Origin of the sequence: Sphingobium sp. BHU LFT2, from assembly GCF_018604485.1 — a bacterium.
Classification (GTDB): Bacteria; Pseudomonadota; Alphaproteobacteria; order Sphingomonadales; family Sphingomonadaceae; genus Sphingobium; species Sphingobium yanoikuyae_A.
This window is the reverse complement of the sequence record NZ_JAFCGW010000016.1, coordinates 1-53,718: the sequence shown is the minus strand read 5'-3', so window position 1 is coordinate 53,718 and position 53,718 is coordinate 1. Positions and strand designations below refer to the sequence as shown.

General features: G+C 66.5%; 62 protein-coding genes, 1 tRNA gene and 1 pseudogene (1 of these 64 only partly in view). 42 read left to right on the top strand and 22 right to left on the bottom strand.

Annotation, left to right across the window (positions count from 1 at the left end):
- The 4 genes and pseudogenes from JQK15_RS22205 to JQK15_RS22190 all read left to right on the top strand — a co-directional run.
- Nucleotides 1–348: the 3' end of a LysR family transcriptional regulator gene (locus JQK15_RS22205; RefSeq protein WP_251007961.1), read on the top strand. Its footprint begins 537 nt before the window's first position; only the last 348 of its 885 coding nucleotides appear in the window; the start codon falls outside the window, past its left edge; its stop codon occupies nt 346–348.
- 127 nt (nt 349–475) lie between these two features.
- Nucleotides 476–1,447 carry an alpha/beta fold hydrolase gene (locus tag JQK15_RS22200; RefSeq protein WP_502956861.1) on the top strand — a complete coding sequence of 324 codons (972 nt, stop codon included), beginning with the start codon at nt 476–478 and terminating at the stop codon, nt 1,445–1,447.
- A gap of 61 nt (nt 1,448–1,508) precedes the next feature.
- Complete coding sequence (locus JQK15_RS22195) at nt 1,509–2,138, top strand: pyridoxamine 5'-phosphate oxidase family protein (protein WP_214867985.1); 630 nt, start codon at nt 1,509–1,511, stop codon at nt 2,136–2,138.
- Nucleotides 2,138–2,607 (top strand): annotated as a pseudogene (locus JQK15_RS22190) (nuclear transport factor 2 family protein). The gene JQK15_RS22195 and the pseudogene JQK15_RS22190 overlap by 1 nt, the downstream one beginning before the upstream one ends.
- Nucleotides 2,608–2,681: 74 nt before the next feature.
- On the opposite strand, the gene JQK15_RS22185 reads toward JQK15_RS22190, so the two are convergent.
- From JQK15_RS22185 to cyoA, 8 genes are all read right to left on the bottom strand, one after another.
- Nucleotides 2,682–2,755: transfer RNA gene (locus JQK15_RS22185), tRNA-Gly, on the bottom strand.
- A gap of 64 nt (nt 2,756–2,819) precedes the next feature.
- Nucleotides 2,820–3,353, bottom strand: a complete 534-nt coding sequence (locus tag JQK15_RS22180; protein WP_214867983.1) for a response regulator transcription factor — start codon at nt 3,351–3,353, stop codon at nt 2,820–2,822.
- Nucleotides 3,343–4,677 carry an ATP-binding protein gene (locus JQK15_RS22175; RefSeq protein ID WP_048937550.1) on the bottom strand — a complete coding sequence of 445 codons (1,335 nt, stop codon included), beginning with the start codon at nt 4,675–4,677 and terminating at the stop codon, nt 3,343–3,345. The genes JQK15_RS22180 and JQK15_RS22175 overlap by 11 nt, the downstream gene beginning before the upstream one ends.
- The gene (locus tag JQK15_RS22170) at nt 4,674–5,399 is read right to left on the bottom strand and encodes an SURF1 family protein (protein WP_214867981.1); all 726 of its coding nucleotides are present in this window, start codon (nt 5,397–5,399) and stop codon (nt 4,674–4,676) included. Before JQK15_RS22170 ends, JQK15_RS22175 begins: the two co-directional genes overlap by 4 nt.
- Nucleotides 5,396–5,812 carry a cytochrome o ubiquinol oxidase subunit IV gene (gene cyoD, locus JQK15_RS22165; RefSeq protein ID WP_017499771.1) on the bottom strand — a complete coding sequence of 139 codons (417 nt, stop codon included), beginning with the start codon at nt 5,810–5,812 and terminating at the stop codon, nt 5,396–5,398. The genes JQK15_RS22170 and cyoD overlap by 4 nt, the downstream gene beginning before the upstream one ends.
- Complete coding sequence (gene cyoC, locus JQK15_RS22160; RefSeq protein WP_004207842.1) at nt 5,809–6,432, bottom strand: cytochrome o ubiquinol oxidase subunit III; 624 nt, start codon at nt 6,430–6,432, stop codon at nt 5,809–5,811. Before cyoC ends, cyoD begins: the two co-directional genes overlap by 4 nt.
- A 5-nt stretch (nt 6,433–6,437) precedes the next feature.
- A complete protein-coding gene (cyoB, locus tag JQK15_RS22155; protein ID WP_004207841.1) occupies nt 6,438–8,438 on the bottom strand; it encodes a cytochrome o ubiquinol oxidase subunit I in 2,001 nt (666 codons plus the stop codon).
- Between the two features lie 5 nt (nt 8,439–8,443).
- Complete coding sequence (gene cyoA / locus JQK15_RS22150; RefSeq protein ID WP_080727212.1) at nt 8,444–9,559, bottom strand: ubiquinol oxidase subunit II; 1,116 nt, start codon at nt 9,557–9,559, stop codon at nt 8,444–8,446.
- Between the two features lie 187 nt (nt 9,560–9,746).
- Between cyoA and JQK15_RS22145 the strand changes: the two genes are divergently transcribed.
- Nucleotides 9,747–11,078: an MFS transporter gene (locus JQK15_RS22145; RefSeq protein ID WP_010338183.1), complete on the top strand. Its 1,332-nt coding sequence runs from the start codon at nt 9,747–9,749 to the stop codon at nt 11,076–11,078.
- A gap of 49 nt (nt 11,079–11,127) precedes the next feature.
- Here JQK15_RS22145 and JQK15_RS22140 read toward each other — a convergent pair whose 3' ends face one another.
- From JQK15_RS22140 to JQK15_RS22125, 4 genes are all read right to left on the bottom strand, one after another.
- Nucleotides 11,128–11,991, bottom strand: a complete 864-nt coding sequence (locus tag JQK15_RS22140) for a glycosyltransferase family 2 protein (RefSeq protein ID WP_214867979.1) — start codon at nt 11,989–11,991, stop codon at nt 11,128–11,130.
- Between the two features lie 7 nt (nt 11,992–11,998).
- Entirely contained in the window at nt 11,999–13,270 is a 1,272-nt protein-coding gene (locus JQK15_RS22135; protein ID WP_214867977.1) for an ammonium transporter, read from the bottom strand.
- 105 nt (nt 13,271–13,375) lie between these two features.
- Nucleotides 13,376–14,107, bottom strand: coding sequence for a GIN domain-containing protein (locus JQK15_RS22130; protein WP_214867975.1), 732 nt, complete (start codon nt 14,105–14,107; stop codon nt 13,376–13,378).
- On the bottom strand, nt 14,059–14,841 hold the full coding sequence (locus tag JQK15_RS22125; protein WP_214867973.1) for a head GIN domain-containing protein: 783 nt from the start codon (nt 14,839–14,841) through the stop codon (nt 14,059–14,061). Before JQK15_RS22125 ends, JQK15_RS22130 begins: the two co-directional genes overlap by 49 nt.
- 108 nt (nt 14,842–14,949) lie before the next feature.
- On the opposite strand from JQK15_RS22125, the gene JQK15_RS22120 reads away from it, so the two are divergent.
- Nucleotides 14,950–16,548: a M28 family metallopeptidase gene (locus JQK15_RS22120; protein ID WP_214867967.1), complete on the top strand. Its 1,599-nt coding sequence runs from the start codon at nt 14,950–14,952 to the stop codon at nt 16,546–16,548.
- Between the two features lie 43 nt (nt 16,549–16,591).
- On the top strand, nt 16,592–16,903 hold the full coding sequence (locus JQK15_RS22115; protein WP_214867965.1) for a hypothetical protein: 312 nt from the start codon (nt 16,592–16,594) through the stop codon (nt 16,901–16,903).
- Between the two features lie 54 nt (nt 16,904–16,957).
- On the opposite strand, the gene JQK15_RS22110 is transcribed toward JQK15_RS22115, so the two are convergent.
- The 3 genes from JQK15_RS22110 to JQK15_RS22100 form a co-directional block, all read right to left on the bottom strand.
- Nucleotides 16,958–18,175, bottom strand: a complete 1,218-nt coding sequence (locus JQK15_RS22110; protein WP_214867963.1) for a calcium-binding protein — start codon at nt 18,173–18,175, stop codon at nt 16,958–16,960.
- Nucleotides 18,176–18,455: 280 nt separating this feature from the next.
- Nucleotides 18,456–18,980: a tetratricopeptide repeat protein gene (locus JQK15_RS22105; protein WP_126000235.1), complete on the bottom strand. Its 525-nt coding sequence runs from the start codon at nt 18,978–18,980 to the stop codon at nt 18,456–18,458.
- 158 nt (nt 18,981–19,138) lie between these two features.
- Entirely contained in the window at nt 19,139–20,071 is a 933-nt protein-coding gene (locus JQK15_RS22100) for a hypothetical protein (RefSeq protein ID WP_214867961.1), read from the bottom strand.
- Between the two features lie 255 nt (nt 20,072–20,326).
- Between JQK15_RS22100 and JQK15_RS22095 the strand changes: the two genes are divergently transcribed.
- On the top strand, nt 20,327–20,905 hold the full coding sequence (locus JQK15_RS22095; protein ID WP_214867959.1) for a hypothetical protein: 579 nt from the start codon (nt 20,327–20,329) through the stop codon (nt 20,903–20,905).
- Between the two features lie 453 nt (nt 20,906–21,358).
- Nucleotides 21,359–21,583: a hypothetical protein gene (locus tag JQK15_RS22090; protein WP_004207829.1), complete on the top strand. Its 225-nt coding sequence runs from the start codon at nt 21,359–21,361 to the stop codon at nt 21,581–21,583.
- An 88-nt stretch (nt 21,584–21,671) separates the two neighbouring features.
- Here the strand turns inward: JQK15_RS22090 and JQK15_RS22085 are convergent, their stop codons facing one another.
- Nucleotides 21,672–23,471: an FAD-dependent oxidoreductase gene (locus JQK15_RS22085; RefSeq protein WP_251007960.1), complete on the bottom strand. Its 1,800-nt coding sequence runs from the start codon at nt 23,469–23,471 to the stop codon at nt 21,672–21,674.
- 181 nt (nt 23,472–23,652) lie between these two features.
- Here JQK15_RS22085 and JQK15_RS22080 point away from each other — a divergent pair, with 181 nt between their 5' ends.
- Both JQK15_RS22080 and JQK15_RS22075 read left to right on the top strand, forming a co-directional pair.
- Nucleotides 23,653–24,294 carry a glutathione S-transferase family protein gene (locus tag JQK15_RS22080; RefSeq protein WP_214867955.1) on the top strand — a complete coding sequence of 214 codons (642 nt, stop codon included), beginning with the start codon at nt 23,653–23,655 and terminating at the stop codon, nt 24,292–24,294.
- A 379-nt stretch (nt 24,295–24,673) separates the two neighbouring features.
- Nucleotides 24,674–25,312, top strand: a complete 639-nt coding sequence (locus tag JQK15_RS22075; RefSeq protein ID WP_251007959.1) for a hypothetical protein — start codon at nt 24,674–24,676, stop codon at nt 25,310–25,312.
- 72 nt (nt 25,313–25,384) lie between these two features.
- Here the strand turns inward: JQK15_RS22075 and JQK15_RS22070 are convergent, their stop codons facing one another.
- The gene (locus JQK15_RS22070; RefSeq protein WP_214867953.1) at nt 25,385–25,576 is read right to left on the bottom strand and encodes a hypothetical protein; all 192 of its coding nucleotides are present in this window, start codon (nt 25,574–25,576) and stop codon (nt 25,385–25,387) included.
- Between the two features lie 315 nt (nt 25,577–25,891).
- Here JQK15_RS22070 and JQK15_RS22065 point away from each other — a divergent pair, with 315 nt between their 5' ends.
- From JQK15_RS22065 to JQK15_RS22025, 9 genes are all read left to right on the top strand, one after another.
- A complete protein-coding gene (locus JQK15_RS22065) occupies nt 25,892–26,155 on the top strand; it encodes a hypothetical protein (protein ID WP_214867951.1) in 264 nt (87 codons plus the stop codon).
- Between the two features lie 454 nt (nt 26,156–26,609).
- The gene (locus JQK15_RS22060) at nt 26,610–26,948 is read left to right on the top strand and encodes a hypothetical protein (RefSeq protein WP_214867949.1); all 339 of its coding nucleotides are present in this window, start codon (nt 26,610–26,612) and stop codon (nt 26,946–26,948) included.
- 27 nt (nt 26,949–26,975) lie between these two features.
- Nucleotides 26,976–27,545 carry a hypothetical protein gene (locus JQK15_RS22055; RefSeq protein WP_214867947.1) on the top strand — a complete coding sequence of 190 codons (570 nt, stop codon included), beginning with the start codon at nt 26,976–26,978 and terminating at the stop codon, nt 27,543–27,545.
- 2 nt (nt 27,546–27,547) lie between these two features.
- Nucleotides 27,548–27,748 carry a hypothetical protein gene (locus JQK15_RS22050; protein ID WP_251007958.1) on the top strand — a complete coding sequence of 67 codons (201 nt, stop codon included), beginning with the start codon at nt 27,548–27,550 and terminating at the stop codon, nt 27,746–27,748.
- Nucleotides 27,749–27,803: 55 nt separating this feature from the next.
- Nucleotides 27,804–29,120, top strand: a complete 1,317-nt coding sequence (locus JQK15_RS22045; RefSeq protein WP_214867943.1) for a M28 family peptidase — start codon at nt 27,804–27,806, stop codon at nt 29,118–29,120.
- A 179-nt stretch (nt 29,121–29,299) separates the two neighbouring features.
- Nucleotides 29,300–30,607, top strand: a complete 1,308-nt coding sequence (locus JQK15_RS22040) for a DNA-packaging protein (protein ID WP_214867941.1) — start codon at nt 29,300–29,302, stop codon at nt 30,605–30,607.
- An 82-nt stretch (nt 30,608–30,689) separates the two neighbouring features.
- Entirely contained in the window at nt 30,690–31,142 is a 453-nt protein-coding gene (locus tag JQK15_RS22035) for a hypothetical protein (RefSeq protein ID WP_214867939.1), read from the top strand.
- 326 nt (nt 31,143–31,468) lie between these two features.
- Nucleotides 31,469–32,101 (top strand): NAD(P)H-dependent oxidoreductase, encoded by a 633-nt coding sequence (locus JQK15_RS22030; RefSeq protein ID WP_214867937.1) that lies wholly within the window; start codon nt 31,469–31,471, stop codon nt 32,099–32,101.
- 157 nt (nt 32,102–32,258) lie between these two features.
- Nucleotides 32,259–32,597 (top strand): hypothetical protein, encoded by a 339-nt coding sequence (locus JQK15_RS22025; RefSeq protein ID WP_010338206.1) that lies wholly within the window; start codon nt 32,259–32,261, stop codon nt 32,595–32,597.
- A gap of 60 nt (nt 32,598–32,657) precedes the next feature.
- Here the strand turns inward: JQK15_RS22025 and JQK15_RS22020 are convergent, their stop codons facing one another.
- On the bottom strand, nt 32,658–33,380 hold the full coding sequence (locus JQK15_RS22020; protein WP_214867935.1) for a tetratricopeptide repeat protein: 723 nt from the start codon (nt 33,378–33,380) through the stop codon (nt 32,658–32,660).
- A 197-nt stretch (nt 33,381–33,577) separates the two neighbouring features.
- Here JQK15_RS22020 and JQK15_RS22015 point away from each other — a divergent pair, with 197 nt between their 5' ends.
- The gene (locus JQK15_RS22015) at nt 33,578–34,708 is read left to right on the top strand and encodes a phage portal protein (protein WP_214867934.1); all 1,131 of its coding nucleotides are present in this window, start codon (nt 33,578–33,580) and stop codon (nt 34,706–34,708) included.
- 109 nt (nt 34,709–34,817) lie between these two features.
- Here JQK15_RS22015 and JQK15_RS22010 read toward each other — a convergent pair whose 3' ends face one another.
- A complete protein-coding gene (locus JQK15_RS22010) occupies nt 34,818–34,955 on the bottom strand; it encodes a hypothetical protein (protein ID WP_170828711.1) in 138 nt (45 codons plus the stop codon).
- Nucleotides 34,952–35,119: a hypothetical protein gene (locus tag JQK15_RS22005; protein WP_214867917.1), complete on the bottom strand. Its 168-nt coding sequence runs from the start codon at nt 35,117–35,119 to the stop codon at nt 34,952–34,954. The genes JQK15_RS22010 and JQK15_RS22005 overlap by 4 nt, the downstream gene beginning before the upstream one ends.
- Before the next feature lie 45 nt (nt 35,120–35,164).
- Between JQK15_RS22005 and JQK15_RS22000 the strand changes: the two genes are divergently transcribed.
- The 10 genes from JQK15_RS22000 to gp17 all read left to right on the top strand — a co-directional run bounded on the left by JQK15_RS22000 (nt 35,165) and on the right by gp17 (nt 41,578).
- Nucleotides 35,165–35,473: a DUF6127 family protein gene (locus tag JQK15_RS22000; RefSeq protein ID WP_136186809.1), complete on the top strand. Its 309-nt coding sequence runs from the start codon at nt 35,165–35,167 to the stop codon at nt 35,471–35,473.
- A complete protein-coding gene (locus tag JQK15_RS21995) occupies nt 35,470–35,898 on the top strand; it encodes an HK97 family phage prohead protease (RefSeq protein ID WP_214867915.1) in 429 nt (142 codons plus the stop codon). The genes JQK15_RS22000 and JQK15_RS21995 overlap by 4 nt, the downstream gene beginning before the upstream one ends.
- Nucleotides 35,899–35,986: 88 nt before the next feature.
- Nucleotides 35,987–36,463 (top strand): hypothetical protein, encoded by a 477-nt coding sequence (locus JQK15_RS21990; protein ID WP_214867913.1) that lies wholly within the window; start codon nt 35,987–35,989, stop codon nt 36,461–36,463.
- On the top strand, nt 36,460–36,636 hold the full coding sequence (locus JQK15_RS21985) for a hypothetical protein (RefSeq protein ID WP_164522533.1): 177 nt from the start codon (nt 36,460–36,462) through the stop codon (nt 36,634–36,636). Before JQK15_RS21990 ends, JQK15_RS21985 begins: the two co-directional genes overlap by 4 nt.
- 297 nt (nt 36,637–36,933) lie before the next feature.
- A complete protein-coding gene (locus JQK15_RS21980) occupies nt 36,934–38,052 on the top strand; it encodes a phage major capsid protein (protein ID WP_214868048.1) in 1,119 nt (372 codons plus the stop codon).
- 124 nt (nt 38,053–38,176) lie between these two features.
- A complete protein-coding gene (locus JQK15_RS27555) occupies nt 38,177–40,003 on the top strand; it encodes a tail fiber domain-containing protein (protein WP_214867911.1) in 1,827 nt (608 codons plus the stop codon).
- A 153-nt stretch (nt 40,004–40,156) separates the two neighbouring features.
- Entirely contained in the window at nt 40,157–40,435 is a 279-nt protein-coding gene (locus JQK15_RS21970; RefSeq protein WP_214867909.1) for a phage fiber-tail adaptor protein, read from the top strand.
- Entirely contained in the window at nt 40,435–40,968 is a 534-nt protein-coding gene (locus tag JQK15_RS21965) for a head-tail connector protein (protein WP_214867906.1), read from the top strand. The genes JQK15_RS21970 and JQK15_RS21965 overlap by 1 nt, the downstream gene beginning before the upstream one ends.
- Entirely contained in the window at nt 40,965–41,171 is a 207-nt protein-coding gene (locus JQK15_RS21960; RefSeq protein WP_214867904.1) for a hypothetical protein, read from the top strand. The genes JQK15_RS21965 and JQK15_RS21960 overlap by 4 nt, the downstream gene beginning before the upstream one ends.
- Complete coding sequence (gene gp17, locus JQK15_RS21955; protein WP_159366689.1) at nt 41,168–41,578, top strand: tail completion protein gp17; 411 nt, start codon at nt 41,168–41,170, stop codon at nt 41,576–41,578. The genes JQK15_RS21960 and gp17 overlap by 4 nt, the downstream gene beginning before the upstream one ends.
- Here gp17 and JQK15_RS21950 read toward each other — a convergent pair whose 3' ends face one another.
- Nucleotides 41,579–41,905 carry a hypothetical protein gene (locus tag JQK15_RS21950; protein WP_026109343.1) on the bottom strand — a complete coding sequence of 109 codons (327 nt, stop codon included), beginning with the start codon at nt 41,903–41,905 and terminating at the stop codon, nt 41,579–41,581. It abuts the gene before it with no gap.
- 56 nt (nt 41,906–41,961) lie between these two features.
- On the opposite strand from JQK15_RS21950, the gene JQK15_RS21945 reads away from it, so the two are divergent.
- From JQK15_RS21945 to JQK15_RS21895, 11 genes are all read left to right on the top strand, one after another.
- The gene (locus JQK15_RS21945; RefSeq protein ID WP_004207802.1) at nt 41,962–42,369 is read left to right on the top strand and encodes a phage tail tube protein; all 408 of its coding nucleotides are present in this window, start codon (nt 41,962–41,964) and stop codon (nt 42,367–42,369) included.
- Nucleotides 42,366–42,680, top strand: a complete 315-nt coding sequence (locus JQK15_RS21940; protein WP_214867902.1) for a GTA-gp10 family protein — start codon at nt 42,366–42,368, stop codon at nt 42,678–42,680. The genes JQK15_RS21945 and JQK15_RS21940 overlap by 4 nt, the downstream gene beginning before the upstream one ends.
- On the top strand, nt 42,677–42,874 hold the full coding sequence (locus JQK15_RS21935; RefSeq protein ID WP_214867900.1) for a phage tail assembly chaperone: 198 nt from the start codon (nt 42,677–42,679) through the stop codon (nt 42,872–42,874). The genes JQK15_RS21940 and JQK15_RS21935 overlap by 4 nt, the downstream gene beginning before the upstream one ends.
- A 195-nt stretch (nt 42,875–43,069) precedes the next feature.
- Nucleotides 43,070–43,618 carry a tail tape measure protein gene (locus JQK15_RS21930; protein WP_214867898.1) on the top strand — a complete coding sequence of 183 codons (549 nt, stop codon included), beginning with the start codon at nt 43,070–43,072 and terminating at the stop codon, nt 43,616–43,618.
- On the top strand, nt 43,615–45,981 hold the full coding sequence (locus JQK15_RS21925; RefSeq protein ID WP_214867895.1) for a DUF2460 domain-containing protein: 2,367 nt from the start codon (nt 43,615–43,617) through the stop codon (nt 45,979–45,981). The genes JQK15_RS21930 and JQK15_RS21925 overlap by 4 nt, the downstream gene beginning before the upstream one ends.
- Nucleotides 45,978–46,790, top strand: coding sequence for a phage/gene transfer agent baseplate hub protein (locus JQK15_RS21920; protein ID WP_214867893.1), 813 nt, complete (start codon nt 45,978–45,980; stop codon nt 46,788–46,790). Before JQK15_RS21925 ends, JQK15_RS21920 begins: the two co-directional genes overlap by 4 nt.
- Entirely contained in the window at nt 46,787–47,176 is a 390-nt protein-coding gene (locus tag JQK15_RS21915) for a C40 family peptidase (protein ID WP_214867892.1), read from the top strand. The genes JQK15_RS21920 and JQK15_RS21915 overlap by 4 nt, the downstream gene beginning before the upstream one ends.
- Nucleotides 47,177–47,192: 16 nt before the next feature.
- Nucleotides 47,193–49,385, top strand: coding sequence for a phage tail protein (locus JQK15_RS21910; RefSeq protein WP_214867890.1), 2,193 nt, complete (start codon nt 47,193–47,195; stop codon nt 49,383–49,385).
- 10 nt (nt 49,386–49,395) lie between these two features.
- The gene (locus JQK15_RS21905) at nt 49,396–49,899 is read left to right on the top strand and encodes a DUF2793 domain-containing protein (protein WP_214867888.1); all 504 of its coding nucleotides are present in this window, start codon (nt 49,396–49,398) and stop codon (nt 49,897–49,899) included.
- Nucleotides 49,900–50,081: 182 nt separating this feature from the next.
- Complete coding sequence (locus JQK15_RS21900) at nt 50,082–51,158, top strand: OmpA family protein (RefSeq protein WP_010338218.1); 1,077 nt, start codon at nt 50,082–50,084, stop codon at nt 51,156–51,158.
- Between the two features lie 490 nt (nt 51,159–51,648).
- The gene (locus tag JQK15_RS21895) at nt 51,649–52,185 is read left to right on the top strand and encodes a superoxide dismutase family protein (protein ID WP_048939630.1); all 537 of its coding nucleotides are present in this window, start codon (nt 51,649–51,651) and stop codon (nt 52,183–52,185) included.
- 21 nt (nt 52,186–52,206) lie between these two features.
- Here the strand turns inward: JQK15_RS21895 and thpR are convergent, their stop codons facing one another.
- Nucleotides 52,207–52,764: an RNA 2',3'-cyclic phosphodiesterase gene (gene thpR / locus JQK15_RS21890; RefSeq protein ID WP_214867886.1), complete on the bottom strand. Its 558-nt coding sequence runs from the start codon at nt 52,762–52,764 to the stop codon at nt 52,207–52,209.
- Nucleotides 52,765–53,718 lie beyond the last annotated feature (954 nt).

Below are 53,718 nucleotides of genomic sequence, written 5' to 3'. Positions count from 1 at the left end.
CATCATCGCATCATCGGCCCGACCGGGGCATGGGCCTCCCCCGAATGGCATTTCGGGCCGGAGGGTCGGAGCAGCGTCACCGTCCACCCCCGACTCTTCTGCAACACCAATGAGGCAGCGATTGCCGCTGCCGAGCAAGGCTGGGGGCTGACCCGCGTGCTATCCTACCAGGTCGAACCGGCATTGGCGGCCGGGCGGCTGGTCACGATATTGGACGAGCATATGGAAAAGCCGTTGCCGATCCATGTCATCCACGCCGAAGGGCGGCGGGCGGCGGCCAAGGTGCGCAGCTTCGTTGATCTGGCGGTCGATCGGCTGCGGGCCAATCCTCTGTTCCAGCAGGCATGACCATTATTCCATCATAAGGAATAATGACTTCCAATTTTCCCGAATTATCAGGAATGAGGACAAGGATTATCTCTGTCTCCAGAAGCTGAAGCCCTTGCTCAGCGACCCCAACAGGGTGGAGGACATGATGAAGAAACTGGTCATTTCGATGCTGCTGGCGACTGCCGGCATCGCTGCCTCGGCTGACGCGATTGCCGCGCCCGCCAGCGCCGTTGCCACGCAGGCCGCGGCCGTCACGGTCCATTATCGCAGCGCCACCATCGATGGCGTCAAGATGTTCTATCGCGAAGCCGGCCCCGCCGATGGCCCGGTGGTGCTGTTGCTCCACGGCTTCCCGACATCGTCGCACATGTTCCGCAACCTGATCCCGCTGCTCGCCGACCGCTATCATGTGATCGCGCCCGACTATCCGGGCTTTGGCCAGAGCGACGCGCCCGATCATCGCCAGTTCACCTACAGCTTCGCCCATTATGCCGACATGGTCGATACGCTGATGGGCAAGATCGGCGCCCGGCGCTACGCCATGTATGTCATGGATTATGGTGCCCCGGTCGGCTACCGCCTCGCCATCAAGCATCCGGAGCGGGTCAGCGGCCTCATCATCCAGAATGGCAATGCCTATGAGGAAGGGCTGGGCGCCTTCTGGGATCCGATCAAGACCTATTGGCAGAGCGGGTCGGCGAAGGATCGCGAGGCGCAGGCCTGGCTCGTCGGCCTCGACGCCACCAAATTCCAATATACCGATGGCGTGCGCGACTTGTCGCGGATCAGCCCAGACAATTGGGTGCAGGACCAGGCCTTGCTCGACCGGCCGGGCAACAAGGATATCCAGCTCGACCTGTTCTACGACTATCGCACCAATGTGCCGCTCTACCCGGCGTTCCAGGCCTTTTTCCGCGAACGCAAGCCGCCGACGCTGATCGTCTGGGGCAAGAATGACAAGATCTTCCCCGAACCCGGCGCGCATCCCTACAAGCGTGACCTGCCCGACGCGGAGATGCATATTCTCGATACCGGCCATTTCGCCCTGGAAGACAAGCTGGATGAAATGGCGCCGCTGATCCGCGACTTCCTCGATCGCAAGGTCGCGGCGCGCTGAAACCCCGGCGGGGCCATGGTCAGGCATGGCCCCGCAACGGACGGATGATGGGAGATAGACCATGTCCTACGGTTTTCTGGATATCGCCACGACGCCGAGCGTCCGCGCGGCGCAGGCGGAGATGGGCGCGGACGCCCATTGGGCGGCGTTCAGCGGCAATCGCGCCTTTGACCGCTTCACCGACAATGAAGCCCATTTCCTGGCGGCCCGCGACAGTTTCTACATGGCCACCGTCTCGGAGGATGGCTGGCCCTATGTCCAGCATCGCGGTGGCCCGGCCGGCTTCCTCAAGCTGGTCGACGACCGGACGCTGGCCTTTGCCGATTATCGCGGCAACCGCCAATATATCAGCACCGGTAACCTGGCCGTAAACGACCGGGCCTGCCTGATCCTGATGGACTATCCCCGCCGCGCCCGGCTGAAAATCTATGTCCATGTCGAGAAGCTGGCGCTCGATGCCGATCCGGCACTCACCGATCTTGTCATGGACAAGGATTACAAGGCGCGGGCGGAACGTATCTTCCGGCTGCGGCTGGAGGCGTTCGACTGGAATTGCCCGCAGCATATCACGCCGCGCTTCACCGAGCGCGAGATCGAACAGGCGGTCCGGCCGCTGCATGAACGGATGGCGCAACTGGCAGCGGAGAACCGGGCGTTGCAGGATCGCCTCGGCAAATTGGGAGACGCATGATGGACAATGTGAGACCGCCGTTGCCGCCCTTCACCCTGGAGAGCGCGACACAGAAGGTGCGCCTGGCCGAGGATGGTTGGAACAGCCGCGATCCGGCGAGGGTGGCCATGGCCTATACGCCGCTCAGCCAGTGGCGGAACCGGGCGGAGTTCGTCAATGGCCGCTCCGCGATCATCGCCTTCCTGACGCGCAATGGCAGCGCGAACTGGATTATCGGCTGATCAAGGAATTATGGGCCTTTGCCGACAACCGCATCGCGGTGCGCTTCGCCTATGAATGGCATGACGATAGCGGCAACTGGTTCCGCTCCTATGGCAACGAGAATTGGGAGTTTGACGAGAGCGGCCTGATGCAGCGGCGCCTCGCCTGCATCAATGATGCACCGATCAGCGCAGCCGAGCGGAAATTCCACTGGACGCAGGGGCGCCGGCCCGACGATCATCCCGGATTGAGCGAGCTAGGGATGTAGGATTGGCCTGCAGCAATCGCATCTTCCTTGGGGTGCGCCATTTTTACGCGCCATTTCAGATGCTTAGGAAAATCTGGAGCGGGTGAGGGGAATCGAACCCCCGTCGTCAGCTTGGGAAGCTGCTGCTCTACCATTGAGCTACACCCGCGTCTGGAGTGGCCATGGCATGGCCATGGGGCGCGGTCAACGGGGCTTGATGGACGCGCGCGAAATTAGCCGACCTGGCGTTTCGCCAGCTTGCGGGCGAGGGTGCGGCGGTGCATCCCCAGGCGCCGGGCGGTTTCGGAGATGTTGAAGTCGCAATCCTTCAGCACTTCATGGATATGTTCCCATTCCAGCGTCTTGATCGATGTCGGGCGCGGCGCGAGCGGCGCGGCGGGGTCGCCGCCCGAGCGGGCGAAGGCGGCTTCGATATCGTCGGTGTTGGATGGTTTTGCCAGATAGTTGGTCGCGCCGAGCTTGATCGCCTCGACCGCGGTCGCAATGCTGGCAAAGCCGGTCAGCACCACGATCAGCATGTCGGGATCATGGGCGTGCAGCGTCTGGACGCAGACCAGGCCGGATTCCGGGCCGAGCTTGAGGTCGACCACGGCATAGCCGGGGTGGTTGCCCTTGAGCACCTCCTCCAGCGCGCCATGGCTGGCGGCGGTCAGTACCTCATAGCCGCGCCGCTCGAACGAACGCTTGAGGGTCTTTGCAAAGGCCTCGTCATCCTCGACGATCACCAGCAGCCGTTCAGCTGTCATCTTCGCTGTCACTTTCCTCTTCCAGTGCGACGGTATCGAGCGGCAGGCGCAGCAGGATCAGCGCGCCGCCATCGGCGCCATTGCTGGCCGATACGCTGCCGCCCAGCTTGCGCACGACATTGACCACAAGGAAGAGGCCGAGGCCATGGCCTTCCTTGCCCTTGCTGGAGCGATAGGGCTTGCCGAAATCCTCCAGCATCGCCTGTGAAAAGCCGCTGCCATTGTCGCGCACGGCGATGTTGAGCGAGGCGCTGTCGCGTCCGACCAGCAGGTCGATATAGGTTGCGCCGGCCTCGCGCGCATTGTCGAGCAGATTGCCGACCGCCTGGCGGATCACCGGGTCGGCGATGATGCGCGGATAGTCATGCGGGCCGAAGTCGCAGCGCAGCGGCATACCCGGATTGGCGCGGCGCCATTCGGCGGCAATGCCCTCGATGAAGTCGCGCACATTGGTGACGGCCGGTGCCTCGCCGCGCGCCTCGCCCGAGGAGAGGAGAATGCCGGTGACGATCGCCTTGCAGCGCAGGACTGCGCTCTGCATCTCGCCCACTTCCTCGACCAGGGCAGGATGCTCGGTGATTTCGGGCATGCGGCGCCAGTCGCCCAGCACCACGGCGAGCTGGGCGAGGGGGGTGCCCAATTCATGCGCCGCGCCCGAGGCGAGCAGGCCCATGCGGACGATATGTTCCTCCTCCGCCGCATGCTGGCGCATGCTGGCGAGATAGGCCTCGCGCGCCTGCAGGTTGCGGTTGATCCGGGTGATGAACAGCACCAGCAGCACCGCGATCATGGTGAAGCAGATCCAGGTGCCGATGATGTGCAGGTCGAACAGTCGGCCCGCCAGCCGGTCGCTCAGGTCGAGCGGGCGATAGTCGAGCGCCAGCAGGCCGGCGCACAGCGCCGACACGGCGGTGATGCCCCAGGCGCTCGCCCGGTCGAGCAGCAGCACGCCAAGCGCGACCTGGAGCAGATAGAGCGAGACGAAGGGATTGGTCGCGCCGCCCGACAGATAGAGCTGCGCGGTCAGCAGCAGCACGTCGAACAATAGCGACACCGACAGTTCGGCGCGGGTGATGTCGGTCCGGGGCCGCAGCGCTGCAAAGCTGGCGGCGTTGACCAGAACGGCGACGGCGGCGACCAGCAGCATCGGCGCGAGGGGCAGGCGCACCCCCATCAGGAACTGGACGATCAGGATCGTCACCAGCTGCCCGGCGATCGCGATCCAGCGCAGCTGGATCAGCAGCGCCATATTCTTGCGACCGGCGGCATCGGCGGGCCACTGGCTGGGCAGCCAGCGGCGTCTGACGGCTTGGGTCTCGCTCATTCGGCGCTGTCTTCTGGATCCCGACGCATGAGGAAGATGTAGGCGCCTGCGACCATCGCCGCCAGTATGAACCAGGTGATGGCATATTGGAGATGGTTGTTGGGGAAGCGGACGACGGTCAGGCCGCCGACCGGCGCGGTGTCGGGCGCGCAATTGGCACCGGCATCGACGAAATAGCCCGCGACCGGCGGGGCGACATGCTGCCCGGCGGCGATCGCGGCGACATCGCGCGAATACCAGCGGCCGGCGGCAGGATCATTGCTGCGCAGGAAACCGCCCTTGGGTTCGGTCAGACGCAGCAGGCCAACGACCTGAACCCTGCCTTGGGGCCGGCTGTAGCGGGTGCGATTGTCCTGCGGCACGAAGCCGCGATTGACCATCAGGGTGAAGCCGGCGTCGGTCACCAGCGGCGTCATCACCCAGAAACCGGGGCCGCGCACGGTGACGGCCTGGGTCAGCACCGCCTTGTCATGCAGGAAACGGCCCGATGCGGTGACGCGGCGATATTCGTCGTCGCTGGTAATGCTGCGGGGGGCGGGGACGGGCGCGGCATGGATGCGGGCATCGACCCGTGCGATCAGGTCGCGCTTCCAGGCGAGGCGATAGACTTGCCAGCTGCCGAGCGCGCAAAGACCGGAAAACAGGATGAGGGCGATCAGCGTCAGGCCGATCGTAAAGCGCGGGGAGCGCCGGCGGCGCCCCCCGATCTTCGCGGATGTCACGGCATCTCGCTCATATTGTGCATCGCCGACATGTCGGCGTGCGGCATCATGTTCGCGTTGAGGTGGAACATGACCCACATCGAACCCGACAACACGATGACGACCAGGACGATGGTCAGCATCATCGCCATGAACGACCAGCCGCCTTCGACGCGGGTGTTCATGTGCAGGAAGTAGATCATGTGGACGATCACCTGCACCGCGGCGAAGGCCATGATGACGATGCCGGTCAGCTGGGGATTGCCCAGCACGCCCGACATCACCAGCCAGAAGGGAATGGCCGTCAGGATCACCGACAGGCCAAAGCCGATCATGTAGCTGCCGAAGCTGCCATGCGATCCTTCTTCATGATGGTCATCGTGATGATCGTGCCCATGTCCGTGGGCGTCGTGGCTATGGACAGCGTCGCTCACCGCAGGACTCCCATCAGATAGACAAAGGTGAAGACGCCGATCCAGATGACGTCGAGGAAGTGCCAGAACATCGACAGGCACATCAGGCGACGCTTGTTGGCCGGGATCAGCCCCTTCTTGGCCACCTGCACCATCAGCGTGATCAGCCAGATCGAACCGAAGGTGACGTGCAGGCCGTGGGTGCCGACCAGGGTGAAGAAGGCCGACAGGAAGGCCGAACGCCACGGACCCGCGCCCTCATGGATGAGGTGCGAGAATTCGTAGAGTTCGATGAACAGGAACGCCCCGCCGAACAGGAGGGTGACGAACAGCCAGCCCTGGGTGGCGCTGATCCGGTTCTTTTCCATCGCCAGCATGGCGAAGCCGTAGGTGATCGACGAGAAGAGCAGCATCGCGGTGTTGAGCGCGATGAGCGGCAGGTCGAACAGATCCTTCGGGCCGGGGCCGCCGGCGAAGCTGCCGCCGAGCACGGCATAGGTGGCGAACAGGATGGCGAAGATGAGGCAGTCGCTCATCAGGTACATCCAGAAGCCCAGCATGGTGCTGTGGCCTTCGTGGAGGTGCGGCTCCTCGGGCAAATGATATGCCCGAGGTTCCGTGGTTGCAGTTGCGCTGCTCATGTCAGTCAGACTCCAGCGGCGAGGATTCGCGTGCGCTCTTCCTCGGTGCGCGTCACATCCTCGACGGGGATGTAGAAGTCGCGCTTGTAGTTGAAGGTGTGGCCGATGGCGACCGCGACGATGCCGATGAAGCTGAGGCCCGCGAGCCACCAGATGTACCAGATCAGCGCGAAGCCGCAGAGCGTCGACAGGGCGGCAAGGATGACGCCGGCGCCGGTGCTGCTGGGCATGTGGATCGCCTGATAGCCGGTCAGCGGACGCTGATAGCCATTCTTCTTCATGTCCGCCCAGCTGTCGGCGTCATAGACGACCGGCGTGAAGGCGAAATTATACTCCGGCGGGGGCGAGCTGGTCGCCCACTCCAGGGTACGGCCATCCCACGGATCGCCTTCGACCTTCAGTTCGTCGCGCTTCCAGATGGAGATGGCGAACTGGAGGAGCATCGCACCGATGCCGGCCGCGACGATGGCGGCGCCGATCGCGGCAATGACGAAGTAGATCTGCAGCGACGGATCGTCGAACACGCGCATGCGGCGGGTCACGCCCATCAGGCCCATGATGTACAGCGGGGTGAAGGCGAGCCAGAAGCCGACCTGCCAGCACCAGAAGCTGACCTTGCCCCAGAACACGTTCAGCTTGAAGCCGAAGGCCTTGGGCCACCAGTAGTTGATCGCCGCGAACAGGCCGAACAGCACGCCGCCGATGATCACGTTATGGAAGTGCGCGATCAGGAACAGCGAGTTGTGCAGCACGAAGTCCGCCGGCGGAACGGCGAGCAGGACGCCGGTCATGCCGCCGACCGTGAAGGTCAGCATGAAGGCGACGGTCCACATCATCGGCAGCTCGAAACGGATCTTGCCGCGATACATGGTGAAGAGCCAGTTGAAGAGCTTCGCACCCGTCGGGATCGAGATGATCATCGTCGTGATGCCGAAGAAGCTGTTGACGCTGGCGCCCGAGCCCATGGTGAAGAAGTGGTGCAGCCACACGAGGTAGGAGAGCACCATGATGCAGCAGGTCGCGTAGACCATCGAGGTGTAGCCGAACAGGCGCTTGCCCGAGAAGGTCGAGGTGACTTCCGAGAAGACGCCGAACAGCGGCAGGATGAGGATGTAGACTTCCGGGTGACCCCAGATCCAGATCAGGTTCACGTACATCATCGGGTTGCCGCCGAAGTCGTTCGTGAAGAAGTTGGTGCCGGCATAGCGGTCGAGCGACAGCAGGACCAGCGTGGCGGTCAGGATCGGGAAGGAGGCGACGATCAGGATGTTCGCGCAGAGCGAGGTCCAGGTGAACACCGGCATCTTCATGAGGGACATGCCCGGCGCGCGCATCTTCACGATCGTCGCGATCAGGTTGATGCCCGACAATGTCGTGCCGACGCCTGCCACCTGCAGGGCCCAGATATAATAGTCGACACCCGTGGCCGGGCTATAGTCGATCCCCGAAAGCGGCGGATAGGCGAGCCAGCCGGTCTGGGCGAATTCGCCCAGGAACAGCGAGGCCATTACCAGCACCGCGCCGCCCGTGGTCATCCAGAACGAGAAATTGTTCAGGAAGGGGAAGCTGACGTCGCGGGCGCCGATCTGCAGCGGGACGATATAGTTCATCAAACCAGTGATGAACGGCATCGCCACGAAGAAGATCATGATCACGCCGTGGGCCGTGAACACCTGGTCGTAGTGGTGGGCGTTGAGGTAACCCTCGGACCCGTTGAAGGCGAGCGCCTGCTGGAGGCGCATCATGACGGCGTCGGCAAAGCCGCGCAGGAACATGATGAGGCCCAGCACCATGTACATGATGCCGATCTTCTTGTGGTCCACGCTGGTGAACCATTCCTTCCAGAGATAGCCCCAGAGCTTGAAATAGGTCAGCGCCGCAACGACGGCCGCGCCGCCCAGCACCACCGCGCAGAATGTCGCGACGACGATGGGTTCATGCCATGGGAACGCGTCCCATGTCAGACGACCGAAGATCATCTGTGCTGTTGTGAGTGTACCGGTCATGTCTCTTACCGATGCTGCGCGTGCGCGTCAGCGCCGCTGTGAGAAGAGTGATCGGCCGGGGCCTTTTCGGCACCGGGCGCATCGGGGGCGGTTTCCTTGCCCTCGTTGCGATCGGTCTGGTCGATCACATGGCTGTTGGGGAAGTCGTACTGGAGGCCTTCGGTCTCCTTGGCCGACTCCTTGCCCGCGCCGCCCATCTGGTTGATGTGCATCAGCTCGCCCATGCAACGCTGGCCGGGCTTGGGGCAGAGATTGACGACCGCGTCGAACAGCTTGGCATCGGCGGTCGAGAAATAGGCGACGGGCGCCTTTTCGCTGGGCTTGGCCAGGTTCAGATAGACATTGCGGTCGAGCGACGCATTGCTGGCCTTCACCTTGGCGACCCAGGCGTCAAAGCCGGCCTGGTCCAGCGCCTTGTAGCCGAAGCGCATGTGGGTGAAGCCCGCGCCCGAATAGTTGGCGGAGAAGCCGGTGCCGGTGACCGGCTTGTTGGCGACGGCGTGGAGCTGCGTCTTCATGCCGGGCATCGCGTAGATCTGGCCGGCGAGTTCAGGGATGTAGAAGCTGTTCATCACGGTCGAGGCAGTGATGTCGAAACGGACCGGAACATTGGTCGGCAGCGCCATTTCATTGACGGTGGCGATACCCTGTTCGGGATAGATGAAGAGCCATTTCCAGTCGAGCGCCACGACCTGGACGACCAGCGGCTTGACCTTGGGGTCGATCGCGGTCTGCGCGTCGATGCGGTCGAGCGGACGATAGGGGTCCAGCTTGTGGGTGCTCACCCAGGTCAGCGCGCCCAGGCAGATGATGATGAGGAGCGGGGCCGACCAGATCAGCAGCTCCAGCTTGGTGGAATGATCCCAGTCGGGGTCATATTCCTTTTCGACCGCCTTGTTCGCGGCGCGGTAACGCCAGGCGAAATAGACGACCAGTGCCATGACGGGGATGACAATGAGGAGCATCAGCGCGGTCGAGATCAGGATCAGATCGCGCTGCTGCACCGCAATGTCGCCCGACGGGTTCATCACGACCCAGTTGCAGCCCGCCAGCGGCGCCGCAAGGATCGCGGAGGACCAGCGCAGAAGCCGGCTCCAGTTGGGTGAGAGAGGGTGTGACATGGCGCGCGGTTACCGATTCCGCACGCCATGCGATAGTGGGCAATTTGTCCAATTATGTGCGGACGCAAAAAATGTTTCACATGTGGGATACTGCTTAGACTCTGTGGGTTTTCTGTTATGTTGCCATTCTCTGGCCGTCGGGAGACCCAAAACAGGCACCGTCGGCCCAGCCAGGGAGCGGATGCCTATGACTTCACAGGCCATTGCCTTCACCTCCAGTTCGCTTGAGGATGATGCGCGCAAAATCAATGCACGCGACCACAGCATTGCACCGGGAGATATCTCCATTGGTGTGATCATTGGCCGCACCTCCGAATTTTTCGACTTCTTCGTTTACGCCATTGCTTCGGTTATCGTTTTTCCGAACCTGGTCTTTCCCTATGTCGATGCCCTGACGGGCACGCTCTATTCGTTCGCGATCTTCGCCGTCGCCTTCATCACGCGTCCGATCGGGTCGCTGATCTTCATGGCGATCGACCGGCGCTATGGCCGCGGGACCAAATTGACGGCGGCCCTGTTCCTGCTGGGCGGGTCGACCGCGGCGATCGCCTTTATGCCCGGTTATGCGACGATTGGCCACTATGCCGCTGTCGTTCTGGTGATCCTGCGCGCGGCGCAGGGCATTGCGCTGGGCGGGACATGGGATGGCCTGGCGTCGCTGCTGTCGCTCAACGCGCCGCCGCACCAGCGTGGCTGGTATGCGATGGTGCCGCAGCTCGGCGCGCCGCTGGCGCTGCTGGTGGCCAGCGGTCTGTTCGCCTTCTTCCTGCTGACGCTGTCGGAAGCGGACTTCCTCGACTGGGGCTGGCGCTATCCCTTCTTCGTCGCCTTCGCGATCAACGTCGTGGCGCTGTTCGCCCGGCTGCGCATCGTGGTGACGCATGAGTTCGAGCGTCTGTTCGAGCAGAAGGATCTGGTGCCGTCGCAGGTGCTGCCGACGGTCAAGGCGGAAGGGCGCAACATCATCATCGGTGCGTTCGCGCCGCTGGCGAGCTTTGCCCTGTTCCACATGGTCACCGTGTTTCCGCTCAGCTGGGTGGTGCTGTTCACCGATCAGCCGATCGATCGCTTCCTGGTGATCGAGATGATCGGCGCGTCGGTCGGCCTGCTGGCGATCGTGGTGTCGGGCTTCATCGCCGACCAGATTGGTCGTCGCTCGCTGCTCGGCTGGTCGGCTCTGGGCATCGCGATCTTCGCGGTGGTGGCGCCGCTGCTGCTCAATGGCGGGGATCTGGGCGAGGTCGCCTTCATGATCCTGGGCTTCATGCTGCTGGGTCTGGCCTTTGGCCAGTCGTCGGGCGTGGTCGCCTCCAACTTCGCGACCGAGGCGCGCTATACCAGTTCGGCCCTGACGTCGGATCTGGCCTGGCTGGTCGGTGCCGGCTTCGCGCCGCTGCTGGCGCTGCTGCTGTCGGTGAAGTTCGGCCTGGCCGCGTCGGGCATCTACCTGCTGTCGGGCGCGGTTGCGACGATGGTGGCGCTCTACGTCAACAAGGAATTGGCGGCGCGGGATCGCTGATCCCGGCCGACGGCCTTGGCAAAATGGGAAGCGTGATCGGCCCGGCCGGTCACGCTTTTTTTGTCGCTGCGACCCGTGCCTTCATCCGGGCGAGGCCCTTGCGGTCGAACCAGCCGATCGGGCCGGGGCGGGGGCGCCAGCGCGGCAGCCAGTCGGGATAGAGGCTGACCAGTTCGCCCGGCAGGCCGGCGGGACCGACCCGGCTCATGATGTCGGAGACGATGCGGTTCTGATAATAGCGGACCGAATAGTTGATCAGCCGCTTGTAATGCATCCGCCAGGTCAGCGGCCGGGTGAGGCCGACCGGTTCGCAGGCGAAGCCCGCGCCTTCGCAGGCCAGCACCCGCTCCAATTGCCAGTCGGCATCGCTTGCCAGATCGGTATGCGCCCAGGAGGCGACCAGCCCGTCATCGCCGACCAGATCGTCGGGCAGGCGCAGGCCACTCGCCCGGATGGCGGCGACGAAGCGGCCGGACAGGGCATAGAGATCGCCGAAGATGCCGCGCTCGATCCGCAGGTTGCGGCGATAGGTTTCCACTTCGCGACCATTGACCGGCATGCCGGCGGCGGCGTTGGCCTTGGGATGGGCGGCAAGGTCGGCCACCAGCGCGTCGATCGATCCGGGCGCGATCTGGGCATCGCCGTCGAGGAAGATGACGGCATCCTCCGTGCCGGTGAGCAGGTGGTGGACGAAATGGTTCCAGGTGCGCGACTTGCCGCCGGCGGCGATGTCATGGACGATCACATGGGGGCGGCCGGCGGCGGCGGCGCGGGCACGCGCCACGGTGCGGTCGGTGGTGCCGTTCACCAGCACATGGAAGATCGTGTCCGGGCGGTCGAGCGGCAGCGAGCCGAGGCAGCCGGCGATCCGGCGTTCCTCCTGATGGGCGAAGATGGCGACGGCGACGGCCATGGCGGGATCAGCGGAAGTCCCAGCCCTGCTGGCCATGTTCGATGGCGTCCGGGCCATCGGCTTCGGCCTGGGGCGTGGCGCGCAGCGGCACCAGGATCGAGACGATCAGCGCGGCGATGGCGGTGCCGACCAGCGCCCAGAGTGCAATCACGACCAGACCGATCGCCTGGGCGAGCAGGCTGGCGGTGGCGGTGATGCCGGCGTCGAACCCGACCCCGCCGAGCAGCGGCAGGACGAACAAAGGCAGCAGCAGCGCGCCGGTCGCGCCGCCCAGGCCATGGATGGCGAAGATATGGGCGGGATCGTCGATCCAGGCGCTGGCGAAACCGGCGCCGATGCGGGCGATGATCGCGGCGGCGAGGCCGATCAGCATCGCCCCGCCGGTGCCGACCAGGGCAGCCGAGGCGGAAATGGCGGCGAGGCCGGCAATGGCGCCCGACAGCAGGCCGGTGGCGCTGGCATGGGCGCCGAGCAGCCGGTCGACCAGCGCCCAGCCGAGGCTGGCGGCGCAGGCGGCGAAGAAAAGGTTGAGGATGGCGGTGGCGGCATCGTCGGTGGCGCCCAGCGCCCAGCCGCCGACCGCACCGGCATAGCCGATCCAGAAGAGCGCACCGCCGGCGATGGCGAGGATATGGGCATGGCCGCCACCCTGGGCATCGCGGGGCCGCCCGGCGACGAGGGCCAGGGCGAGGGCGGAGAAGCCGGCCAGGAGATGGACGACCAGGCCGCCGGCAAAGTCCATCGCGCCAAGCTGTGCCAGCCAGCCGCCGCCCCACATCCAGTGGACGATCGGGGCGAAGACCAGCAGCAGCCAGAGCGGCGCGAAGGCGGCGACCCAGCCAAGGCGGGCTCGGCCGGCGATCGCGCCGACGGCGATGGCGCCGGCCAGCACGGCAAAGCCCATCTGGAACAGGACGAAGGCGGATTCGGGCACGGTGAGGCCGTCGCGCAGCGGGGCGAGATTGGCGAGCAGCAGATTGCTGCCGCCGCCCAGCCATTCGCTGCCCGGCGCATAGGCAAGGCTGTAGCCGGCAAGACCCCAGCCGAGCAGGATCGTCGCGCCAGCGACCAGCGTCTGAGCCATGGCGGCAAGCCCGTGGCGGACATTGGCGAGCCCCGCATGACGCAGCATCAGGCCCGGCAGCGCGGCAAGCAGCAGCAACAGGGCGCAGGCGATCATCCAGCCGGTATCGCCGCTGTCGGGCGCCGCCACCTGGGCCGCGGCCGGCTGGGCCAGCAACAGGGCGGCAAGAACGGGCAGGGCAAGGGCTGGGCGCATGGAGGAAGGTCCGGTTGGGGTCAGGTCGCCCTGACTAGCGCGGGCAGGGTAAAGACTTCCATAAGCATGGCAATGTTCCGGCGCGGTGATCCGCCGCCGCGCCGTTCAGAAGCCCTCGGTGCCGCACTGGATGCGGCCGGTGCCTTGATTTTCGACGGTGCAGATCGGCTTGCCGGCGACGCTGACATCGCCCGATCCGGTCGAGCGGATGCTGACCGGGCCGTTGGCGGTGAGGGCGACATTGCCCGAGCCGTCGTTGAGGATCGCGGCCTGGCGCGCGACCAGATGGTCGGCGACGATCGCGCCGGGGCCGCTGATGCGCAGATTGGCGACGCCGGCGGTGCCGGCGAGCGTGGTGCGGCCACCGCCGGCGAGCGTGACCTGGAGATTGTCGAGCTGGAGCGACGCGACGCTGACATCGCCATTGCCGCCCTGGACGATCTCGCCAGTGAGGCCCTTCATCGCGCTGACCGCGACGGCGCCGCCGCCGGTCAGGACGACGCGGTTCACTTCGCCGGTGGAGAGGCGGATGGTCGCGGGGCCGAGACCCTTTTCGCCCGGTTCGGGCCGCTCCATCGAGATGATGGCGAGCCGGCCCGAGACATCGACGCGCAGCCGGTCGAGCGCGCGCTGGTCCCCCTCCGCCCGTGCCGAGACGCCGGTGCCGGTGGTGATGATGACCGTGACCGGGGCGTCGACGCGGATCTGGTCGAAGCTGGTGATGGTATAGCCGCGGGTGGCGGCGCCGGCGGGGGAAGCCCCGGCCAGTGCCGCCGCCGCTGCCAGCATCAGGGGCCGCAATGCGCCTCGCCCGGTCCCATCGTGTTCGTCGTGCATTGCGCCTTGCCCTTCACCTTGACGTCGCCGGTGCCCATGATCTTGATAGCGACCGGACCGTCGGAGGCAAAGTCCATGTCGCCGGTGCCCATGACTTCGGCAGCGGCACGGCCGAGCTTCAGCCCGGCGGCGTCGATGTCGCCGGTGCCGGTGATCGACAATTCGCCCTGATCGGCGGTGCCGGCGAGGGTGATGCTGCCCGATCCGGTGATTTCCGCCTTGAGGCTGCCAAGCTTCACCTGGCCGATGTCGAGATCGCCCGAACCGGTGAGCGAGAGGGCCAGGTCGCCGCCTTCCGCCTTGTCGAGGGTGAAGTCGCCCGAGCCGGTGACGTCGATCGCGCGGATCGCGGGCAGGGTGACATGGATGGTCGCGCCCTTGCCGCCGTCGACCTTGTTCCACATGCCTTCGGACTTGCGGCCGATCTGGAGCGTGTCGGCCTTCACTCGGATGTCGAGCAGGGCGACCGACTTGGGATCGCCATCGGCGGTGACCGAGAATTTGGGGCCGATGGTGACGACGACATTGTCAGGTCCGGTCACGTCGATGCGGCTGAAATCCTTGAGCGCGGCCCAGTCCTGCGGGGTGCTGGCGGCGGCCGGGGAGTCGCCGTTGCCGCCGCCGGACTGATGATCGTTGCCGCGCGAGCAGGCGCTGGTGGCAAGGCCGATGGCGAGCAGGGTGGCGAGGGTCAGGTGGTGGGACAGGGGCAGGCGCGGCATCATTATCTCCATGCTGTATTATCTTTACAATACACTCTTGCCGTGGCGGTTCCAAGCCCCCTTGTTCGTCGGGCAGGATAAGGCATGATATCTGCAGGATAAAAGAAGGGTATTCCACCGATGCGCAAGCTGTTTTCCGCCCTGCCGCTGGTCGCGATGATGGGAGCGGCGGCCAGCGCCGCGCCGGCTGAGGATGATCTGGCGGCGCGCGGCGCGACATGGTGGCGCCATGTCCAGATATTGGCGGCGGACGACATGCAGGGGCGCGGCACCGGCACGCCGGGCTATGACAAGGCGGCCGACTATGTGATCGGCCAGTTTCAGGCATTGGGGCTGAAACCGGCCGGGGTCGAGGGCTATAAGCAGCCGATCGCCTTTGTCGAGCAGACGGTGCTGTCGGGCGAGAGCAGGGCGAGCCTGGTCGGGGCTAGTGGCGAGACGGCGTTGTCGGTGCCGGGCGACATCATCTTTTCCGGCAGCGGCGGCCCGGTGCCCGGCGCGATCGACGCGCCGATGGTGTTTGCGGGCTATGGCCTGCATCTGCCCGAAGTGGGCCATGACGATTTTGCCGGGCTGGACCTGAAAGGCAAGATCGTGGTGGTCGTTTCGGGCGGGCCGGCGGAGATCAGCGGCGCGCTCAAATCCCATGCCCGATCGGAACGGGGCCACTGGCTGGCGGCGCAGGGGGCGCTCGGCATGATCAGCCTGGTGACGCCGGGGCAGGTCGAGATTCCCTGGGACCGGCGCAAGGCGCTGGCGAGCGCGCCGGCGGTCTATTATGAGGATGTGGCGATGCGCGACACGCAGACGCCCTTCCTCAATGCCCAGTTCGACCCGGCTCGGTCGGCCGACCTGTTCGCCGGCAGCGGCCAGGATTTCGCGGCGATCGCGGCGGCGGCCGATGCGTCCAAGCCGGTTGCCAGCTTCCCGTTGACGCTGCGGCTCAAGGCGGCGGTCGCGGCCAAACGGGTGGCCTTGTCCTCGCCCAATCTGGTGGCGGTGATGCCGGGCAGCGACCCCAAGCTGGCCAAGGACTATGTCGTGCTGTCGGCGCATCTGGACGGCTATGGCGTCGGCACGCCGATCAAGGGCGACGCCATCTATAATGGCGCGCTGGACAATGCGTCGGGCGTCGCCAGCCTGATCGAGATCGCCAAGGCGTTGAAGGCGAGCAAGGTGAAGCCGAAACGATCCATCCTGTTCACCATCGTCACCGGCGAGGAAAAGGGCCTGTTGGGATCGCGCTATTTCGCGCGGCGGCCGACCGTGCCGAGCAAGAGCATCGTCGCCGACCTCAATTTCGACATGGCGCTGCCGATCTTCAAGCTGACCAGCGTGACCCCGGTCGGCTATGACCAGAGCAGCCTGGGCCAGGATGCGGCGGCGGTGAGCGACGCGATGGGCCTGCCGATCACGCCCGATCCCTTCCCCGACCGCAACGTCTTCATCCGGTCCGACCAATATGCCTTCATCCGGGAGGGGATACCGGCGCTGTTCTTCAAATATGGCTTCAAGGCCGGGACGCCGGAAGCGACGGTGGAGAAGGCGTGGCGCGCGAACATCTATCATTCGCCCTTCGACGACGCGACCCAGCCGGTGATGCCGGCCGAGACGGCGAAGCTGAACGATTATGTGACCGCGGTGACGCTGCGAGTCGCCAATGCGGACACGCGGCCGAGCTGGAACAGCGACAGCTTCTTCAAGCGGTTCGTGAAATAGGCGGTTCGCGAAATAGGGCGCAGGGCGAGCGGCGGAGACGATCATGAACCAGGCCAGGCGCGTGCTGACCGGATGCGGGCTGGTGCTGGGGGCGGCGGGCTTTTTCCTGCTGGGCCTAGGGGTGTCGCAGCGCGCGGCGCATCGGCAGGAGGCGCCGCCTTCTGCCGTGTCGCCGGGCGGGGCTGCATCGGTGCCGTCGGGCCGACGGATATTCTCTCCCTCGATCGCGGGAGACCCCTATGTTTTGCAGCAATGGAAGGAGGCCGTCGAGAAGATGGAGCGGCGCTGCCGCGAGGCGGGGGAATTTTGCGCCGAAGCCAAAGCTGCCAGGGAACAGATGCACGAAATACGATAATCGATTGGTTATGGATATGGCTTTGCTGGCGGGTGCGCCTTCGCGATGCCGGCTTCATCCAATGACGATGTCGCTGGCGTAAAGCTGGATGCCGACGCTGAACTGAATTTGGGCAATCAGCGTGGCGGGGGCCGCGCCGCTGCCATCGGGATCGAAGAACAGCATCCTGCTGTCCTGCGCATAGAGGAATCGATCATTGGCATCGATTGCCACGCCGTTGGCATTGCTGGAAAAATTGCTGTCGTTCACGCTGGTCAGGCCACCCACGGCGCGGCCGGCCACGACCAGCCGATCCACGCCCTGTTCGAAATCGCGGACGGTATCGCCGCCTTCGGCCAGGTCGCGCCAGACGAAGCGATCCTTGCCGGCGCCGCCGAGCAGGCGATCGGCGCCGAGGCCGCCATAGATCCTGTCATTGCCCGCGCCGCCGGCGACGGCATCGTCCCCGGCGCCTCCGTCCACTATGTCGCGGCCTTCACCGCCATCGAGTTGGTCATTGCCGCTGCCGCCATAAATCCGGTCGTCGCCCCATTCGCCCCACAGGATATCGGCGCCATCATCGCCGAACATTATGTCCGCATCCGACCCGCCATAGAGTATGTCATCGCCGGCATCGCCATGGATGCGATCATCGCCGTTGCCACCCGAGAGCGTATCGCGATCATCGCCGCCATATAGGCGATCGGCACCGTCGGCGCCGACAATGTCGTCCGCGCCGGCGCCGCCAAGGATGAGATCCGTGCCCGCGCCGCCATCCAGGCTGTCGCCGCCGCCCTGGCCGAACAGCACGTCATCGCCGCCATCGCCCCTGAAATCGTCGTGCATGTCGCCGCCGATCAGCCTGTCCCTGCCATCGCCGGCCCGGATGATCGCCTCGCGAGGGCCGAGCAGGACATAATCGTCGCCCGTGCCCAGATAGGCGATCAGCACTTCGATGCCGTGGATCGTGACCAGGGTGCGGGGGGCCGTGCCGTCGCCCGCGTCGGCGGTGATGCGTTCGAAATTGGGCAGGATCTTCAGCTTCTGCGTCATTTCGCTGAGGTAGAGATAAGCGAGGTCGGTGCCCTCGCCACCGTCGATCCGGCTGCCGAACACGTCCGAATAGCGGCTGGCAATGCCGAGATGGATGCGGTCTCCACCCGATCCGCCGAGCAGTACGTCCCGGCCGCCGCGGCCATAGAGGATGTCATTGCCGCCGCGCCCGACGATCCGGTCGCGACCGGTGGTGCCGCTCAGAATATTGTTATTCTTGGTTCCGTAGCGATTGGCCATGACGGTCGATCCTTCTCCAGTCCCCTATTGGCGCGAGACCGATGACGGGACGGCGGATTTGTACGCGCGATATTATATCGATCCGCCGGGCTTGGAAAGCATGGCGGCCAATTGCGCAGGGCTTGCCCTATGGTGCTGGCGTGGTCTGGCGTGGCTAGCGCCGGGGCCTGCAATTGCCGACGCGGGCGCCAGTGATCGACATGAGAAATTCCATGTCGCCATCCATGGAGGCGCCCTAGTCGCGACGGGCCCGGCAGGGAATGGTTGCCGGGCCTGCTGGTCAGCCGAGCGCCTTGGTCACGACACCAATGGCCTGATCGATGGCCTGCGCCCGATCGCAGTTGGCGGCGCATTTCCCCTTCTGATATTCCAGCTTCTGGAGCAGGTCGCGCGCCGCATCAGGATTGCCGAGGCGGATTTCGGCCAGCGCCAGGCCCGACATGGCGCCGGGATGGCCGCTGCGCCCATGGGGCAATGCCCGTTCGAAATAGCGCCGTGCGCCTTCGGGATTGTTGAGCGCCAGCGCCGTTACCCCTTTCAGGAAGCGCGCCTCAAGATCGTTCGATCCGCTCATGATCCTGTCCAGCGCCTTGTCGGCCTGGGCATAATGGCCTTGCTGCATCAAATGGCGGACCTGGCCATATTGCGGCGATCGAAAATCCCCATAGACGCTCGAATCGACGTTGTAGAGATTGTCCCAGCTGGGACGGAGCCCTTCGTAAGAGCGGGCCTGATCGGGCGACTGGGCTGTCGCCGGGGCGGCGAGTACGGAAGCGATTACCGGGAGAAGAAACGCGAAACGCATCGGGGCACTCCTTCGCTAGACGAAAGGAGGTTATGGCGACAGCAGGGGTCTGTCAATTTTGGTTTCAATTCGGAACTGTTGCCGGCAATCCGGGCCGATTGTTCGATATCCGATGCCTTCTCCAGCCACATGGCTATCGGCTCGACACCGAGCCGTGCTCAGCGCCGGGGCCTGCAATTGCCGACGCGGGTGCCGGTGATCGACATGAGAAATTCTGCGTCGCCGCCCATGGGGCTGCCCAGATCGCGGGCGGGCGCGCTATTGACCTCGAACAGGCGGATGTTGCGTTTTATCTCGACATTGCGCGGGCCGATTTCGCCTTCCAGCTTGCCCTGCATCCGCACCCCCGGCCCGAGCCAGCAGCGCTGATTGCCGTGTATGGCGGCGCCGTCGCCGTCCAGTTTCCATTGCCGGCAATAGCTGGACGTGCCGGGGCCGGCGAAACTGTCGTCCAGCATGGTTTCGATCGTCGCGTCGATCGTGCCGTCGGGGATGCACAGGTTCCAGGTGCGGATCGGCAGGGTGCGGGCGCTGAAATCGCGGATCACGGTCTGGTGCTGGCTGAACGCCCATTGGCCCGCGAGGATCGGGTTGGGGCGGCCGGTGACGACGATCGGCGGCCCTTTTGGCGGGGCGGGCGGCTGGTCGGGCGGGGCCGGGGACGGGGCGGCTGGAGGCGGGCCGGCCATGGCGGCGACGGCGGCGGGCGGGGGCGGGGGCAGGGGCGCAGGCACCGGCACGACCTCATCCTCGAAACTGGCGATCTTGGCGTTGATGCAGGCCTTGCCACCGGCCGGATCACTGACGCCCTCGCGCACGCAGGCGCTGAGCATCGCGCACATGATCCGGTCGATCCGGGCGTCGCCGCTGGAACGGGTGATGACGCATTGGCGCAGGTCGGTGCCCAAGGCGGCATAATCGATCTTCACCTGGCGCATCTTGCGGGCGATGACGACGATCTCATCGTCGGCGGGGGAGGCGGCGGCCGGTGCGGGCGGATGGTCCTGCGACCGGGCCGGGATTGCCGCCAGCAGGGCGAGCGACAGGCCGCAGCGCAGCGGGAATGAGGGGAATGCCGAATGTCCTGCCATGAACCCTCCCGCCATGGGGCGTCACGCGTGCGCGCGCCATGGCGAAGCATAGGCGAAAAGCCGGGGCGCGGCCAGAGGGGCCGGCATTGCGCCTGCTTCGCGAAGAGGGCGTGGCGAGGGGCTGCGAACTGGGGTGGAGCGGCAGCTTTGGGTGGATTGCGGACCTTCTGCATCCGATGACTAAATTTATAAAAGCAGACACAGGCTAACGAACCGAGCTAAGAAACATGGAGCGTCAACTGGAAGGCTGATGTCGTGTCTCAACATGCATTACGAACCTGCGCCGGAAAATTCGGCGTCGTCGCAGCCACCATATTGAGCGAATTTGAAGCTTGGTGGCATGACCTACATGGGCCAACCATCATCAATATGCCTATAGTATGCGCTGACGAAAGTGCATTTGGCCGGGTGCAGACAGCCTTCCTCCGATTAAATGTCATGATCCGGCAAAAACAAGAGGATGGAAAAAGGCGCGCTGTCTTCGCGACCGAAATCGATGGAATAGAGCAGGTGATAGAAAGTCAGTCTGGTTGTTCGGACGAGGACTTCTTCAATGTCATTATTACCACCATGGAGTTGATGGATCATTTTGGCGAACCGATTCTGCCATGGCCATTCTGGAACGGTGACATTTCGCTATATGAGCATGGAGAATGGTTCGAACCTGATGATGTGTTGCGCGATCCGATGGAGGCAGCGGTGCATTGCGGTTTAGCGGAAAATGCTGGCGCTTTATTCCGGTGGACGCCGAAATTCACGCGCAACTGGATCGAACCCGTTCTCAAGGAACAAGCAGAAAGGCGAGAACGGCTGATTTCATCGAGAGACAAGTGACCAGCTAACGGCAACTTTTGGTCGACGGCCGATCGACAGCTTTTCCCTTCCGCGACCGATCGCCAGACCTGAAAGAGGACCGGCAGCTATCGCCCACTGTCCAGCTGAAACCTGCCAGTCAGCAAACGGCCAGTTCTGAAGGGTGTTATCAGGTTAGCTGACGGTCCGCTCCTGGAACGCGGAAATTTGCGGCTGAGCGTCTTAAAAGGGTCGAAACCTGCCAATCTCCATGGGCGTCATCCCGGATCAAGTGCGGGATGACGGAACGGCGAGGGCCGCTTTTCTGGGCGGCGATCGACCAAACCGATGGCAGTGCATGGCCGGAGCCTGTCCGGGGCGGGCATAATGTCCCATGGTCATCCCCCTGTTCCCGACATAGGAGGCGGCGTTCGATTGCCGTCGCGGCAATCCTGATGAACATGGTTTCTTGTTGGCCGGGATGTGTTCAAGATCATGGACTGGTTTCCTGTTGTTTTCATCCTGTTCAAGGTCGTCGTGCTGGGGGCGGGCATGTTCTTTGCCGTCCGATGGCATTATGAACAGGACAGGAAGGCGCAGAAGGGGGCGGTGCTGAGCGCGGTCGGCAAGATCAGCCTGGCCCTGCTGCTGGCGCTGGTGGGCCTCCTGTCCCTCACCTTCATGCTGGCGCGGATGCTGGGCATGGATATGGCCCTGTGATTGTGCCCCGCATCGTGCGTCGCGCGTTCGGATCATCGTTGCGCTGACGGGCGGCTTGTGCCGGATGGGCGCCTGTGCCGGAGGGGTGTCAGCCGCGCAGACGGTCGAGGCGGTGCTTCAGCTTCCTCTGCAGCAATTCCCAGTTGGTCACGCCCTGGATCACGCCGCCATTGGCGACGATCATCTGTTGCAGCCGATAGGTGTCGACATCCTGGATATCGACCCGATCGCGGTCGATCACGGCCAGGGCGGCGGCGGTGCCGGCCGCTTCGCCCAGTGCCATCGAGGTCGGCTCCATGCGGATGGTGGAGAAGGCCTGGTGGGTCGCCGCGACGCAGAAGGGCACCATGAGGTTGGTGCATTGGTCGCGATGCGGCACCATCAGTTCGAAGGGCAGCGGCGAGCGTTGATATTTGCCGCCGGCGGGCAGCATGAAATGGCCTTCATTGACGATGCCCCATTGTCCCCGTTCGTCCCGGACCGCGATGCGGCTGGCGGCGTGGCTGTCCTGCCAGTAGGAGGTCATGGCGACGATCGAGGGGAGGCGCGGGGGCACGCCGTCGATATCCGACACGTCCCGGCCCGACCAGGCAAGGCCATTGTCCAGCCGCCGCGCCTCGCGCACATAGAGCTGGGGCGACCAGCCGGGCGTGTCGGCGGGATGGCAATCGGTGTGGCGGCCGCGCACCAGCCCCCAGTTGCGCACATCGCGTTGCAGCCCGGCGGGAATGCGGGGATCGCGGCCATGGGCCATGGCGTGGAACCAGCCGCGAATATAATTTTCATGCGCCTTCCATATGCGTTCGCGCGCATCATAGTCGGCCGCCGGATAGGCGCGGTTGAGGCCGACCGCGTCGAGCGACATGGTGCCGCGATTGTTGATGTCGTAGATGCCCGGCGCGACCTCGTCCGCCTTCACCAGATCGCGGGCGAAATGCCAGTCGCGGCCATAGACCTGGCCAGCGCGCCGGCGCCGGTCGAAATCGCGGAACAGCAATTCATAGTCGGCCTCGCGATAGCCATCGGGCGCGGTGGCGGGCAGGTCGAGCCGCAGTTCGGGCCGATCGGTCATGGTCAGGCGGAAGCAATAGGCCTGCACGCCATCGTCGGCGGCGCCGACCGGCCGGTTCGGCGCGGGATCGACCCCGGCGATCAGGCGGCCCGACGGCTGGTCGACGAAAGGGTCGATCGGCAGGATATTATCCTTCTGCGGCGGATCGGTCCGGGTCAGCAGCTCATAGCGTGACCCGCGATAGCCATTATAGGGATTGGCCCGGTCGGCGGCTTCGCGCCCGACCCTGGTGCTGATGCCGGCGCGGGCCATCAGGTCGCCTTCATAGGAGGCGTCGATGAAGATGCGGCCATGGGCGCGAACGCCCGAGCGGGTGATGATCTCGCGGATGGCGCGATCGGTCCGGTCGACGGTCTCGACCCCGTCCGACCAGAGGGCCGGCACCCCGGCGGCGTCGAGCAGGTCGCGGAAATAGGGGGCGGCAACGGCCGGGTCGAAGGCGTAGCGATTGCCCGGCATGCCGCCGGACGCCGCCAGCGCGGCCATGGTGGTGCGGGCATAGCCGCCGACCGCATCGATATCGCGTATGTCGGTCCAGCTGAGCCCGCCGGCCAGCATGCCGCCGGGCTGGATTTCGCGCCAGCCGCCGATCAGCACCGCCGACGCGCCCAGATTGGCGGCGCTGACCGCGGCGATGACGCCGGCGGGGGTGGCGCCATAGACGACGACATCGGCATCGGCCCAGGCTTCCCCGGCAAGCGCGGTGCGGCGCGGATGGATGAGGGCGGCCGGCTTGCCGCTGGCCTGATGGCAGCTGACCAGGCCGGCTGCACCCGCTGCGCCCGCCATCGTCGCCAGAAACGCGCGTCTGTCCATGACCGCCCCCATCCCGGATTGCCCCTGCAAAGGCTTTCCGATTTGCGGGGGCGTGGAAATTCCGGTCGAACACCTAATGGATTGCGCGGTCAGGGCCGGGCAGGGCAGAAGTGGACAGTTGCAATATGCGACTGGTCTGGCAGGATCGGTGCTCCACCACCAGAAAAGCAGGAGTGGGTGCATGATCATCTATGGTGCGCGGCCGTCGCCCTTTGTGCGCAAGGTCATTGTCTTTGCAGCGGAAAAGGGGATCGCGGTCGAGGTGCGGCCGGCCGGGTTCGGCAAGGGCGGCGAGGCGTTCGAGCGGGCGTCCCCCTTTGGCAAGATCCCGGCCCTGGTCGATGGCGATTTCGCGATCAGCGATTCGACCGCGATCATAACCTATATGGATGTGCTGCATCCCGAACCGAACCTGATCCCGACCGAGGCGAAGGCGCGGGCGCGGACGATATGGTATGAGGAATTTGCCGATACCATCGCCCAGCCGGTGGGCGTCGACATCTTCTTCAACCGGGTGGTCGGCAAGCTGCTCGACATGCCGCACGACCCGGCCCGTGCCGACCGGGCGGAGGCGGAGAAGATGCCGGGCATCTATGATTATCTGGAGGCGGTTCTGCCCGAGAGCGGCTGGCTGGTGGAGGATCGCTTCACCCTGGCCGACATTGCGGTGGCCTGTCCGCTGATCAATGTCTGCTATTGCAGCAACGGGCTGAAGGATGGCCGCTGGCCCAGGGTGAAGGCCTGGCTCGACGGATTGCGGGCGCGGCCGAGCTTTGCCGGGGCGATGGCGCTGGAGGCGCGGATGCTGGGCAAGGCTGTATAGCCCATATGGAACATTTTGCTTGACATCGTCACGCTGATCGGGCAGATAAGAGGAAAGTCGATAATTGCGACTCGCTGGCGCCGGTCGGTGGTGGCGCGATGGATCGGCTGGGCTGTGGAAGGCAGGGTTTTCGAGGGCGGCTTTTGGGGCTGTGCCTTGGGGCTGGGTCTTCCAGGTCGGGATTGGCAGTCGGTCCTTGAGGGCTGGTGCTTGAAGACGCGGGGCTTTTGGGAAGCCGGCGCCGCGATGTGATGCTGACAGATATTGCCATCAGGTGAGGCGAAAGGGGCTGGTCCGGTTGGGCCGGCCCCTTTTGCGTTGGGCGAGCGCGCGGGGCTGAGGCTGGGGCTGGCGAGGCGGTGTGCGGGGGAACTATCGCATGGCGAGGTGGCGCGGGGCTGCTGCCGATGGCGGCGTGCGGCGCGTGGTCGCGCGGCGGGGCGATGGTTCGGGACAATCGGGGGAGAGGGCGATGGGCGCGCGAAAGGGGGCGGCCGGGCGGTCGGGCCGGGTGGTGCAGCGGCAGGCGGCGGGCGACGGGGTGCGGACGCAGGTGCGCAAGGCGCGGCGGGATACGTGGAGCAAGGCGGTGCGCGGCCGTTTCCTGGCGGAGCTGGCCGAGACCTGCAATGTCAGCGAGGCGGCGCGGACGGTGGGGAAGAGCCGGCAGGCGGCCTATGGGCTGAAGCAGCGCGACGCGGAATTTGCGCGCGACTGGGATGCGGCGATCGAGCAGGGCTATGGCGAGATCGAGGCGATGCTGATCCGGCTGGCGCTGCATGGCTGCGAGAGCGAGGAAATCATCGAGGATGGCGAGGGTGCGGTGAAGACCCGCAAGGTCAAGCGCGCGCCCAATCCGTCGCTGGGGCTGCAATTGCTGAAGCTGCATGCGGCCCAGGTCGCGGCGCGCCGGGCGGCGCGGGGCGATGCGACCGGACCGGGCAGCCCCGCAGCGATCGCCAGCGTCGAGCGCGTGCTGGCGGAGATACGCCGGCGACGCGCGGCTGCGGGGACGTGAGGGGAAGGCGAGAAGGTCGCGCGACAATGCGCGAACGGCCGCGCCGATCGCCCGTGGATCGGGCGGCCGCGGTCAGCTGGCCGGCTCGTCCGCTGCCATTGGAAGTGTCGTCGGCGCGGCCGGTTGATCCATGAGCAGATGGTCGGGCGTGGGCGCCGGTGCGCGGCGATCATAGCGCTCGACCGTGTCCCAGACTTCATAGAGCGACCGTTGATCGGTGTCGGCAACCGCGCGATTGCGTGGCAAATCAAGACGATGCTTCATATCAAGGCGCTTAGGTCATCGATGCGGCAGATCGATGAAATTAAGGTGAACCGAGCTTTTTTGCCGATGAGACGAGTGGTTGGATGATGGTGGATTGTCGGGCGACAATCGTGCCGGGTGCATGGCGGTAAGGGATTGTTTCTTCCTGGAAGGGGAGGCCTGCTTCCGGTCGCTTTGCGCCGGGCAGCTATCGGGAAGCCTGGCGCCATTTGGTCCCGCGAGCGACGGTGGGTGGTTAATGGACAGTCCGTTTGCGACGAAGAATGCCTAAAGCGGACCTTGCCCGCGATCCCGACCTACGACATGATCTCATGCGTGAATAACGAAGGTTATAGAAGCCCGGCCACGGGCGCAGGACGAATAGGGTGTGCCGTTGCATCCATATTCAGCATTGTTTTTGGCCTGCCGTTCTTCTTCATTGCCACCTATACGAGTGGTGGCTGCGAAGGCGCTCCGCAGCCCTGCAAAAGCGATAACACTTGGTTCTGGATCGCGCTGCTTATCATCGCGCTCTCATGCACAGGCGTGGGGTGGTTGACGCGTAAGGCTATTATCCGCTTCCAGCAACGAAAACGGTGAAATTGGGTGGGAACAAGACATAGCCCCTCCCTTCCAGGGAGGGGTTGGGGTGGGTTGCGAGCGTAGCGAGCTTCTGCCCTATCGATCGTAGACCGCCGCTGCGCGGCGCATACGCGGCGCACCCACCCCCGGCCCCTCCCTGGAAGGGAGGGGAGTAGGAAACGTCCGCTTCTGGTCGCAAGCCGCCCTACCCACATCCGTCATGCCGGGCTTGACCCGGCATCCCGCTTTTCTGTGAAACAGATAAAGAAGCGGCCCCTCGGCTCAAGGCTGAGGTGACGATGGCAGCTTCTGGTCGTTAGCCGTCAAAACCCGGCATCGTCATTGCCAGCGTAGCGAAGCAAGGGCGGGAGATCGTCGAGGCCCGCCCTTTGCGCGGCAGGCTTTTGCTGGTGCGCGGTTCTTCTGGTAGGATCGGGGCGCGGTTTTGAGATCGGGCTTTGGAGATCGGGCGATGCTGGTTGGGCTGATCCTGTTGGCGGCGGTGGGGGCGATGATCGCGCTGTCGGTGCGCGCCGATCGGCGGTTCCGGGCGATCGACCGGCTGCCGATGCAATGGACGCTGACCGGGGCGGTGAGCTGGCATGCGCCGCGGACCGTGGCGCTGGCCTTCACGCCGGTGCTGGGGACGATGCTGATCCTGGCCGTGGGCGCGATGGCCTTGTGGGTGCCGCCGCGCGCCGGGCAGGAGGGGCTGGTGATCCCGGTGCTGCTGGCCATCGCGGCGGGCATGGTGGCGATCCATGCGCTGCATATCTGGATGATCGGGCGCTGGGCGAAGGCGCGGCACTGAACGGGCATTGGGGCTGAGGAGGCGAGGATGCGGCGTGTGACCCGGAGCAGGATGGCGCTGATGCTGATGGCGCCGATGGTGATGATGCTGGGCGCTGGCGCGCGCGCCGCGCCGCCGACGAGCTGGGCCAAGGCGGGCGTGTCGCTGGCCGACTATGCCGGCGATGCGGGGGCCTGCGCGGAGGCAACGCGGGACAGGGCGGTGACGGTGCGACCGGAGACGGCGCAGGCGCTGGATGCGCTGAGCATGGTCGACCTGACGATGATCCTGCGAACCTATGGCGGCGATAGCGATGCCAGCCCGCTGATGGCGGCGGCGAATATCGGCATGCATCATGACGACGCCAATGTGGCGCGGCGGACGGCGAATTTCGGCGCGAAATATCAGGCGATGACGCGCAGCGACGTGCGCGCGCAATTGCAGGCGGCGCTGGACCAGTGCCTGGTCGAGCGCGGCTATGTGCGGATCATGCTGACGCAGGACCAGGTGCGCGGGCTGGCGAAGCTGAAGCGCGGGACCGCCGAGCGCACCGCCTATCTGCACGCGATCGACAGCGATCCGGCGGTAATCGCGGCGCAGCGGGTGGTGCAGGAATGACGATGCGGATCGGGATCGTCCTTGCCAGCCTGGCCTTGTGCGCGACGTTGTTCTGGAGCGGGACGGCGCTGGTCGCGCTGATGATGGAATGGCTGGTCGCGCATCCATGGGTGGCGAAGGCGATGGCGGCGCTGCCGATACTGGTGCTGCCGCTGATGGCGGTGATGGTTTCGCGCGGGCGGGAAGAAAGCGGCGCGCGCTGATCGGTTGGGCCGCGCCGCTTTACAGGGCGGTGCAGGCGGGTAAGACACTGGCCCCATGAAGAAGATCATCCTGCTCGCCGCCGCTTCGGCCCTTGTCACTCCTGCTCTGGCGGCCCCCGCCGCGCCGGCCGCGCCCGATGCGGCGCGGTTGAAGGCGAGCGTGGAGAGGCTGGTGAGCTTCGGCACGCGGCATACGCTGTCGAGCGCGACCGACCCCAGGCGCGGGATCGGTGCGGCGCGGGCCTGGGGCAAGGCCGAGTTCGAGAAGATCGGCAAGGGCTGTGGCGGCTGTCTGACCGTCGAGACGGTGGCGGATCGCTTCACCGGGCCGCGCGCGCCTGACGGCGTCGAGGTGGTCGATGTGCTGGCGATCCAGAAGGGGAGCGGTGATCCCAATGAGGTGGTGATCGTCGCCGGCCATATCGACAGTCGCGTGACCGATGTGATGAACATCAGCAGCGATGCGCCGGGCGCCAATGACAATGCGTCGGGCACGGCGCTGGTGATCGAGGCGGCGCGGGTGCTGGCCGGGCAGAAATATAACGGCACGATCGTCTATGCGCTGCTGTCGGGCGAGGAGCAGGGGCTGTGGGGCGGCAAGCTGCTTGCCAGCACGGCCAAGGCGCGCGGCTGGCATGTGCGGGCGATGCTGAACAATGATATTGTCGGCAATACGGTGGGGCAGAATGGCCAGGTGGTAGCCGACCGGGTGCGGGTGTTTTCCGAAGGCATTCGCGCGGGGGACGATGCCAAGGCGAACCTGACGCGCCGGGCGATCGGCGGCGAGGATGACGGCCCGTCGCGGGCGCTGGCCAAGGCGATCGACGGCATCGCGCAGGCAGACCCGAAGATCGGGCTGGAAGTGCTGGCGGTGCGGCGGTTCGACCGGTTCGGGCGCGGCGGCGACCATTCGCCCTTCCTGGACCTGGGCTTTCCGGCGGTGCGCTTTTCGGTGGGGATCGAGAATTATGACCGGCAGCATCAGGACCTGCGCACCGAAAATGGCCGGGTCTATGGCGACACGGTCGACGGCATGGACTTTCCCTATCTGGCGAAGGTGACGGCGCTCAATGTCGCGACCTTGCGGCGACTGGCCGATGCGCCGGCGGCGCCGGCGACGGTGTCGCTCGATGGCGCGCTGTCGATGGACACGCGGGTGTTCTGGGACGCGGTGCCGGGGGCAGTCAGCTACAAGGTCTATTGGCGGCGCGCGGACAAGCAGGACTGGAGCGACAGCCGGGTCGTGACCGGCGGCACGCAGACGGTGCTGAAGGATATCGTGGTCGACGATCATTTCATCGGTGTCGCGGCGGTGGCCAAGGACGGGGCGGAGAGCCTGGTGACCTTTGGCGGGATGGCGCCGCGTAAGTAGGATTTGGTGGTTCGCGCGGAGGCGCGCGGAGTTTGGGAAAGGCCGCCTGCGGGCGGCCTTTTTTGTTGCGCGCTGTTTGGGGGGGCGGGCGGCTGCATAATGCCGGCTCCTGCGTGAGGCATGGTCGGGAGATGGATTCCCGCCTTCGCGGGAATGACGAAGAAGCGGAGGGGGCGGGGATGCAGATGGCCGATTGCGACTGGGTCGAGCAGGCGGCGGCCTGGCCCGAACTGGCGCGCTGGCTGAGCGACGATGCGGCCGAGCGGCTGGGGCGGGACTGGCATTTCCTGGCGCGGCCGGCGCAACTGGCGCCGGCGGGCGACTGGCGCATCTGGCTGATGATGGCGGGGCGCGGTTTCGGCAAGACGCGGGCCGGGGCGGAATGGGTGCGCGCCATTGCCGAGGGCGATCCCGAGGCGCGGATCGCGCTGGTCGGCGCGACCCTGGGCGAGGCGCGCAGCGTGATGGTGGAGGGGGCGAGCGGCCTGCTGGCGGTGGCGCCCTGGTGGGCAAGGCCGGCCTATGCCCCGGCGCTGCGCACGCTGACCTGGCCCAATGGCGCGCAGGCGCGGCTGTTCGGCGCGGCGGAGCCGGAAAGCCTGCGCGGGCCGCAGTTCAGCCATGGCTGGGCCGACGAGATCGGCAAATGGCCGGGCGGGCAGGCGGCCTGGGACAATATGATGATGGCGATGCGGCTGGGGCATGATCCGCGCGTGGTGGTGACGACGACGCCGCGCCCGGTGCCGCTGGTGCGGGCGCTGGTGGCAAGAGATGGCGCCGATGTGGTGCTGACGCGGGGGCGGACGGCGGACAATGCGGCGCATCTGGCGGCGGGCTTCGTCGCGGATGTGACGCGGCTTTATGGTGGCACGCGGCTGGGGCGGCAGGAACTGGATGGCGAGCTGATCGAGGAGGCGGAAGGGGCGCTGTGGACCCGCGCGGCGCTGGAGGCGTGCCGGGTGCGGCATGTGCCGGGCGCGCTGGCGCGGGTGGTGGTGGCGGTCGATCCGCCGGCGACGGCCGGCGGCGATGCGTGCGGCATCGTCGTGGTCGCCCTCGGCGGGGACGGGCGCGGCTATGTGATCGCCGACGCGAGCGTGGCGGGCTGCTCGCCCGAAGGCTGGGCGCGGGCGGTAGCGCAGGCGGCGCAGGGCCATGGCGCCGACCGGGTGGTGGCCGAGGCCAATAATGGCGGCGACATGGTGGCGAGCGTGCTGCGCGCGGCGCAGGAGGCGCTGCCGCTGCGGCTGGTCCATGCCAGCCGGGGCAAGGCGGCGCGGGCCGAACCGGTGGCGGCGCTCTATGAGGCCGGGCGGGTGGCGCATCGCGGGGCTTTCCCGGAGCTGGAGGACCAGATGTGCGGGCTGCTGGCGGGGGGCGGTTATGTCGGGCCAGGGCGTTCGCCGGACCGGGCGGATGCGCTGGTGTGGGGGCTGAGCGAACTGATGCTGGGGACAAAGGGCGAGGCGCGGGTCAGGGGGCTTTGAGGGGAGGGAGCGGGGCGGTGGATTGCGGGCTGATGACTTTTGATGCATCGGACATCGGACGCGGAGACTGTGAGGGCGAACATTGAAATCCGGATTGTTGCGCTTCTGTTTGGTCCTGGTCAGCATCGTCGCATTTGCGACGATTGCGATCGGTCTGGAAAATTCTGCTGGCATCCCGTTTGCGTTTACTTTTCGGGTCGCATGCGCATGCATCTGCCTGTACTTCGTTATCCAGGTGGGAGCCGATTATCCGGGGCAACGATGGCCTAAGATCGCGTTTTTGATTGCTCTGATGCTCAACGTCAGCCTGTTTTTCTCACCTCTTGCGAATCTGCCGGCTTCCAAGGGGGACATTTTGTTCTTTGCCGCGCCTGACGCCGCCATTGTTCTGGGGGCCAGGGCAATCACTTATCCGGTCTCAAACGACCATCAACGCGCCGTGCGGCAGCAGATGATAGTCGGCCTGATATTGGCCTTGGCGTTTTGCGCCATGATCTTGTCCATCATGCTGATGCCGGCACCTGACGCAGACTGATGGCGAATTGTGGGGCTTCGCGGTTGCGACCGTCAGCGACCTATTGCCAATCCTGTCAGCGTCATCCTGACGAAAGTCAGGATCCATTCTGCGCTATGCCCGAGCGCGAGCGCTGAATGGATCCCGGATCAAGCCTGTCCTGAGCCTGCCGAAGGGTCCGGGATGACGAAGAGGGAGGATAGGGGGGGCTTTCCGGCGAAAGGCCATGGATGGGCGGGGCAATATTTGGTTTCAATGTGAGACCTTTATTCCTGGGGCGGTGGGCGCTACATCGAAGCGTCATGGGCCGGGCTTAGGCTGGCGCCGTTGCAATATAAGGATTTCTCATGCTGATCGACCGTCTGAACTGGCGTTATGCCACCAAGAAGATGAACCCGGACAAGGTGGTGGCCGAGGACAAGGTGGAGCGCATCCTGGAGGCGGTGCGGCTGGCGCCGACGTCGAGCGGGTTGCAGCAGTTCGAGGTGATCGTCGTCACCAACAAGGATTTGCGGGGGAAGATCCGGGCGATCGCCTGGGATCAGGCGCAGGTGACCGACGCGTCGCATCTGGTCGTCTTTGCCGCCTGGGACAATTATACCGCCGACCGGATCAACGGCATGTTCGACCTGGTCAATGACGAGCGCGGTTTCCGCAACGAGGGTTGGGAAGCCTATCGCCAGATGCTGCTGAACACCTATCCGCAGCGCGACGCGCAGACCAATTTCGAGCATGCCGCGCGCCAGGCCTATGTCGGCCTTGGCATCGCGCTGACCGCCGCCGCCTTTGAAGAGGTGGATGCGACGCCGATGGAGGGCTTCGATCCGGCTGCGCTGGACGAGATACTGGAGCTGCGGGCGCGCGGGCTGCGATCGGTGGTGATGATGCCGCTGGGCTATCGGGCGGACGAGGGCGACTGGCTGGTCAATCTGAAGAAGGTGCGCCGCCCGGCCGCCGACTTCATCTCGCGCATCGACTGATGGCGCCCGGATAGGGATTAACCGCAATAGGCGGCGGTCCGTGACGGCCCTTATATGGGGCAGCGAACAAGAAGGACGGGGCCGGAGGCGCGTGGCGCAGCCGGCCCGGAACAGGAAACCCGCCTGCTTCGTTTCGCACCGATCAGGAGTGACGGACATGAAGATGGTCAGGATGATCGCGGCGGTGGCCGCTGTTACGATGGTCGCAACCCCGGTGCTGGCGGCGAGCCTGAACAGCAAGGATCGAGCGCGCATCGCGCGGGCCTATCCGCGCGACCGCGACGATGTGCGCTATTGCCTGCTCCAGGGCAAGAAGGGCCGCGACAAGGGCACCGCGATCGGCGCGGGCGTGGGCGCGGGCGCGAGCATCATCGCCGGCGGCGGCGTGGGCGAGACGGTGCTGGCCGGCGCCGGTGGCGCGGCGGCGGGGCGGCTGATCGGCAAGGGATCAGGCACCAATTCCCGCTGCGACGAGGTGCTGCGGCGGAACAGATGATCCGGGCGTGAGGCCGGACGAAAGGGGCGCGGATTTCCGCGCCCTTTTTTGTGGATATGGTCAGAGATCGGCGGCCAGCGCGCGCAGGGCGGCGTGGGGCGAGGCGGCGAGATGGTCGCGCATCATGGTGCGGAAGGCGGGGGTGGCGCTGGTCGCGGCGGTCTGCATCCAGTGGGTGGCGGCGGCGATGTCGCCGGCGTCGGCCAGCAGCCGGCCATGGTTGAACTGACCGCGAAAATCGCCGCCTTCCGCCGCGATGCGATAGCATAGGGCCGCGCGGTCCATGTCGCGGGGGAGGAGGCGGCCTTCCTCATGAAAGGCGCCGAGGAAATTGATCGACTTGGCATGGCCGAGGGCGGCAGCCTTCTGGAACCAGCCGAGCGCCGCCTGTTCATCCTGGGCCACGCCCGCGCCGAGGCCGAGCGCGCTGCCCCAATTATACATGCCCCAGTCGAGGCCAGCTTCGGCTGCGCGGCGATAGCAGGCGGCGGCCGCGACCGGATCGACCGGCGTGCCCCAGCCCTTTTCATGGCAGCGGCCGACCATGTTGATCGCCATCACATGGCCCGAGGCGGCGGCGAGGCCGAACTGGCGGAAGGCTTCGGCCGGGTCGGCGGCGATGCCCTGACCGTCGAGCAGCAGCTGGCCATAATAGGCCTGGGCGTCGGGCAGGCCGGCCTGCGCGCCGGCGCGGATCAGCGCGGCGGCGGCTTCCGGCGAGGCGGCGAGCTGCGCGCGCATCTGGTCGGCGGTCTGGGACAGGAGGGGCGAGGGCGCGGTCATCAGGGCAGGTCTCTGGCTTGGATATTGCGACTGATTAGCAGGGTGGGGCGGCGCTGGAAACAGGGTGGCAATATTTTGGGCGGGCCGGTCCGCAAGGGCGCGCCCCTCTCCAAGTTTCGGTAGGCGGCTGGGCGCTGCCTACCTCCACTATCCTCTCCCCGAAGGGGCGAGGATTTTTTGCATAGGGGGATGTTCGGATGAAATGGTTTGGAACGAAGGCGGCGGCCCTGGAAGCCGGGCGGCCGGTACTGGCGCGGGCCTGGGGATCGGGCGCGGTGGCGCTGGGCGAATGGCCGGCCAGCTATGAGGCGCAACTGCGCGCCGGGGTGATCGGCAATCCGGTGGCGCAGCGGGCGATGCGGCTGGTGTCCGAAGGGGCCGGGGCGTGCGCGTTGAAGGTCGGCGGGGTGGATGGTGCGGCGGCGGCGCGGATCGGGGCGCTGGTGGCGCGGGCGTCGGCGGGGCAGGGCCTCATCGAGACGCTGGCGAGCCATGTGCTGCTGCATGGCAATGGCTATGTCCAGGTGATTGCGGGCGCGGACGGGATGCCGGCCGAGCTGTTCGCGCTGCGACCCGAGCGGGTGAGCGTGGAGGCGGATGCGCGCGGCTGGCCCGCCGCCTATCTCTATCGCGTGGGCGAGAGCGTGACCCGGCTGTCGCCCGAGGATGGCGCCGGGCGGACCAGCCTGCTCCATATCCGCGCGCTCCATCCGCTCGACGATCATTATGGCCTGGGCTGCGTCGGCGCGGCGGCGGGGGCGGTGGCGATCCACAATGCCGCCACGGTGTGGAACAAGGCGCTGCTCGACAATGCGGCGCGGCCTTCGGGCGCGATGGTCTATGCGCCGGGCGACGGATCGGTGCTGAGCCCGGAACAGTTTGAGCGGGTGCGGCGCGAGATGGAGGCGGCGTTCAGCGGCGCGGCCAATGCCGGGCGGCCGATGCTGCTGGAGGGCGGGCTCGACTGGCGGGCGATGAGCCTGTCGCCGGCCGAGATGGACTTTGTGGGATTGAAGGCCGCGGCGGCGCGCGAGATCGCGCTGGCCTTTGGCGTGCCGCCGATGCTGATGGGCCTGCCGGGTGACAATAGCTATGCCAATTATCGCGAGGCGAACAAGGCGCTGTGGCGGCAGACGATCTTGCCGCTGGTCGGGAAGATCGGCGCGGGACTGGCGCAGGGATTGCAGGGCTGGTGGCCGGGGCTGAGCCTGGCGCCCGACCTCGACGCGGTGCCGGCGCTGTCGGACGAGCGCGCGGCGCTGTGGGAGCGGGTGGCGGGGGCGGACTTCCTGACCGCCGAGGAGAAGAAGGCGATGCTGGGGATTTGAGGTTCGCGCGGAGACGCGGAGGCGCGGAGATTTTTGTGCTGCCGCCTGCGGCGGCCTTTTCTCTTCTCCGCGTCTTCGCGGCTCCGCGTGAACCTTGTTTGTCTTTCTTCTAGCGCTGGCAACTGCCCTGTGCGGTCCAGCGGCCGCCGCTGTCGAGGCAGCGATCCTGGGCGAGCCAGTCGCTTTGCCAGAGGCAGAGGGCGGCGGCGATCAGGACCAGCAGTGCGCCGAGCAGCGCGCGCCTCATATCGGCTGGGCGAGGCTGTCGAGACGGCAGAAGCTGTTGTCCATGTTCCAGCTGCCGCCCTGCAACAGGCAGTCGCCGGCGCGGAACAGGCCGAAATGCCAGGCGATCAGGCCGAGCGCGAGGATGACGAGGGCGATCAGCAATTTGCGAGGGGTACGCTTCATGCGGGCCCAGATAGGGGCGCGCGGCGCCCAAGGGAAGGCGGAACCATGAAAGAGGAGATGCTGGCGCGGCTGGTGGCGCAGGCCGAGGGCGCACCGATGGATATCGTCATGATCCGGGCGCTGATCGAGGAGGCGAGCGAATTGGGTGCCGGGCGGGCGCTGGCGCGGCTGGGGCTGGAGGACCGGCGGGCCGAGGCCGACATGCGGGAATTGCGCGAACTGCTGCGCGCCTGGCGCGACGCGAAGAAGGCGGCACGCGGGGCGGCGATCGGCTGGGCGGTGCGGATCGTGATGGCGCTGGTGCTGCTGGGGATGGCGGTGAAGATGGGCCTCATCGGGCTGGTGAAGGGATGAGCGGGCGGGAGGATGCGGGCGCGCTGCGCTTTGCCGGCTATGCCGCGATCTTCGACCGGGTGGACCGGGGCGGCGATGTGGTGCGGCCGGGCGCATTCGGCGCGGTGACGGCGGCGCAGGTGCCGCTGCTGTGGCAGCATCGGCCCGGCGCGCCGATCGGCCGGATCGAGATGGCGCGCGAGGACCGGCGCGGCCTGCGGGTGATCGGCCGCGTGTCGCGGGCGAGCGCGGCGGGGCGGGAAGCAGCGGCGATGCTGGCGGCCGGCGCGGTCGATGGCCTGAGCTTTGGTTACCGCGTGAAGGCAGCGCGTGGCGCGGGGCCGCGCGAATTGCTGGCGCTGGAGTTGGTGGAGGTGAGTCTGGTCACGCACCCGATGCAGCCGCTGGCGCGGGTGATCGGGGTGGAGCAAAGGTTGAGTGTTTGATGTCGGCGAGATGAAATGGGAAGCGAATTTAACGACCGCTATCGGATCACTATTGGCAGACGGCTGCGTAAGCGCATAATGATTTTTTATGAGCCAACCACATGCGCCCTATATCGTGAAATGGATCGCCGAAATTCTTTGGACGATTCCTGCGCCAACGCAGACTTGGGCTGACATTTTAGGCCATATGGCTTGGCCGGCAGTGACAGTGTTCCTGGTTTTTAGGTTTAGAATTTCAATAAGAAGGATGCTGAACATCTTAATCGAGAGGTTCAAAACCGATCATGTAAAGACACCATTGTTCGAATTGACGCCTAATTCCCAGGTCATGGTTCTTGATCCCGATGAGGTCGATGAGTCTACCGATCATTATGAGTCAGCCGACATTCAACGAATCGAAGCTATATTCGCGTTCATTGGCACCGAAGATGGGTGGGAAAAAATTTCCCGCTGGATCAACCAAAATTTCGGTCAGACGTTGGATATAGAGGATTTCGTAACCAGCCCGGATCATGCTAAGGACCGCGAACGAGCCTTCATCGAAATTGAAGGATTAGAGATATGAGCAAGAAATTTTTCACCAAGGTTTCCCCGAAGGCAGTTGGAGGAATCCGCCGCCTTTATGAGGCACAAGGTGGAGAGGTCCACGCAAAGCTACAAAGCGATGGTTCGGCTATTGTGGTCGTTACCATGATGGATAACAAGGATAAGCGCCGGAAGACCCCGGTAGCTGCCTGATATGTGAAGCACATGTTTTCCGGGGTGCAGCTAGACGCTGATGATATGTGGAAGCATTCAGGGTCTTTGCAAATTCGCCTTGAATAAAACTGAAAAATTGCATGGCGCCTTGAGATTCGGATTAGGCGCTTTTGCGAGAGCGTTTCATCATTCAGGGGAAGTGTCTTCCCCTCATCCAACTTCGCTTAGGCAGCGCTGCTGCTGAGGCTTCATATCCTTCTTCCACAATGGAAGAAGGAAAAGGCGGGCGGTCCCATTGGGGCCGCCTTTTTTCGTTTTGGCAAGCGGGAGATGGTTATGACGGAAGTGGTGACGGACGGGCTGGAGGGCGCTTTCGAGGCGGTGGCGCAGGGCGAGCGGATCGCAGCGCTGGAGGCGCAACTGGGGGCGATGCGGGTGCAGATGGGGCGGCCGGCGCTCGATGGGGTGAAGGGCGGCGAGGTCGACCCGGCGCGCGGCGCCTTTGTCGAGCGCTATCTGCGGCAGGGACTGGAAGCCGGGGTCGAGCTGAAGAGCTTTTCCGGCGCCAGCGGGGCGGCGGGCGGCTATGCGGTGCCGCGCGAGATCGACCAGCTGATCGGGGCGACGCTGAAAGGCATTTCGCCGATCCGCGGCATCGCCAATGTCGTGCGGACCGGGACGGCGGGCTATCGCAAGCTGGTGACGGCCGGCGGCATCGTGTCGGGCTGGGCCAGTGAAACCGGCGCGCGGGCCGAGACGGGCACGCCGAGCTTCAACGAGATCGCGCCGCCATCGGGCGAGCTTTACGCCAATCCGGCGGCGAGCCAGGCGATGCTGGACGACGCGCAGTTCGATGTCGAGGGCTGGCTGGCGGGCGAGATTGCCCGCGAGTTCGGGCAAGCCGAGGGGGCGGCCTTCGTCAACGGCAATGGCACCAACAAGCCCAAGGGCTTCCTGACCTATACCACCACCAATGAGGCGGACAGCGTGCGCGCGTTCGGATCGCTGCAATATGTGGCATCGGGCGCGGCCGGGGGCTTTGCCGCAACCAACCCGCAGGACAAGCTCATTGACCTGGTCCAGAGCCTGCGCGCGCCCTATCGCCAGGGGGCGAGCTTCGTGATGAACTCGGCGACGCTGGCGGCGATCCGCAAGATGAAGACCAGCGATGGCGCCTTCATCTGGCAGCCGGGACTGGCGGCGGGGCAGCCCGCGACCCTGCTGGGCTATCCGGTGGTCGAGGCCGAGGACATGCCCGATATCGCCGCGAACAGCCTGTCGATCGCCTTTGGCAATTTCCAGGCCGGCTATGTCATCGCCGAACGCAGCGACACCAGCATCCTGCGCGATCCGTTCAGCAACAAGCCGTTCGTCCATTTCTACGCGGTCAAGCGGATCGGCGGCGCGGTCGCGAACAGCGAGGCGATCAAGTTGATGAAGTTTTCCGCCTCGTAAACGAGCCGGCGGCAAGCTGATGAAGTTCGCTGCCTCGTAACGGTATTGGGTGTGGGGGACAGCCCCCACCCCAACCCCTCCCCTGAAGGGGAGGGGCTTTTTTGCTTTGTGGGGGGAGAGGGGCGTGGCGATCAGCGAATGGGTGATGGCGGACCTGGTGCGCGAGGTCTGTTTCGATGTCGGCGACGGGCCATTGCTGCTGGGCGGGGCGTTGGCGGGCTACCGCGCCTTTGCCGATGCGCTGGGGGCGGGCGCGCGCTTTCCCTACATGATCGTCGGGGTGGATGATCCGGCGGCGTGGGAGGCGGGCAGCGGCACGCTGGATGGCGAGGGGCGGTTGGTGCGCGAACCGATGGCGTCCTCGGCCGGGGGCGGGGCGGTCAGTTTCGCGCCGGGCGAGAAGCGGGTCGGGCTGGTGCTGCACAGCGGCTGGATCGCGGCGGTCGAGGGCCATGGCCATGGGCTCGCGGCGATCGACGGGCTGGGCGATGCGCTGGCGGGCAAGCAGGATGCAAGCGCGGGGCTGGACGCGCTGGCGGGGCTGGCGACCACCGGGTTCGGGCGCGGCTGGCTGGAGCGGGCCGATGCCGCGGCCGGGCGGGTTGCGCTGGAACTGGGCAGCATCGCAACCCAGGCGGCGGACAATGTCGCCATCGCTGGCGGCGCGGCAACCGGGCTGACGACGCTGGGGGTGAGCCGGCTGGGCCAGGCGAGCGCCGCCCAGGTCAGCATCCTTGCCGATCCGGGCCAAGTGGCGGGCCTGTCGTTCGGGGCGGGGAGCGCACGCTGGATGATCGGCCGGGGCAGCGGCGCGGAGAGCGGGAGCGATGCCGGCAGCGATTTTATCCTGTCCAGCTATGCCGACAATGGCAGCTACAAGGCGACGCCGCTGAGCATTGCGCGGGCCAGCGGGGCGGTGACGATGACCGGCGGGCTGAGCGTCAATGGCACGGTGGCGCGGCAGGGGAGCGGCACCACATCCTTCCTGGCGGATCGGACGACGAGCAACATCAATTCGGTGATGGAATTTCGCACGACGGCCGGGGCGCTGTTCATCGGCAACCGGGACGGCACATCCTTTGGCGTGGGCGCCAATGCCAATCTGTCGACGGGCAGCTGGATGACGGTGTCGGCGAGCGGGGTGAGCGCGCCGGGCCTGACCAGCGCCAATGCCCAGATCAGCGGCGGCAGTGTCACCGGCCTGAGCGCACTGGGGCTGGCCCAGGGCGCGGCAGCGGCGGCCCTGACGATCGACAGCGCGGCCGGCCAATATGCCGGCATCAGCCTGCGCAGCGGGACCGGACTGCGCTGGACGCTGCGCAAGTCGAACGCGGCCGAAAGCGGCAGCAATGCCGGGTCCGACCTGGTGCTGCACCGTCATGACGACAGCGGCACGGCGATCGGCGCGGCGTGGCAGGTCCAGCGGTCGAGCGGCAACAGCCTGTTCGACGGCCATGTGGCGCCGCTGACCGACAATGCGCGCACGATGGGCCTGCCGAGCCAGCGCTGGTCGGTCCTCCATGCCGCGAGCGGGACGATCAATACGTCGGATGCGCGGGCCAAATGCGATGTCGGCGCGGTGCCCGATACGCTGCTGGACGCCTGGGGCGATGTGCAATGGCGCCAGTTCCGCTTCGTCGATGCGGTGGCGGCCAAGGGCGCGGATGCGCGCTGGCATGTCGGGCTGGTGGCACAGGCGGTGCGCGATGCGATCGATGCGCGGATCGGTGATGGGGCGGCGGTGCGGCTGGGGCTGTTGTGCCACGACGCCTGGCCGGCCGAGGCGGAAGAGCGCGACGCGGAAGGCGTGCTGATCCGGTTGGCGCGGGCAGCGGGGGAGCGCTGGGGGCTGCGCTACGAGGAGTGTCTGGCGCTGGAGGCGGCGTGGCAGCGGCGGCGGATCGACCGGATCGAGGCGCTGGTGTCGGGAGGCGGCGATGCTGGCGGGTGAGGCATTGGGCGCGGTGGTGCTGGGCGATGTGCGCGGCGTTGTGGTGCGCTGGGACGGGGCATGGGCGGCGGGGATGCGGCCGGGACAAAGCGCACGGGTGCCGGCGCCGCCGCGGACCGAGCGGCCGGAGGCCAACAGGGGGAGCGACAGGGCATGAGGCTGAACATCAAGGATCCGCAGGCGCGGATCGACCATGGCATCGACTGGTCCGCCTATCTGGCCGGGCAGGTGATCGTCGCCAGCGCATGGAGCGTGGCGCCGGTAGAGGCGGGCGGCATGGCCGTCGAGGCGAACGCGTTCGAGAACCAGCGCAGCAGCGTGCGGCTGGGCGGCGGGATTGCCGGCCATGTCTATCGCCTGACCAATCGCGTCACCCTGTCCGACGGGCAGGTGGATGAGCGGTCGATCGGCTTTCGGGTGGAGGAGCGCTGATGCTGGCGGAAGCGGACAATGGAGCGGGGCTGGCGGCGTCGATGGCGGAGCTGAAAGCCTATCTGAGGATCGAGAGCGATGGCGAGGATGCGGTGCTGGCCGGGCTGCTGCGGAGTGCGGCGGCGCTGTGCGAGCAATTTGTCGGCCAGTGGCTGATCCGGCGGGGCGCGCGCGAGACGGTGCCGGCGGATGGGCGCTGGCATCGGCTGGCGGCGCGGCCGGTGGTGGCGATCGGTGCGGTTGCGGCGGTGGACGATGCGGGGGCAGTCACGCCGCTGCCGGTCGAGGCCTATGCGATCGACATCGATGCGTCGGGCGATGGCTGGGTACGGGCGGTGCGGCCGGGGAACCGGCTGGCGGTGGACTATCAGGCGGGGATGGCGACGGACCTGAATGGCGTCGCCGAGCCGCTGCGCCAGGGGATCATGCGGCTGGCAGCCGAGCATTTCGTCGCGCGGGGCGACGAGGGCGCGGCGCCGCCGGCAGTGGTGAGCGCGCTGTGGCGGCCGTGGCGAAGGATGCGGCTCTCATGACCGGCGATGTCATGCGGGTGACACTGACGCGGCGGATGGAGGAACGGGCGGCGCGGCGGCGGGCCGCGATTGTTGATGCGCTGGACGCGCAGGGCGTGGCGGCGGCGATCGAGGGCGAGGCGGTGCGGGCGTCGGCGCCGGGGCTGAAGGCGCGCTGGATGGCGGACCTCAGCCTGCGCGAGGCGGGAAGGAGCAGGACATGAGCGCGGAGGTGGCGATACGCAGCGCGGTGATCGCGGCGCTGAAGGCCGACAGCGGCCTGATGGATCGGCTGAACGGCCTGTTCGACGGCATGCCGGCGCGGGCGAGCGCGCCCTATGGCGTGGTCGGCGAATGCCTGGGCAGCGACTGGGGCGCGAAGGATGTCGAGGGGCGCGAGCTGCGCCTGTCGATCAGCCTGCATGACATGGCGGAGACGGCTGGGCGGCTGGGCGAGCTGCTGGCGCGGATCGACCCGGTCATCCGTCTGGCGCAGGCGAGCGGCTGGCGCATCGTCACCGCCAGCCTGTTGCGGTCGCGGATCGCCCGGACGGGCGCGCGGGGCGAAGGCGGCTGGCTGGCGGTGGCGGATTACCGCATTCGCGTGGTGCGCGAGGCTATCGGCGCCTGATCAGGTGCCGGGCTTATTATATTCCTCATATTCGCCGATGATCTTGTCGACATATTCGGACACCTGATCGTCGGCATCGGCCTGCGCATCCTTGTCCGACATGCCGTCGGCCTTGTCCTGCGCGAGGATCGCGGCGCGGAAAGCCGCTTCCTTGTCGGCGCAGGTCGTCTTCAACTGACCCTGAAATTCGCCGAGCGGCACCTTCTTGTCGAGCGAGGGCTGGACCTGGGCCGAGAGGCAGCCGGCAAAAGCCTTGCGGGCGGCGCCGATGGCGTCGGCCGACGGCGCGGCCGCGAGCATCATCAGAAGGGGAGCAACCACGAGCATCAGACCTCTCCTTTAATCCGCGTTTTAGAACGCTTTGTCTGACGGGAGAATGCGCCATGGGCGTCGAAAAAGGAAGTGCGTTTCTGTTGAAGGTGGGAAATGGCAACGTCCCGGCAACATATGAGACGGTGGCCGGAATGCGCACCACCCAGCTGTCGGTGAATGGCGAGGCGGTCAACATCACCAGCAAGGATTCGGGCGGATGGCGCGAGCTGCTGTCGGGCGCGGGGGTGCGGTCGGTCAGCGTGTCGGCGGCCGGCATCTTCACCGGATCGGCGGCCGAAATCCGGGTGCGCAACCATGCGCTGGCCGGCACGATCGAAGATTATGAGCTGAGTTTCGAGAGCGGCGAGCGGATGCGCGGCCGCTTCCTGGTGACGCGGCTCGACTATGCCGGCGACTATAATGGCGAGCGCAACTATGCGCTGAGCCTGGAAAGCAGCGGCGCGGTGGTGAGCGAATGAGCGGCGGGGCGGTAAACCCCGTGCGGGGGGAAGCGGCGCTGGACCTGGGCGGCGAGACGCTGGCGCTGCGGCCGAGCTTTGCCGCTTTGGTGGCGGCGGAGGAGGAACTGGGGCCGCTGTTCGCGCTGGTCGAGCGGGCGGCAGACGGGAAGCTGACGCTGGCCGAACTGGTCGGGCTGTTCTGGCATTGCCTGGTTGATCGCGAAGTGCTGAGCCGGGAGGCGCTGGGCGAGGCGCTGCTGGCGGCGGGCCTCGCGCGGGCGACGCCGGTGCTGAAGGCAATCCTGCAACAGATATTGGCGGGGCGATGACGCGCTTCGCGGAAGGGGCGGGGCGGCTGGCGGGGATCGCCGGCTGGCTGCTGGGGTGGCGGCCGGACGAGTTCTGGCGCGCCACCCCGGCGGAACTGCGCGCCGTGCTGGCGGCGATGCGCGGCGATGACGCGCCGGTCGACGGGGTGGATGCGGGCGCGCTGGCGCGGCTGATGCAGGCGATGCCGGACTGACTTCAAATGCAGAAGATCCGTTCGCTTCGAGCGTGTCGAGAAGCGGCGGGAGCGGCTTTTCCCGTTTCTCGACTTCGCTTGAAACGAACGGAGGTTGGGGCGGTGCGTAGGCTGATGTCGGCCTTGCCGGATAGCCCCCACCCCAAACCCCTCCCCTGAAGGGGAGGGGCTTTTCCAAGGAGAAGGGGCCGAGGGATGGACGAGGACATCGAGACATTGGTGGTGCGGGTGCGGGCCGATACGCAGGGGCTGGCCCGCGATGTCGAGGCGATGCGCGCGGGGCTGGAAGGGCCGCTGGGCGATGGCGCCGACCGGGCCGGGCGGCGGATCGAGCAGGGGCTGTTGCGCGCGGTGCGGACGGGCAAGTTCGGCTTCGAGGATCTGCGGCGGATCGCTTTGTCGGTGCTGGACGAGATTGCGGCGAGTTCGCTGCGATCGGCCGTGGGCGGTGGCAGCGGGGGCGGGCTGGTGCAACTGGGCGCGTCGCTGCTGACCAGCGCGCTGGGCCTACCGGGGCGGGCGACCGGCGGGCCGGTGGCGCCGGGACGTGCCTATATGGTGGGCGAACGCGGGCCGGAACTCTTCGTGCCGACGGCGAGCGGGCAGGTGGTGCCGGGCGGTGGCGGCGGGCGCGACGTGCGGGTGAACATCGCGGTGCAGGGGCGTGGGAACGAGAGCGAGGCGCGGCTGCTGGCGCGGAGCGCGCGGCAGGTGGCGCGGGCGGTGCGGGGGGCGCTGCAATGAGCGGGATCGATTATTGGCTGGCCGACGGAGGCCCGGCACATGGGGGCGGACAGGAGAGCCGCTTCATCAAGCGGTTCGATCCGATGTGGTGGACGGTGAATTTCCCCCGGCCGATGATGGCGAGCGTGGTGACGATCGGGCCTGACACCCCTTCGACAGGCTCAGGACAGGGCCTGCGGGTGGATGCGGTCTTCTACGGCTCCGGTGATCTGGCGGGGCTGATCTGGGACGCGGCGGACCAGTGGAGCCATCCCCTGCTGGCCTATGAGACGGCGCGGGATTTCCGGCAGTGCGTGCTACGTTTCCGCTGGCGCAGTGGCGGACTGCGGCGGCTGGACGAGACGCACGGGCCGACGCTGACGATCGAGGGGCGCGATGCCGATGGTGCCCCGCGCGCCTGGTATGTGCGGCTGTGGAACTATGCCAGCGGCGGGCCGGAAGATGCCGAGATCATGCTGGATTTTGCTGCGCTGGAGGGCGGGTTTCGGCTGCCCGACGATAGCGATCCGGTCTGGGCCGGCGACGTCGACCGGATGTTCATTTCGCTGGTGCCGCCCGCTTATGATGCGGGCGATACCGGCTTTGCCGCGCCGGTCGAGGGTTGGGCGGAACTGAGCGACATCGCCTGCGACGGGGCGGGATCGGTGCTGGCGGCGGGTGACGTCATGCTGCCGGAGCATGGGCTCAGCATGGCGACCGGCTATGACGATTGTTTCAACCAGACGCCCGAGCGGCTGGTCGCGGCGATCCATGCGCTGGGCTATCGCGGGGCGATCAACCATTATGTCGGGATGAGCCATTATTTCCGGCTCGAACGGCTGGGCGCGGGCCTTTATGTCAGCCTGGCCGGCGGGGTGCTCAATGCCCCCTGTGCTGCCTGGCATGCGGACTTTGCGCGGCGGGCCAAGGCGATGGGGCTGGGGATCATCTGGTCTTTATCCTATGAATTGTTCGACGCCCATTGCTGGAACGACTGGAAGCAGCGGGCGGAAAATGGCGACCCGGCGCTGACCGGCTGGTCGCCGCCATCGACTTTGTTGTCGCCAGCCCATGGCGGGGCGATGGGCTATTTGCAGGCGGTGGCGGGCGCCTTTGTTTCCATTAGCCTGGACGCGGAGATTCCGATCCTGTTTCAGGTCGGCGAACCCTGGTGGTGGGTGATGCCGGGGGATGGGCGGATCTGCATCTATGACGATGCGGCGCGGGCGGCGCTGGGCGGGAGCCCGGTGTCGATCCCGGACGTGCGCGGCACGCTGAGCGCGGCGCAATGCGACCTGCTGGATGAGGCGGGGGCTTTGCTGGCGGCGTCGACGGCGGCGCTGTGCGCGGCGGTCCGGGCATTGGCGCCGGACGCAGTGACGCATCTTCTGGCCTATCTGCCGACCGTGCTGGACCCGCTGGCGCCCGAAGCCAAGCGGGCGAACATGCCGGTCGGCTGGGCAGCGCCGGCGTTCGATGTGCTGCAACTGGAAGATTATGACTGGGTGACGCAAGGGCGGCCGCGGATGACCGACAGGGGCGTCGCTATGGCGACCGCCCGGCTGGGCTATCCGGTCGAGGCGCAGCATTATTTTTCCGGCTTCGTGCTGTTGCCCGAGCAGGCCGACCAGTGGCGCGCCATCGCGGCGGCGGCGCAGGCGTCGGTCGGGCGCGGCACGGCGGCGACCTATATCTGGGCGCTGCCTCAGGTCGCGCGCGACGGCTTTACCTGTTTCAGACTGGATGGGGAGGATGCGATGCAGGCCTTTGACGATGTGCGCTTTCCGATCGCGATCGGGCGAGAGGCAAGCGTGGCGCCGGCATTTTCGACGCAGGTGGCCGAAAGCCCGTCGGGGCATGAGCGGCGCAGCAGCGACTGGGCCGACGCCCGCCTGTCCTTCGACGCCGGGCCAGGGGTGCGGTCCGACGCGGACATTGCCGACCTGATCGCCTTCTTCCGGGCAAGGCGCGGGGCGGCGCGCGGCTTTCGCTTCACCGATCCCTATGACGACCGGAGCGGGCCGCCGGGCATGGCGCCGGGGCCGCTGGACCAGCGGCTGGGCAGCGGCGACGGGGTGACGACCGACTTTCCGTTGATGCGTCATTATGGCGGCGGCGCGGATGCGCAGGCGCGGCGCATTACCCGGCCGGTGGCGGGCACGATCCGGGTGGCGATCGACGGGGTGGAGCAGGCCGATGGCTGGCAGCATGTCGGGCTGGGGGTGATCGCGTTCGATGCGGCGCCCGGTGACGGCGCGCTGATCACCGCCGGCTATCGCTTCGATGTGCCGGTGCGCTTTGCCGAGGATCGGCTGGAGATTAATCGGGCGACCTTTGCTGCCGGGGAAGCAGTGTCGGTGCCGCTGGTGGAGATACGCGAATGAGCGGGGGACTGGAGGAGGCGCTTTGCACGCTGGCCTTTTGCTGGCGGCTGGAACGGCGCGACGGGGTGGCGATCGGCCTGACGAGCCATGATCGCGACCTGGAGATTGACGGGCTGCGTTATCGCGCGGCGCCGGGCATGACGCCATCGGCGATCCGCAACAGCATCGGGCTGGAGGGCAGCGACAGCGATGTCGCCGGCGCGCTGGTGGCCGATGCGATCAACGAGGCGGACCTGATGGCCGGGCGCTGGGACGGGGCGGCGCTGGAATTGCGGCTGACCCAGTGGGAGGCGCCGGGGGTGCTGTGGCGGCTGCTCGCGCGCGGGGCGATCGGCGCGGTGGCGCGCAAGGGCGGCACGTTCAGCGCCGAATTGGTGGGCGCGGCGGCGGCGATGCTGGCCGAGCCGGTGGCGCCATCGACATCGCCGGATTGCCGCGCGACGCTGGGCGACCGGCAATGCCGGGTGGCGATGGCCGGGCGGCGGCAAATCGTGGCGGTGACGGGCGGGACGGACATGGTGGTGGACGCGGCCGGGCTGGAGCCGGGCATCTATGCCTATGGCATGATCCGCTGGCTGACCGGCGCCAATGCCGGGATCGTCCAGGCGGTGGTCGACAATGATGAAGGCACGCTGCGGCTGGCCGATCCGCCGCCCTTTGGCGTGGAGCCGGGGACGCTGGCGCTGTTGACGCAGGGGTGCGACCGGCAGTTGGCGAGTTGCGCGGCGCGCTTTGGCAATGCGGTCAATTTCCGGGGCGAACCCTATCTGCCGGGCACCGACCTGTTGACCCGCTATCCCGGTGGATGAGCGGAGCAGCGATCGCGGCGGCGGCGCGGGCGCTGGTGGGCGTGCCGTTCCGGCTGCAGGGGCGCGATCCGGCGCTGGGGCTGGACTGTGTCGGGCTGGTCGGGGCGGCGATGCGGGCGGCGGGATACGCGCCGATGATGCCGGGTGATTATGGGCTGCGCTTTGGCGATGACCGGCGGGCGGATGACTGGGCGCAGGCGGCGGGTTTGCGGCCGGTGAGGGCCGGGGCGGTGGGCGACATGATGCTGGTGCGGCCGGGCGCGCTGCACCAGCATCTGCTGATCCTGGTGCCGGGCGGATTCGTCCATGCCCATGCCGGGCTGCGGCGGGTGGTGGAGACGCCGGGCGCACCGCCCTGGCCGGTGCTGCGCATCTGGCGGGCGTGAAGGGGGAGGGAGAGCTATGGCGACGATGGTGCTGACCGCGGTGGGGACGGCGCTGGGCGGGCCGATCGGCGGCGCGATCGGCGGGCTGATCGGCAATGTGCTGGACCGGGAGGTGCTGTTCAAGACCAAGGGGCGCGAAGGCACGCGGTTGAGCGACCTGCAATTGCAGACGTCGAGCTATGGCACGCAGATGCCCCGGCTGTTCGGCACGATGCGGGTGGCGGGCACGGTGATCTGGGCGACCGACCTGCGCGAGGTCCGCACGAAAAGCGGCGGTGGCAAGGGGCAGGGGAGCAGCACGAGCTACAGCTATTCGGCGAGTTTTGCGGTCGCGCTGTCGGCACGGGGCGTGCGATCGATCGGGCGGGTCTGGGCCGACGGCAATCTGCTGCGCGGGGCGGCGGGCGATTTCAAGACGCAGTTGGGGGCGTTCCGCCTGCATGATGGGGGCGAGGATCAGGCGCCCGACCCGCTGATCGCGTCGGCGCAAGGATCGGGCGTGACGCCGGCGCATCGCGGCATCGCCTATGTGGTGTTCGAGGATCTGCTGCTGTCCGATTATGGCAATCGCATTCCATCGCTGACCTTCGAGGTGGAGGCGGATGCTGGCGCGGTGACGATTGATGCGATCGTTGGCGCGCTGAGCGAAGGGCAGATGGGGTGCGCGGCGGCCGAAGAGGTCGAGGGCTTTGCCGCGAGCGGGGCGGACCTGTCCGAAGCGATCGCGCCGCTGGTCGAGGCCTATGGGCTGGGGCTGTGCGGCGACGGTGGGCAACTGGTGGGCGAGGCCGGGCCGGCGGTGTCGCTGCTGGAGCCGGCGACGCGGTGCCGCCGGATCAATGGCCGGGCGATCGATCCGGTCGAGCGTTCCGGTGCGGGCGCGGACAGCGTCGCGCTGGCGCTGTCGGTGCGGCATCATGATCCAGCGCGCGATTATCAGGCCGGGGTGCAGCGGGTGACACGGCCGGGGCCGGGGCGGATCGAGCGCGGGATCGAACTGCCGGCGGTGCTGAGCGGTGGGGCGGCGCGATCGCTGGCGCGGCAAAGGCTGGACGGCATCTGGGCCGGGCGCGACCGGATGATGGTGCGCGGCGACTGGCGGGCGCTGGAACTGGAGCCGGGGATGATCGTGGCGCTGGCCGATGCGCCGGGGCTGTGGCGGATCGAGGAGCGGGAATGGGAGGCGATGGCGGTGCGGCTGGCGCTGCGGCGGCTGGCGGGGGCGGGCGGGCGTGCGCCGGGCAGCGTGTCGTCGGGCCAGATCGTGCGGCAGGTGGATGCGCCGCACGGCCCCACCCGGCTGATGCTGGCGGACCTGCCGTGCCTGACCGACGGGGTGGCGAACGGGCCGCAACTGGCGGCGGCGGCGAGCGGCGGGCCGGGCTGGCGCAGCGCGGCGCTCTATGCGCTGGATGCGGGCGGGACCGCAGAGCCGATCGGGCGGACGGCGCCGCGCGCGGTGATGGGGCAGATCGATGCCGCCTTGCCGCCGGGCAGCACGCTGCTGCTCGACATGGTGAACAGCCTGTCGGTGACATTGCTGGCGGAGGATATGGAACTGGCGAGCGCGGACGGCGCGGCGTTAGCGCAGGGGCGCAATCTGTGCCTGGTGGGGCAGGAACTGGTCCAGTTCGGCCGGGCAGTGCGGACCGGGCCGGCCAGTTATCGGCTGGAGGCACTGCGGCGCGGGCTGCGCGGCACCGAATGGGCGATTGCAGGGCAGGAGGCTGGCACGCCCTTCCTGCTGATCGAGGCGGATCGGCTGGTCGATCCGCTGGCGGTGGCGGCCATGGAGGGGGATATCGGCGCGGCGATGCACCTGCTGGCGATCGGCATCGGGGACGTGGAACCCGCGACGGCGGAAATCACGATCAGCGGCGCGGCGCTGGTGCCGCCGGCGCCGGTGCATCTGAACGCGGAGCCGGACGGGGCAGGCGGATGGCGGATCGGCTGGACCCGGCGCAGCCGGGCGGGATGGCGCTGGACCAGCGGTGGGGATGTGCCGCTGGCCGAGGAAAGCGAGCGCTATGAACTGCGGGTGCTGGAGGGCGATCGGCTGGTGCGGCGGGCCGAAGTGGGGGAGCCGGGCTGGACCTATGCTGCGGCGATGATCGCGATGGATGGCGTGAGCGGGCCGCTGACCATGGACGTGCGGCAGGTCGGCACGCGGGCGCTCGGCCGGGCCGGGATCATCGAGATGCTGCTGTGAGGAGGCGAGGATGATGAACGAGACGAGCGATCGCTGGGCGCTGCCGCTGCTCCATGCCGGGCAGGCGCAGAAGGAAAACATGCATAATGAAGCGCTGGCACGGATCGACATGCTGCTGCACGGGGTGGCGGAGAGCGCCGACCTGGCTGTGCCGCCGATGGCACCGGTTGCCGGGCAATGCTGGATCGTGGCGGCGGGGGCGAGCGGAGCCTGGGCCGGGCGGGAGGCGCATGTCGCTGGCTGGACGGATGGGGGCTGGCGCTTCGTTGCGCCGAAGGCCGGATTGCGGCTGGCGGTGGCGGATCGCGGCCATGCCATGGTGCATGACGGTACGGCATGGCGGGATGATGCGGTGCGCAGCGAAGGATTTTATGTCGCCGGCCAGCAAATTGTCGGCGCGCGCCAGCCCGCGATCACCGGGCCAACCGGTGGAACGACCGTCGATAGCGAGAGTCGTGGCGCAATTGCCGCGATATTGGCCGCTTTGCAGGCTCATGGCCTGATCTCCATGTAATTCTGGAGTATCGGCGATCTTTTCATGGAGAGGGGTAGGTATTAGCTTGGAGGCGAGCCTGGGGGATGTCCCTACTGCGTTATTTTTGCAACGGTTTCACGAATTGTGGACTTGCCATGAAACCTTCTTGCCGATACATGGTTTCAGCAGTCCTTCGTGACACTTTTGAAAGGGGAATTCAAATGCGGAAGCTTGCCCTCGCGGCTGCGCTTGCGACCAGTGCCCTGGCCACCCCGGCCTTGGCGCGCGACAACAGCTGGTATGTCGGCGTCGACGCCGGCGTAATGATCGTTGAAGATCAGGACATCACCTTCACCCCCGGTAACGGTACCGTAGCCAGCAACACCGTGGCGGCTGACTACCATAAGGGTTATGATTTCGACGCCAATATCGGCTACGACTTCGGCGGCTTCCGCCTCGAAGCCGAAGCTGCCTACAAGCGCGCCAAGGTCGACCTCGACGATAGCGGCTTCGGCGGTGCGGCCTCGGCCCTCTCGTTCATGCTGAACGGCCTGCTCGACTTCGGTCCCGATGACGGCCTGCAGGGCTTCGTCGGCGGCGGTGTCGGCGTGTCGCGTGGCAAGCTGGCTAACGACCTGGTGAACGACAGCGACACCGGTTTCGCCTGGCAGGCGATCGCCGGCGTGCGTTACCCGGTCACCAACAATGTCGACGTCTCGCTGAAGTATCGCTTCTTCAACCAGGACGACATCAAGCTGATCCCGGCCTACACCACCATCGGTGGCCCCGCCGGTTCGGAAGCCAGCACCAAGCTGCGTACGCACAGCCTGCTGCTCGGCCTGACTTACAACTTCGGCGCTCCGGCTGAGCCTGCTCCGCCGCCCCCGCCGCCCCCGCCGCCCCCGCCGCCCCCGCCGCCGCCTCCGCCGCCCCCGCCGGCGCCGGAATGCTCGCCTGGGCCGTACATTGTCTTCTTCGAATGGGACAAGTCGGACATCACGCCTGACGCCGCCACCATTCTGGACAACGCGGTTTCGGCCTACAGCGCTTGCGGCAACGCTCAGGTCATGCTGGCCGGTCACGCTGACCGTTCGGGCGCAGCCTCGTACAACGTTGGTCTGTCGCAGCGTCGCGCTGACGCCGCCAAGGCTTATCTCGCCTCGAAGGGTATCCCTGACGGCGTGATGACCACCCAGGCCTTCGGTGAATCGAAGCCACGCGTCGACACCGCGGACGGCGTTCGCGAAGTCCAGAACCGTCGCGTGGAAATCAGCTACGGTCCGGGTTCGGGTCAGTAAGAAATTTCCGTCCTTCGGGATGGAATATGAAGAGGGGCCGGTCGCAAGATCGGCCCCTTTTTCTTGTCCTGCGTCGCGCGCGCTGGGCTGTCGGGCGCTGACCTGTCGTGCGTTGCAGTCTGTCGCGATCCGGGTGGAACGGATATATGTCCGGCATGTCATGTGCTGGGCAGCGTAGACGATCGGCGCATGGGCGGTTGATCATGTCTGCGCTCATGGCCGGCCAGCTATTTGCCGGGGCGAACCGATAACGCTGCGATCTGGATTGCTACCGGGCTGGGGCCTGACATGCGACACATCGCGATCTCAGGCTATTGCCTCCGGACAGCCCTTTGGGTCGGTGAAGGAGGGGCGTCAGCATGGATGCCATGCTATCTCCCTGCTTTTATTGCGAACGATATGCAGAAGGGTCATGACAAACCGGATCGGATCGGCAACAAAGACGCGTCTGCCGCGTTCGCGCAGTTGTTTCCGTGATCGGGAGTTTGCCATGAAGACCGCCGCCCTGTTCCTTGCCCTGCCTCTGCTCGCTGCCGTGACGGCCTGTGCCGCGACCAGCCAGAGCGCGCCTGCCGCGCCGACCGCCAAGGCCAAGCTGGCCGCTGGCGATGGCAGCGCGCGCGGCACCGCCGTGGTGACCCAGGCAGGCGATGGCCTGCATGTCGTGGTCAAGGCGCAGGGGCTGACGCCGGGCATCCATGCGGTGCATATCCACACCACCGGCGTCTGCACGGGGCCGGACTTCACCAGCGCGGGTGGCCATTGGAACCCGACCAGCCACCAGCATGGCAAGGATAATCCGCAGGGCATGCATATGGGCGACATGCCCAACATGCAGGCCAAGCCCGATGGCAGCGGCGAGATCGAATATGTGGTGCCGGGCGGCACGATCAGCGACGGCGCGACGCCGCTGCTGGATGCCGATGGCGCGGCCATCGTGATCCATGCCCAGGCCGACGACTACAAGAGCGACCCGACCGGTAATGCGGGCGGCCGCGTTGCCTGTGGCGTGCTGAGCGTCGGCTAAGTCTGGCTCCCGGCGTCCGCGTCAATCGTCGCGGACGCCGGGATGACCGCCTGCGCGATAGGTTTCGACCGCATGATAGCTGGAGCCGGCATGGCCGAGCCGGCTTTCATAGAGGCTGAATTCGTCCACGGTGAAGGCAGGCGATGCAAGGCCGGCGTGCAGCGCCAGGAAGGGCGCGATGTCGCCGCCGTGCCGGCTGAAGCGGGCGAGGGTGATGTGCGGCAGATAGGCGCGGGCTTCGGGCGCGATGCCGGCCGATATGCAGGCGCGATCCACCTTGGCGTGAAGATGGGCGAGCGGATCGCGCGGCTGCACTCCGGCCCATAAGGTGTCGACCACGCCGCGCCGGTCGAAATAGCCCGTGCCGGCGAGCGCGATGGCGAACGGCGTGAAGCGGACGCCGGCGAGCGCATCGGCAATATCGTCCGCCAGATGGCGATCCACTTCCCCGATGAAGCGCAGGGTCAGGTGCAACTGGCCATCATCCTGCCAGCGCGCGCCGGAAACGCCGGCCATCTGGGCCAGAAGCTGGCTGCGGATCGTGGCGGGCGGACGGATGGCGACGAACAGGCGGTGCATGAGGAGTAGATAGGGAGAAAGGTGGCGTGCGGATAGGGGCGGGGTGGCGCGGGGGTGATGGTCGCGATGTCGGCGTCGCGCTTTGACGGCTGACGACCATCTATTGCCGCTCATAGGTCGATTTTTTGATGCCACTAGCGGACATTCGTTCGCTGGGTAATATCGATGGATGGATGACGGCAGATGCCGGGGGGGGAGGGACGCGGGGTGGCAAGTGGGGCTGCGGCATGTCGTTGCTCATCACCCTCCCGATCTTCACCATCCTCTTAATGGTGGAGGGCTTGGGTGACTGCGCACCTGATATTCCATGCGGTAAGGGCTTTTGGTCGCACATCATGCTGCCATCCGCTGCGGTTGCGCTCATCACAGGGCTGGCGGTTCGGTGGCTGGTAAATCGGCTAATCCGGAAAGGTGGATGACGACCAGAAATAGACCTTGGGCTGACTCTGATTTACTATGAATAGCAGACGTCAATCAGCAAGTTTGCAGGCTCCATTGCTCCGGCCCGGTCCATGAGATTTGCGTGTAAGAACCGCGGCATAGCCCTCGGTCCCGGAGGTCGTTCATAACTTCGCTAGGCGACCACAACCTGGCCCCGCGCTGAAAGCTAACTCCATGTCGCGAAGCTTTGCTGCGAGGGCAGCAAATTCCTCAAATGCCATTGGCCCTGAGCAACGAAATTCGAATCCGGCACCGTCAGCGATCTTCCCGAAGCCCAACCCTAGAAGACGATCAGCAAAAACGGGAGTCGCCCCTTGAATGGTCACCCGTTTGAAGTCGAAGGATGTAACGTAAGGCGGCAGGGTATCATTGAGTAGCCCCTAGATTTCTGGACGCCTTCTATCCTAATTTTGAGGACAGGAGACGACGATGGGGAAGCCCAATTTCAGCGATGAGTTCAAGCGTGATGCGGTGGCCCAGATCACCGAGCGCGGGTATCCGGTAGCGGAGGTT

Coding starts and splice junctions, on each gene's coding strand:
- JQK15_RS22200 (WP_502956861.1), top strand. CDS start 476: ATGAAGAAACTGGTCATTTCGATGCTGCTGGCGACTGCCGGCATCGCT.
- JQK15_RS22195 (WP_214867985.1), top strand. CDS start 1,509: ATGTCCTACGGTTTTCTGGATATCGCCACGACGCCGAGCGTCCGCGCG.
- JQK15_RS22180 (WP_214867983.1), bottom strand. CDS start 3,353: ATGACAGCTGAACGGCTGCTGGTGATCGTCGAGGATGACGAGGCCTTT.
- JQK15_RS22175 (WP_048937550.1), bottom strand. CDS start 4,677: ATGAGCGAGACCCAAGCCGTCAGACGCCGCTGGCTGCCCAGCCAGTGG.
- cyoC (WP_004207842.1), bottom strand. CDS start 6,432: ATGAGCAGCGCAACTGCAACCACGGAACCTCGGGCATATCATTTGCCC.
- cyoB (WP_004207841.1), bottom strand. CDS start 8,438: ATGACCGGTACACTCACAACAGCACAGATGATCTTCGGTCGTCTGACA.
- cyoA (WP_080727212.1), bottom strand. CDS start 9,559: ATGTCACACCCTCTCTCACCCAACTGGAGCCGGCTTCTGCGCTGGTCC.
- JQK15_RS22145 (WP_010338183.1), top strand. CDS start 9,747: ATGACTTCACAGGCCATTGCCTTCACCTCCAGTTCGCTTGAGGATGAT.
- JQK15_RS22140 (WP_214867979.1), bottom strand. CDS start 11,991: ATGGCCGTCGCCGTCGCCATCTTCGCCCATCAGGAGGAACGCCGGATC.
- JQK15_RS22135 (WP_214867977.1), bottom strand. CDS start 13,270: ATGCGCCCAGCCCTTGCCCTGCCCGTTCTTGCCGCCCTGTTGCTGGCC.
- JQK15_RS22130 (WP_214867975.1), bottom strand. CDS start 14,107: ATGCACGACGAACACGATGGGACCGGGCGAGGCGCATTGCGGCCCCTG.
- JQK15_RS22125 (WP_214867973.1), bottom strand. CDS start 14,841: ATGGAGATAATGATGCCGCGCCTGCCCCTGTCCCACCACCTGACCCTC.
- JQK15_RS22120 (WP_214867967.1), top strand. CDS start 14,950: ATGCGCAAGCTGTTTTCCGCCCTGCCGCTGGTCGCGATGATGGGAGCG.
- JQK15_RS22115 (WP_214867965.1), top strand. CDS start 16,592: ATGAACCAGGCCAGGCGCGTGCTGACCGGATGCGGGCTGGTGCTGGGG.
- JQK15_RS22110 (WP_214867963.1), bottom strand. CDS start 18,175: ATGGCCAATCGCTACGGAACCAAGAATAACAATATTCTGAGCGGCACC.
- JQK15_RS22105 (WP_126000235.1), bottom strand. CDS start 18,980: ATGCGTTTCGCGTTTCTTCTCCCGGTAATCGCTTCCGTACTCGCCGCC.
- JQK15_RS22100 (WP_214867961.1), bottom strand. CDS start 20,071: ATGGCAGGACATTCGGCATTCCCCTCATTCCCGCTGCGCTGCGGCCTG.
- JQK15_RS22090 (WP_004207829.1), top strand. CDS start 21,359: ATGGACTGGTTTCCTGTTGTTTTCATCCTGTTCAAGGTCGTCGTGCTG.
- JQK15_RS22085 (WP_251007960.1), bottom strand. CDS start 23,471: ATGGACAGACGCGCGTTTCTGGCGACGATGGCGGGCGCAGCGGGTGCA.
- JQK15_RS22080 (WP_214867955.1), top strand. CDS start 23,653: ATGATCATCTATGGTGCGCGGCCGTCGCCCTTTGTGCGCAAGGTCATT.
- JQK15_RS22075 (WP_251007959.1), top strand. CDS start 24,674: ATGGCGAGGTGGCGCGGGGCTGCTGCCGATGGCGGCGTGCGGCGCGTG.
- JQK15_RS22070 (WP_214867953.1), bottom strand. CDS start 25,576: ATGAAGCATCGTCTTGATTTGCCACGCAATCGCGCGGTTGCCGACACC.
- JQK15_RS22060 (WP_214867949.1), top strand. CDS start 26,610: ATGCTGGTTGGGCTGATCCTGTTGGCGGCGGTGGGGGCGATGATCGCG.
- JQK15_RS22055 (WP_214867947.1), top strand. CDS start 26,976: ATGCGGCGTGTGACCCGGAGCAGGATGGCGCTGATGCTGATGGCGCCG.
- JQK15_RS22050 (WP_251007958.1), top strand. CDS start 27,548: ATGCGGATCGGGATCGTCCTTGCCAGCCTGGCCTTGTGCGCGACGTTG.
- JQK15_RS22045 (WP_214867943.1), top strand. CDS start 27,804: ATGAAGAAGATCATCCTGCTCGCCGCCGCTTCGGCCCTTGTCACTCCT.
- JQK15_RS22040 (WP_214867941.1), top strand. CDS start 29,300: ATGCAGATGGCCGATTGCGACTGGGTCGAGCAGGCGGCGGCCTGGCCC.
- JQK15_RS22030 (WP_214867937.1), top strand. CDS start 31,469: ATGCTGATCGACCGTCTGAACTGGCGTTATGCCACCAAGAAGATGAAC.
- JQK15_RS22025 (WP_010338206.1), top strand. CDS start 32,259: ATGAAGATGGTCAGGATGATCGCGGCGGTGGCCGCTGTTACGATGGTC.
- JQK15_RS22020 (WP_214867935.1), bottom strand. CDS start 33,380: ATGACCGCGCCCTCGCCCCTCCTGTCCCAGACCGCCGACCAGATGCGC.
- JQK15_RS22015 (WP_214867934.1), top strand. CDS start 33,578: ATGAAATGGTTTGGAACGAAGGCGGCGGCCCTGGAAGCCGGGCGGCCG.
- JQK15_RS22010 (WP_170828711.1), bottom strand. CDS start 34,955: ATGAGGCGCGCGCTGCTCGGCGCACTGCTGGTCCTGATCGCCGCCGCC.
- JQK15_RS22005 (WP_214867917.1), bottom strand. CDS start 35,119: ATGAAGCGTACCCCTCGCAAATTGCTGATCGCCCTCGTCATCCTCGCG.
- JQK15_RS22000 (WP_136186809.1), top strand. CDS start 35,165: ATGAAAGAGGAGATGCTGGCGCGGCTGGTGGCGCAGGCCGAGGGCGCA.
- JQK15_RS21995 (WP_214867915.1), top strand. CDS start 35,470: ATGAGCGGGCGGGAGGATGCGGGCGCGCTGCGCTTTGCCGGCTATGCC.
- JQK15_RS21990 (WP_214867913.1), top strand. CDS start 35,987: ATGAGCCAACCACATGCGCCCTATATCGTGAAATGGATCGCCGAAATT.
- JQK15_RS21985 (WP_164522533.1), top strand. CDS start 36,460: ATGAGCAAGAAATTTTTCACCAAGGTTTCCCCGAAGGCAGTTGGAGGA.
- JQK15_RS21980 (WP_214868048.1), top strand. CDS start 36,934: ATGACGGAAGTGGTGACGGACGGGCTGGAGGGCGCTTTCGAGGCGGTG.
- JQK15_RS21970 (WP_214867909.1), top strand. CDS start 40,157: ATGAGGCTGAACATCAAGGATCCGCAGGCGCGGATCGACCATGGCATC.
- JQK15_RS21965 (WP_214867906.1), top strand. CDS start 40,435: ATGCTGGCGGAAGCGGACAATGGAGCGGGGCTGGCGGCGTCGATGGCG.
- JQK15_RS21960 (WP_214867904.1), top strand. CDS start 40,965: ATGACCGGCGATGTCATGCGGGTGACACTGACGCGGCGGATGGAGGAA.
- gp17 (WP_159366689.1), top strand. CDS start 41,168: ATGAGCGCGGAGGTGGCGATACGCAGCGCGGTGATCGCGGCGCTGAAG.
- JQK15_RS21950 (WP_026109343.1), bottom strand. CDS start 41,905: ATGCTCGTGGTTGCTCCCCTTCTGATGATGCTCGCGGCCGCGCCGTCG.
- JQK15_RS21945 (WP_004207802.1), top strand. CDS start 41,962: ATGGGCGTCGAAAAAGGAAGTGCGTTTCTGTTGAAGGTGGGAAATGGC.
- JQK15_RS21940 (WP_214867902.1), top strand. CDS start 42,366: ATGAGCGGCGGGGCGGTAAACCCCGTGCGGGGGGAAGCGGCGCTGGAC.
- JQK15_RS21935 (WP_214867900.1), top strand. CDS start 42,677: ATGACGCGCTTCGCGGAAGGGGCGGGGCGGCTGGCGGGGATCGCCGGC.
- JQK15_RS21930 (WP_214867898.1), top strand. CDS start 43,070: ATGGACGAGGACATCGAGACATTGGTGGTGCGGGTGCGGGCCGATACG.
- JQK15_RS21925 (WP_214867895.1), top strand. CDS start 43,615: ATGAGCGGGATCGATTATTGGCTGGCCGACGGAGGCCCGGCACATGGG.
- JQK15_RS21920 (WP_214867893.1), top strand. CDS start 45,978: ATGAGCGGGGGACTGGAGGAGGCGCTTTGCACGCTGGCCTTTTGCTGG.
- JQK15_RS21915 (WP_214867892.1), top strand. CDS start 46,787: ATGAGCGGAGCAGCGATCGCGGCGGCGGCGCGGGCGCTGGTGGGCGTG.
- JQK15_RS21910 (WP_214867890.1), top strand. CDS start 47,193: ATGGCGACGATGGTGCTGACCGCGGTGGGGACGGCGCTGGGCGGGCCG.
- JQK15_RS21905 (WP_214867888.1), top strand. CDS start 49,396: ATGATGAACGAGACGAGCGATCGCTGGGCGCTGCCGCTGCTCCATGCC.
- JQK15_RS21900 (WP_010338218.1), top strand. CDS start 50,082: ATGCGGAAGCTTGCCCTCGCGGCTGCGCTTGCGACCAGTGCCCTGGCC.
- JQK15_RS21895 (WP_048939630.1), top strand. CDS start 51,649: ATGAAGACCGCCGCCCTGTTCCTTGCCCTGCCTCTGCTCGCTGCCGTG.
- thpR (WP_214867886.1), bottom strand. CDS start 52,764: ATGCACCGCCTGTTCGTCGCCATCCGTCCGCCCGCCACGATCCGCAGC.